This window comes from Pseudochrobactrum kiredjianiae (genome assembly GCF_030362795.1).
Lineage (GTDB): Bacteria > Pseudomonadota > Alphaproteobacteria > Rhizobiales > Rhizobiaceae > Pseudochrobactrum > Pseudochrobactrum kiredjianiae.
In genome coordinates, this window is sequence record NZ_JAUCBM010000003.1 from 173,014 (window position 1) to 230,684 (window position 57,671).

Below are 57,671 nucleotides of genomic sequence, written 5' to 3' on the forward strand. Positions count from 1 at the left end.
AGCAGCGATCACTGGTCCCGGTACGCCATAAGTCTCTTCTGCCTTTTTGAAGATATCAGCATATTTGACGAGGTTCTCACGGCCTTTTTTAAGGCGCTGCTCGGAAATCAGACGTTTGGAGAACTCTGCAAAGGTCAGATTGAAGACTGACTGTGTGCGGTCGCGTTTCAAAGTGCGCTCATCAAGCGTTGCTTTATGCAGTTCTGCAATAGCGCTGTCGGAAATGCCGGCGGCTTTGGCTTCAGTAATAACACCTTCAAGCCATAGGTTATATTCGCCGCCACAGGCAGGCTTTTCAATCTCAACGGCTGCCGGTGCCGATGGCGCCGCAGGTTGCACCGTTGTAGCAAAAGCCAGGCTGGCAGATGAGAGCAGGGTAGCTGCTGTCAGTAGCGGTTTTAAAACTGATCTGAAGGCAGGCAGGGTAGCAGGGCGTGACATAACTCAGTTCTTTCTGCAGCAGGCTCTTGGGAAGCCTGACTGTTTTGGTTGATCCGGCCAGATGTGACCGGAACGTGCGAAATTTTCTGAATTATGTCCTGCCGAAATATTTTGTGAAAAAGAAGGTGTTAATGATAAATTTTGCTGTCGGACTTGCTTTTATCTGACCTTGTTGCTTTCCAGCCACTTTCTCCATTGGGCGTGATTGCCGGAAAACACGTTGATATCCGCATCGCCTTTAATGCCGGGAATTGTGCCGGTGCCGGTATATTGCCAGAACATCCAAGGGTGAGGGCCGTATTTTTCATCTGGATGACCCGCAGTTGAGCGCAGCCAGAACGGATAATCGCTGAAACTACGAAGATCATTATCATCGAAGAAATCAACAGTGGTATAGATGACTGGTTTCTTGCCGTAATGACGTTCGATCATGGTCAGGAATGTGCGCATTTCTTTGCGCACCACTGCCGGATCAGGACGTAATTTGCAGGACGGTGACAGCGGATTCCATTCCATATCGAGAACGGGTGGCAAAGCAGCCGGATCTTTGGGCACGTTGCGGATATACCAGCGTGCCTGATCGGCGGCAGTGCGGCAGAAATAATAGAAATGATAAGCACTACGCGGGATACCGGCGGCGCGTGAGCCTGCCCAATGCTCGGCAAAGCGGTCATCTACGCGGTCGCCACCCTCGGTGGCTTTGATAAAGACAAAGGAAATGCCGCTGTTACGAACCTGCTGCCAATCAACTTTGTCCTGATATTTGGAAACATCCGTTCCGTGTACCGGATAATGCCACGGTGTTTTGGCGGTATAATCATGTGGTTTACGGTCGTAAAAGCGCGGGGCTTTGGCATTGTTTGATGGCAGAGCAATAGCCGTCCCTGAGCCAGCGGTTGGTTTCACATCTGAAAAATCATAATCCACTGATGTGCAGGCACTCAACATCAGACTGAGAACGGCAAGAACTGCTGGCTTCATTAATTTTGTCTCACACAATTCGCGGGAAATTCATGAATGCTTTCTTACCGTAAAAGGTTAAATTTTTCCTTTAGATCATGAATATTGCATTGCTGGTCATTGTGCTGAATCTGAACTTTTCTGAGGTGGCGGCATGTAAGACAGTGACTGAATATTTGTTCTGAATATATTTTTTGTACGGGCGGATCATAAGTTATGCGGCATAATATGGTGCCTGTCATAATTGTCGTAATCCGGCGCGGAGGTGATTGAATGTATCGTTTGCTGACTTTGGTTATTGTTGTTGTGCTGCTGGGTGCTGCGGCATTCTGGGGTGGCTTTCTGTTCTCAAATAAGCCCGCAGAAAAACGGACAGATAATATTGCTGCAATTATTGCCGATACTGAAAAAGTTGTTCCGGTAACCGCAGAGCAAGGGGCGCCGGAAGGCGATGGCAGTTCTGTACTCAACCTCGATATGTTAAAGCTGGATCAGCCGCTGACAGCGGAAGATGTAACAAATGCCGCGGCCAAAGCGGGACTTGATGCGGAACAGACGGCGTTGCGCGTTGGACAGAATGGGGAACAGGCAGCAAAGGCCAGACAAATCGCTCAAGAAAGTGTGCGTATTCATATGGAGCGCCGGTTACGCGCCGAACAGGCTGCCACAAAATCGCAGTGAGTATTAAGGTCGGTTTGACCGGTTCCCTTTAACGCTATGTATAAATGCCGGATTTCATCCGGCATATTACGCTTGGTGGTTTTCTTCAGAGTTGTTTTGAATTACAAAAGCTTATGTCGATTTGGTCCAGTATCGCAGATTTCTTAACGCAGACGGCTTACAGCGCATTTTCGAGCGTCATTGAAGCCGTCCGCACATATTTTGAAGGCGATGCTGAGACACGTCGTCGGGTAGCTTTTTCTATCGCGATGATAGCGCTTTCTGCAAAAATGGCGAAAGCAGACGGCATTGTCTCTGCGCAAGAAGTGCGCGCATTTCAGGATATTTTTGAAGTGCCGGAGAAGGAAGCGGATCACGTCTCGCGCCTTTATAATCTTGCCAAGCAGGATGTTGCCGGTTTTGAAAGCTATGCCCGCCAGATTGCATCCTTATGCAGGAGTTCCCAAACCGATGGCGTAGAGATTGGCTGCGATGCGTTGTCTGATGTTCTCGATGGTTTGTTTTATATCGCCAAGGCTGACGGCTATGTGCATGATAAGGAAATGGCCTTTCTGCGCCGTGTCTCTGAAATTTTTTCTATTGAAGAAGATGAATTTTTGCTGATTGCCGGACGGCATGTAAATTTAGGGCCTGCTGATCCCTATGCTGTGCTGGGTTTAACCCGCGGCGTGGCATATAAAGAAGCGAAGCAGCATTATCGCAAACTTGTGCGTCAGAACCACCCTGATCTGGTTATCGCGCGCGGTATGCCTTATGAGTTTCAGAAAATAGCCAATCATCGTCTCGCTGCCATTAATGCAGCCTGGGCGACTATCGAAAAGCAATTGGATCAGCATGACTATGCAGGATAATTCCACACCGGCGGCCGGTTCAAATCAGGATAATCAGTCCGAGCCTCGTATTTTGCTGAGCAAAGCGGATTACAAGGATGCAATTATTGATGCATCGGCCAATTTTGGTCCGCGCAAAGACGGTAAGACGCCGCGTTTTCTGATCCTGCATTACACTGGTCTGGCAACGGCACAGGAAGCGCTGGATATTCTCAAATGCCCTGAGCGCGAAGTTTCCGCGCATTATCTGGTACATGAGGACGGGCAGGTTGTGCAGATGGTCGCGGAGAGCGAACGTGCATGGCATGCGGGGAACAGCTGCTGGAAAGGCGAGAGCGATATCAATTCCGCCTCCATAGGGATTGAAATCGTCAATCCGGGTGTATTGGAGAATTTCCCGCCATTTGCCGAGAAGCAAATTGAATCAGTGATTGCGCTGTGCCGCTCGATTTGCGAGCGCTATAATATTGCGCCGGAGAATGTACTGGCGCATTCCGATATTGCACCTGAGCGCAAGATTGATCCGGGCGAGAGTTTCCCTTGGAATACCTTGTTTGAGGCCGGTATCGGCCATTGGGTTGAACCTGCGCCGATCCGTGGCGGACGGTTTTTTGCCATGGGTGATCGCGGTCAGCCGGTGGAGGCATTGCAATCCATGCTGGCCATGTATGGCTATGACATCATGATTAATGGCGAGTTCAACGAGCAGACCAAGGTGGTTTTGAGCGCATTTCAGCGCCATTTTCGTCAAAATCAGATCGACGGTGTGGCCGATACCTCGACAATCGAGACTTTACACAGGCTTATTTCAACGATTTTGCGTGAAAGCGTAACTAGCTGATTTTTAAAATAGCTTATTGTTTTTTGATAATCGTATTTCCGTTAATGTTACAGACTTTTGCAATCTGTGATTTGTAGGGACAATCTTCGGCTGCAATCAAGCGTCAGATACAACCTCAATTTCCTTGAGCAGATCTGATGATGGGGCGGACTGTTACCCAGAAGGAAGGGCGTTGAAAGATGATTTTGCCTTAGTGCGAATCTTTTCAGCGGGTTTATTCAACAGTTCCAACGGTAAGGCTTATGATTAAAAAATTAGTATTTTTATGCGCTCTCAGCGGGGCGGTGGTTTCGTTCGTTCAAGCACCAGCCATGAGTGCACCTGTTTTCGAAAAATCTAATCTTATGGATATTCTGAAAGCGAAAAAAGACGCTTCAGAAAAGAATACCAAGAAAAGTGAAAAGACACAGAATAAATCTGATGCAAGCCGTACGGCTTATCAGAAGCAGGCTTCCGGTTCGTCGGCAAAAATGCCTGTAATTGAGCGCCGTTCAGCGCGCACACGTATTGATCTGAACAAGCAGATCAAAGGTCAGTCAGAAATCAAGCAAGCACAGGCCGGTAAATCCGGTAAGCCTTATTCTGCAATTATCGCCCGTTATGCTTCGAGCTATGGCGTTCCTTTGTCGCTTGCTCATGCTGTTGTTCGTCATGAGAGCAATTATCAGCCAAATGTTCGCGGTCAGGCCGGTGAAATCGGTTTGATGCAGATCAAGCTCGGTACTGCCCGTGGTCTTGGTTACACCGGTTCAGCCAAAGGTTTGTATGATCCGGCGACCAATGTGCAATATGGCATGAAATATCTGGCGCAGGCGCACAAGCTTGGTGGTGGTACAACTTGCGGCACGATCCTGAAATATAATGCCGGACATGGTGCCAAGCGCATGAACCCGACATCGGCCAAATATTGCAGTAACGTCAAGACTTACATGGCCAAATTTTAAGCCTGTTTATATTCAGGCTCTGGCGGGACACCTGATGCGCCATAACCTAAATCTAAACAGCCCTTGTATGACAGGGCTGAGATTTTGAAACAAAAGCTGGGTTTCTCTTGCGGAGGCCCAGCTTTTTTATTGCGTTTTGTGACGGATACGGCCTATAGACGCTTGTCAGCCGGTCGGGCAGCCGCGCTTGTTCAATACCGAAAGGTGGCAAGTGAGGAAAGTCCGGGCTCCATGGAAACACGATGCCGGGTAACGCCCGGCGAGGGTGACCTCAGGGAAAGTGCAACAGAGAGCAGACCGCCTGCCATAGCCCTTCGGGGCAACGGGCAGGTAAGGGTGAAAGGGTGGGGTAAGAGCCCACCGCGCTGCCGGTAACGGGAGTGGCACGGTAAACCCCATCGGGAGCAAGACCGAATAGGGACGGCGCATCAGACTTCGGTCTGGTAATCAGTTTCCGGATAGCTGTCCGGGTGGGTTGCAAGAGGCGGGTGGCGACATCCGTCCCAGATGAATGGCTGCCGCGTCGGACTGGAAACAGTCCGGCCATACAGAACCCGGCTTACAGACCGGCTGACAAATCTGTCTGAAATTATAGCGGGCACGCAAACGGGGTAGAAAACGTCATTTTAACCGATGATAAATCATAACTGTGCCCGTAAAATAACCCTTCCTTAATATTAATATTGGATAAATTATTCGCGGTATATTGCGCATCCTGCCGGTTGCTCAATCGCATAACCATATAATACGGCAGCGGGCGGAGCGGTTTCTGTGCCTCCGTTGACGCCTACCTTGCCCCGGTGGTATTTTTTAATGCAGCTTGTTGCGTCCAGACTTTGTTCAGTTTCCAGACATTTTTTGCTGCATCCGGCAGAGGCTAGTATACGAGGCAATATGCAAATTGCTAAAATCTGCGGTTGCAGTGATATCGCCTGCGTACAGCATAAAGTGTTAGAGCGACCTTGTGTAGCGCCCAAGAGGGTGCACGGCGCTCTAGAAGGATCTTCCGCTGTTATGCGCAGTCCGGCAGAGAAAGCAAAACAATGACAGGGCAGGATAAAAGCATGACCAAAGGCGCAGATAGTGAAAATACAGCACAGGTTGCCGATGGTACCATATCTTCCGCTGAAGAGGATTATTCCCGCCATATTCCGGTAATGCTGGAAGACGTTGTTAGTGCGTTGCAGCCGGAAGCTGGCAAGCTCTATGTTGACGGTACATTTGGTGCCGGTGGTTATACAAAACGAATTCTTAAAACCGGTGCGGATGTTCTCGCCATTGACCGTGACCCGAACGCCATTGCTGCAGGGCAATCACTGGTTGCAGACTATCAGGGACGTTTGCGCCTGGTGCAAGCGCGTTTTTCCCAGATGGAAGATGTGCTGAGTGATGTGCAGCCCGATGGTGTTGTGCTGGATATCGGTGTTTCCTCGATGCAGATCGACGAAGCTGATCGCGGTTTTTCTTTCCAGAAAGACGGGCCGCTAGATATGCGTATGTCATCGCATGGCTTGAGTGCCGCCGATGTTGTTAATCAGTATAAAATGGGCGATCTGGCACGGATTTTTAATTTCCTTGGTGAAGAACGTCATGCCGGACGCATTGCGCGCATGATTGAAAAGCGTCGTGAAACCGAGCCGTTCAGCCGTACCCGTGATCTGGCTAATGCCATTGAAATGCTGGTTGGACGTCACCCGAAAGACCGTATTCATCCGGCAACGCGCGTATTTCAGGCGCTGCGTATTTATGTCAACGACGAGTTGGGTGAGCTGGCACGCGCATTGATAGCTGCGGAACGGTCGCTGAAGCCGGGCGGTCGTCTGGTTGTGGTGACATTCCATTCGTTGGAAGATCGCATTGTAAAGCGTTTCTTTGCGGATCGCGTTGGCGGCGGCGGCGGTTCGCGGCATTTGCCGGAAGCGCATATGCGCCATGGCAGTTTTGCGCCTGCGGTTAAAGGTGCAGTGGGAGCCAGTGAAGAAGAATCCTCACGTAATCCGCGTGCGCGCTCTGCCAAGCTGCGCGCCGGTATCCGTACAGAGCATCCGCCGCTTAAAGCGGATTACAGTATTTTCGGTCTGCCAACCTTGCCGGTTTTGCCTGATACGAATGCAATCGAGACGACGAAGAGGAAATCATCATGATGCGAACTATAGATATTATATTGATCGCAATCATGCTGGTGGCGGCAACGGTGACGTATAAAATCAAACATGATGCTGAAAAGCAGGTGGTTGAGATTAAGAAAATTCAACGCCAGATTGCATTTGAAAAAGACACGATCAATCTGCTGAAAGCGGATTGGAGTCTGATGACCCAGCCGAACCGCTTACAGCGTCTGTCTGATATTTATCAGACGCAGTTGAAGTTGCAGCCGGTCGATGTCACGCAGATCGGCCTGTTCGATGATATTCCGTTGAAACAGGCAGATGATATTGAAAAGCTGATCGGTGGCAGCGCTGATCTGGTAGCGTCAGTTGATACATTAAGCACTGGCAGCATCGCGCAGCCCGCATTTGCTCAGGGTGCCGCTACACCTATGCGTATTGTTGTTCCGGGAGTGCGGCCATGAGCGAAAAAAAGGGCTGGTTCCGACGGAAAAATTCTTCAGCAGATGGTGCTTCGGCCTTAGGGCAGGCGCCGGACTTTGATAGTGCCGCGCTTGAGAGTGAGCGCGGCATTGCCACTTCCCCGCTCAATGACAGTGTTGCCTTTGCCGGAAACCGCAAAAAGCATGGTAATCGCGCCCGTAACCGTCTGGTTATGGCGATTACCTGTTTTGTCGGGATTTATGCCGTTATTGGTGGTCGTCTTGTTTATTACGGATTGCAGGGCGATGAGAATGAGGGCTACCGCGCAGGCGCGGCCAGCACACTCGCTGCACGTCCTGACATTATCGACCGTAACGGTGAAGTGCTGGCAACAGATATTAAGACAGCCTCGCTCTATGCCGAGCCGAAAAAGATTGCCGATCCGGACGAGACATTGGAATTGCTGGCGACAGTTTTGCCGAATCTTGACTGGGAAAATACCTATCGCCGTCTGAAAAGCGGTGCAGGTTTCGTGTGGATTCAGCGTGGCCTGACCCCGCGCCAGCAAAGCCAGATTATGGCGCTTGGTGTGCCGGGCATTGGTTTCCGTACAGAGAAATCCCGTTTCTATCCGGGTGGTCCTACCGCTTCTCACATTCTCGGTCTGGTCAATATCGACAATCAGGGTATTGCCGGTATGGAGAAATATATCGACAGTCAGGGTTTGAGCGATCTGCGTATGGCTGGTCTTGCCCAGCCGGATAATCTGGAACCGTTCCGCCTGTCGATTGATCTGCGTGTACAACATATTATGCGCGACGAGCTGGTGCGCGCCGTTGAGAAATATCGCGCGATTGCTGCCGGTGCTGTGGTGCTGAATGCCAAGACCGGTGAAGTGGTGGCGATGGCTTCGGTGCCGGATTTCGATCCGAATAATCCGTTTAACGCGCTGGAAAAAGATCGTCTGAACCGGATGTCTGCCGGTACCTATGAAATGGGCTCGACGATTAAGAGCTTTACCACGGCGATGGCACTGGATTCTGGCAAGTTCAATCTGGAAAGTAAATTTGACGCGACCCGTCCGATTACAATCGGTCGTCAGACGATCCGCGACTTCCACGGTAAAGCCCGTTGGTTGACACTGGCCGAAGTGTTTATTTTCTCATCGAATATCGGTTCAGGTAAGGAAGTTGATGCGATTGGTATTGAAGGCCACCGTGAATTCCTGAAACGCGTTGGTCTGCTGGATCGTATGCAAACGGAATTGCCGGAAGTGGCACGTCCTGTTGAACCGCGCGTCTGGAAGAAAGTACATTCCATCACCATTTCCTATGGTCACGGTATGATGACCACGCCATTGCAGACAGCCGTTGCTGCTGCGGCGCTGGTCAATGGTGGCCGGCTTATTCCGCCGACATTCCTGCCACGCACACAGGATGAAGCGAATGCGGTTGCCACACAGGTACTGAAACCTAAAACCAGCGATGATATGCGTTATCTCTATCGCCTCAATTCCGAGATTGGTTCCGGCCGTCGCGCTGAGGTCAAGGGTTATCGTGTTGGTGGTAAGACCGGTACCGCGGAAAAAGTTATCAATGGCCGTTATTCGAAAGACGTGCGCTTTAACGCATTCCTTGCGGCTTTCCCGATGGATGACCCGACTTATGTCGTTTTGACCATTATTGATGAGCCAAAACCTGAGGAAGGCAAACTTTCTGCAACTGCCGGACTCAATGCTGCCCCAATGGTTGCAAATATCATACGCCGGTCAGCTTCTTTCTTGGGTGTGTCGCCGGACTTTGCGCAAGATGGCCCGCCAATTCTGGCCGCTTATGAAAATGACTGATCTGAAACGGGTATTGCCGTGACACTATTCGCCTTAAAAGGGAGATAGGTCAGGCAGAGTGAATGCAAAAAATCGGGAACTGAGTGGCATGAAACTTCAAAGTATCGCAGCCTATGTAAATGATATGGCAGACTCAGTTGCACAGACTGAGATATCCGGATTAAGTTCCGATTCCCGTACCGTTCAGAAAGGTACTTTGTTCGCTGCACTCAAAGGCGTTAAAAATGACGGCTCGGCCTATGCGGTGGATGCGGTCAAGCGCGGTGCTGTTGCCATTCTGGCCGATGAAGATATGGATGCGAGCGCGATCACCATACCGGTTTTACGCAGCAAAGACCCACGCCATGCATTGGCCATGGCGGCGGCTGTTTTTTATGGCAAGCAGCCGCAGATTGTGACGGCTGTTACCGGCACCAGCGGTAAAACCTCTGTTGCTTCTTTCACCCAGCAAATCTGGGCCTATGCCGGTTTTGCAGCGGCAAGTATCGGTACGACCGGTGTTTTTTCGCCAACACGCAATGAATATGGCTCGCTGACAACACCTGACCCTGTGGAATTGCAGAAAGTTCTGGCAGAGCTGAGCGATGAAGGCGTAACCCATGCCTGTATGGAAGCCTCATCACACGGGTTGGATCAGTGCCGCCTTGATGGTGTGAAATTGACAGCAGCCGCATTTACCAATCTTGGCCGCGATCATATGGATTATCATCCGACGGTTGAAGATTATCTCAATGCGAAAATGCGTCTGTTTGATACGCTGCTGCCGAAAGGCGCTCCGGCGATTATTTTTGCGGATGATGTTTATTCTGCTCAGGCTGTTGAAGCGGCAACTGCTGCCGGTTGTGCGGTTAAAACTGTTGGCCGTAAAGGCGACTTCATCACGCTGAAGCGCGTTGAACATGAGCGTCATCGCCAGCATATTGAACTGAAACATGACGGCAAAATCTACGAGTTTACTCTGCCGCTCGCCGGTGATTTTCAGGTGGCGAATGCCCTCGTGGCTGCTGGTTTGGCGCTGGTTTCCGGTGTGCCTGCGGATGCTGCTTTCCGTGCATTGGAACGTCTGAAAGGCGCGCCAGGTCGTCTGGATTTGGTTGGGTCAACGGAAGATGGTGTGCCGGTTTATGTGGACTATGCCCATAAGCCTGATGCGCTGGAAAATGTGCTGACATCGGTTCGCCCTTTCACCACCGGTCGTGTGATCGTGGTGTTTGGTTGCGGTGGTGATCGTGATAAGGGCAAGCGCCCGATCATGGGTGAGATTGCAACCCGACTGGCTGATGTGGTGATTGTGACGGATGACAATCCGCGCTCGGAAGTACCAGCCACTATCCGTTCTGAAATTCTGACTGCGGCACCGGATGCACTGGAAATCGGTGACCGTCACGAAGCTATCCGTCATGCGGTGCTGATCGCACAGGCGGGAGACACAGTTATTATTGCGGGCAAAGGGCATGAAGAAGGGCAGACCATCAATGATGTGACGCTGCCATTCTCCGATCATGTTGAAGTTGCCCGTTCGCTTGAGGCGCGTTTTAAATGAGTGAGATTCTTTGGAAATCGGCAGACATGGTAAAAGCGATGGAAGGACGGCCGGTCGGCCAGCTTCCTGAGGGCATTACCGGCATTTCGATCGATTCCCGTAGCTTGCGTAAAGGCGAAGCCTTTTTCGCGATTAAAGGTGATGTTTTCGACGGGCATGATTTTGCAACGGCTGCTATGGCGGCAGGGGCAGGCTTGCTGGTGGTGACCGAAGCGCGTTTGCCAGCCCTTGGTAAAATGCAGGTGCCGATGATTGTGGTAGATGATGTGCTGGCGGCATTGACCCGTCTTGGCATTGCATCGCGTGCCCGCTCCAAAGCGCAGATCATCGCCGTGACCGGCTCGGTGGGTAAAACCACAACGAAAGAAGCCTTGCGCCATGTGCTGTCGACTTGCGGCAAGGTGCACGCCTCTGCGGCATCATTCAATAATCACTGGGGTGTGCCGCTGACATTGGCGCGGATGCCGGAAGATGCTGATTACGGTGTTTTTGAAGTGGGTATGAACCATCATGATGAAATTCGCCCGCTGGTGAAAATGGTTCAGCCGCACGTTGCTGCGATCACATTGATTGCTCCGGCGCATCTGGGGCATTTTGCTAACCTCGAAGAAATTGCGGTTGCTAAGGCCGAGATTTTTGAAGGTGTTTTGCCAGGCGGTTACGCACTTCTCAACCGCGATGATAAGCGCTTCAAGCAGTTGGAAGCGCTGGCAACAGCTGCCGGTATTGAGCATATTGCGACTTTTGGTGAAAATGCCCGTTCGACCTATAAGCTCCGTGATTTGGTGATGAAGGCGGATTGCTCCTGCATTACCGTTTCGATTGCCGGACAGGAAGCGGCGGTAAAGATCGGCGCACCGGGTCGCCATATCGTGCAGAATATGCTGGCCGTCCTTGGTGCGGCGCATTTGGTTGGTGCAGACATGACACAGGTTGTGCTGGCACTCAGCACTTTGCAGGCGGAAGCTGGCCGTGGTGCACAATATCGCTTACGCCATGGTGACGGCACTTTCACGCTGATTGACGAAAGCTATAATGCCAATCCGGCATCAATGCGCGCGGCGCTTTCGCTTTTGGAAGCCACCGAGCCGCAGGGTGAGCGCCCAGCAGCTGGACGGCGTATTGCTGTTCTCGGCGATATGCTGGAGCTCGGCAAACAATCCTCTAAGCTGCATGGCGATCTTGCGCGGCCGATTGTTGATGCGCATGTGAATATGCTGTTTATCGGTGGCGCGCATATGAGTGCCCTGAAATCCGCAATGCCTGCAGAAATTCATGTTGAGTATCGGGAAAGCGTTGACGAACTGCTGCCACTTGTAGTCAAAGCAGTGCGTCCCGGTGATGTGGTGATGATTAAGTCGTCAAAGTCGATCGGCTTTGTGAAAATCGTCAATGCATTGTTGAAAAAATATGCTGTCGCTGAGGCGGCAGAATAGTTTATAGCGGTTCCACATTTTTCGGAATGCGCTCTAATCATCTACAGTCCTTGCGACTGCGTAAGAATAACAGGAACTAAACATTGTATTCTTCAATAAATGCAATGTGTTAAAGTGCCGATACCGACCTGAAGGGCATTCACCCGATGCTGATGTTATTAGCGACTGCTGCGGATCAATTGTCGTTTTTCAATGTGTTCCGCTATATTACTTTCCGCACCGGTGGCGCGCTGATTACATCAGCTATGCTGGTCTTTCTGCTTGGACCAAGCATCATCAACAGTTTGCGCGTGCGTCAGGGCCGTGGTCAGCCGATCCGTGCCGATGGCCCGCAGACTCACTTTAAAAAAGCCGGTACGCCGACCATGGGCGGGTTGATGATCCTGTTTGGTGTTTTGGCCTCGGTCTTGCTTTGGGGCAATCTCAAAAGTGTTTATGTCTGGGTTGTACTGCTTGTTACCATCAGTTTCGGTGCTATCGGTTTCTACGATGACTATCTGAAGGTGACAAAACAATCCGATAAAGGTTTCTCCGGCAAAGCTCGTCTTGGTCTTGAGTTTATTATTGCTGCGATTGCTGCCTATGTCATTATGCGCACGGGTCAGGAACCTTTCTCATCTTCGCTGACATTCCCGTTTCTCAAGGGCATGTTGCTGGATCTGAGCTGGTTCTTTATTCCTTTTGCTGCCTTTGTCATGGTTGGTTCCGGTAATGCGGTCAACTTTACCGATGGTCTTGACGGTCTGGCGATTGTGCCGGTGATGGTTGCTGCGGCTTCTTTTGGTTTCATTGCCTATCTGTCGGGTAACGCGATTTTTGCTGACTATCTGCAAATTCATTTTGTACCGGGTACCGGTGAGCTGGCTGTTATTCTTGGCGCGGTCATTGGCGGCGGTCTTGGTTTCCTCTGGTTCAACGCACCACCTGCTGCGATCTTTATGGGTGATACCGGTTCACTCGCGCTGGGTGGTATGCTCGGTGCGGTGGCGGTTGCAACCAAGCATGAAATCGTTCTCGCAATCATCGGCGGTCTGTTCGTGATGGAAGCGCTGTCGGTTATTATTCAGGTTGGCTGGTTTAAAATGACCGGCAAACGCGTGTTCCTGATGGCACCGATCCACCACCATTTTGAGAAAAAAGGCTGGACTGAAAGCCAGGTCGTTATCCGCTTCTGGATCATTGCGATTATTCTGGCAATGATCGGTCTTTCAACACTGAAACTGCGTTAAAACTGAGAACAGATGAGCTGCCTGCTAAACAGGCAGCTTCATTGTTTATAAAGGTGCCGGAGCGATAATCCGGCGAATATGTTTTTACAATATTGACTGAACGCATTGTCGACTGGCGGCCTGACCATGATCCCAACCCTGACCCTTAAAGATAAGACTGTTGCGCTGTTTGGCCTTGGCGGCTCCGGTATTGCAACGGCAAAAGCTATGATCGCCGGTGGTGTGAAGGTTGTGGCATGGGATGATAATCCGGACAGCGTTGCCCGTGCAGTCAGTGAGGGTATTACCACGCAGGATTTGCGTGGCGCTGATTGGTCTGCTTTCAGCGCTTTTGTGCTTTCTCCCGGTGTGCCGCTGACGCATCCGCAGCCGCATTGGAGCGCTGAACTGGCGCATCAGCGCCAAGTGCCGGTTATCGGCGATGTCGAGCTGTTCTGCCGTGAACGCAATGCAGCGCTTGCTGCAGGCGATGATGTACCGTTTATTGCCATTACGGGCACTAATGGCAAATCCACAACGACAGCTCTGATTGCACATATTATCAAAGCGGCTGGGCGCGATATGCAGCTTGGCGGCAATATCGGCACGGCCGTGTTGTCGCTTGAAGCACCGGCGGATGGTCGCAACTATGTAGTTGAATGTTCTTCCTATCAGATTGATCTGGCACCATCACTTAATCCTGCCGCAGGTATTTTGCTCAACCTGACACCGGATCATCTGGATCGTCATGGCACAATGGAAAATTATGCCGCGATCAAAGAACGTCTGGTTGCCGGTAGTGATACAGCCATTGTTGCGGTGGATGATGATTATTGCATTGCTATTGCAGAGCGTCTTGAAAAATCCGGCAAAAAACTGATCCGTTTCTCGAAAGATCAGGTGCTGGCAGAGGGCTTCTACGCACAAGGTACGGATATTTATCGTGCTGAGAATGGCAAGACTGAACTACTGTTGTCGCTGGACGGGATTGGCTCGCTGCGCGGTGCGCATAATGCACAAAATGCTTTGGCTGCCCTTATTGCCTGTCTGAGTGTTGGTCTGTCGCTGGATGATATTCGCGCAGGTCTGCGCAGCTTCCCCGGCCTTGCCCATCGTATGGAGCAGGTAGGGCATCAGGGCAAAACCCTGTTTATTAATGACTCCAAGGCAACCAATGCGGAAGCAACTGCTCCGGCGTTGTCGTCTTTCCCGAAGCTATACTGGATTGCCGGTGGCCTGCCGAAAAGCGGTGGCATTGAAAGCCTGCGCGAGTTCTTCCCGCGTATTACCAAAGCCTATCTGATCGGTGAGGCCGCAGCACAATTTGCGGCAACGCTCGGGAATGATGTGCCATTTGAAATCAGCCATACGCTGGATGCTGCCATTGAACATGCGGCAAAGGATGCGGCACTGGATACAGCAGATGAGCCGGTGGTGTTGCTGTCTCCGGCTTGTGCCAGCTTTGACCAGTTTCCGAATTTTGAAAAACGCGGCGCGGCATTTCGCGATAAAGTCATGACGCTGCAGGGATTTGCACCAATAGGGAGAGCCGACTGATGGTTAGCCGCGTAGACAGAGGCCCTGTCGCCAATTGGTGGTGGACGATTGACCGTTATTTTCTGGCTGCCTGTCTGGCGCTGATGGGGCTCGGCATCTTGCTGTCCTATGCAGCAAGTCCTGCGGTGGCGGAGCGTATTGGTCTCGATAGCTTTCACTTTGTAGAACGTCAGATATTTTTCATGATTCCTGCACTGATCGCGATGATCGGTACATCCTTTTTAAGTCGTCGCCTTGTTCGTCGGTTTGCTCTGATCCTGCTCGGGGTTTCCTTGCTTTTGATGGTGGCGGCGCTGTTTTTCGGTATTGAGGTCAAGGGTGCGCGGCGCTGGGTGTCGCTGGCGGGTGTTTCCATTCAGCCATCCGAGTTTATGAAGCCGGCCTTTGTGGTGATTTGCGCGTGGCTCTTCTCCGAGCAGGAACGCAATGGCGACATGCCGGGTAATCTGCTTGGTATGCTGTTGTTTGTTTTGGTGGCGGCCTTGTTGATGGCGCAGCCAGACTTTGGGCAGACCACGCTGACAGCCGTCAGCTGGGGCGCAATGTTCTTCCTCGCCGGTATGCCGTGGATCTGGATTATTCTGCTTGGTGGTCTTGCCGGTGTCGGCGGCCTGAGCGCCTATTTGTTTTTCCCGCATGTGGCCGGTCGTATTGACCGCTTTATGACTGGTGAGGGTGACACGTTTCAGGTCGATAGCGGTCGTGAAGCGATTATCAGTGGTGGCTGGTTCGGGCAGGGGCCGGGCGAAGGTACCATCAAGCGCATTATTCCCGACAGCCATACGGACTTTATTTTTTCTGTGGCTGCGGAAGAATACGGCATTATCCTGTGTATTCTGATTATGCTGCTGTTTGCTTTTATTGTTATCCGCGGGCTGGTTGTGGCGATGAAAGAACGGGATGCTTTTACCCGACTGGCAATCTCCGGTATTGTAATTTTGTTCGGCTTCCAGTCGATCATTAATATGGCGGTGAACCTGCATCTGATGCCTGCCAAGGGTATGACTTTGCCGTTTATTTCCTATGGTGGTTCGTCCTTGGTGGCGATTGCTGTAACTATGGGTTTCCTGCTGGCGCTGACACGACAAAATCCTGAGCGGAGAATGTCGGCCTCGCTGAAGGGGGCAGGCGAGCGTATTCCCGCGCTATAAACTCTAAAATTATAATACGAATTGCGCAGTTCCGCAGAATGATTATGCGGGACTGCACGCTAAAAAAGACAGATCGGATGATGATGACAAAAGGTGTTATCGTTTTGGCAGCAGGCGGAACTGGCGGACATTTGTTTCCTGCCGAAGCGCTGGCGCATGAACTGACAAAAGATGGCTATGATGTGCATCTGGTAACCGATAAGCGCGCGCAGCGTTTTGTGTCTGGTTTCGATGAAAACCATGTGCATGTGGTGCGTTCCGCAACCATTGCCGGTAAAAATCCGATTGCATTGGCGAAAACGTTCTACAGCCTGTGGCAGGGTAATCTCGATTGCCGCAGATTGTTCCGTCGCTTAAAGCCAAAGTTGGTTGTCGGTTTTGGTGGCTATCCGACCTTGCCGCCGCTCTATGCGGCTTCGCGCATGGGTATTTCGACAATTATCCATGAGCAGAATGCAGTGATGGGACGTGCCAATAAAGGTTTGTCTGCCCGCGTGACAGCGATTGCCGGTGGCTTCTTGTCTGCGGATAGTGGTGTTCATGCAGCCAAGACTGTGCAGACCGGCAATCCGGTACGCCCGACTGTGCTGGCGCAGACCAATGTTGCCTATAAGCCTTCTGTGGAGCCCGATGTTTTCCGTTTTCTGGTTTTCGGCGGCAGTCAGGGTGCGCAATATTTTTCTACCGTTGTACCCGCCGCTATCGCTCTGCTTGAAATTGACGAGCGTGAAAGACTGTTCGTTACCCAGCAGGCGCGACCGGAAGATGAAGTGATCTGCCGTAAAGCCTATGAAAAACTCGGCGTTAAGGCGCAGGTTGCACCATTCTTCGGTAATTTACCGGAGATGATGGCGCAGGCGCATTTTGTTTTGTCCCGCTCCGGTGCGTCGACTGTTTCTGAGATTGCGGCTATTGGCCGTCCGAGCTTGATGGTGCCGTTTCCATTTGCGCTTGATCACGATCAGGCAGCTAATGCTGAAGCGCTGGCAAAAGCCGGTGGTGGTGAAGTGATCCGCCAGTCTGAGTTGAAACCGGAAAAACTGGCGCAGGTTCTGATTGCTGCGCTGAATGAGCCACAAAGGCTGGCAGATATAGCTGCACGTGCAAAAAGTGCTGGTCATCCTGACGCAACACGGTTGCTTGCTGATCTTGTGGAGGCTATTGCAGCGGGATTGTCTGTTTCTGATTACAAAGAAGGAAAACGCGCATGAAAATGCCTCTGAATATTGGTCTGGTTCATTTTATCGGAATCGGCGGCATTGGCATGAGCGGCATTGCGGAAGTGCTGCATAATCTGGGCTATAAGGTTCAGGGTTCCGATCAGGCTGATGGTGCGAATGTGCAGCGTCTGCGTGATAAGGGCATTGAGGTTTTTGTCGGCCATAAAGCCGAGAACATCGGCAAGGCTGATGTGGTTGTGGTTTCCACAGCTATTCGTCCGAATAATCCGGAATTGGTTGAGGCGCGGGAAAATCTGCTGCCGATCGTGCGCCGTGCGGAAATGCTGGCCGAGTTGATGCGCTTCCGTCAGGCGATTGCCATCGGCGGTACACATGGCAAGACCACCACGACCTCGATGGTTGCCACACTGCTCGAAGCCGGTCATCTTGACCCGACCGTTATCAATGGCGGTATCATCAATGCCTATGGCACCAATGCCCGTATGGGTGAGGGTGAGTGGATGGTGGTTGAGGCCGACGAGAGCGACGGTACTTTCCTGAAACTGCCTGCTGATATTGCGGTCATCACCAATATTGATCCTGAACATCTCGACCATTACGGTTCGTTCGACAATGTGCGGGCTGCTTTCCGTCAGTTTGTTGAGAATGTGCCTTTCTACGGTTTCGGCGTAATGTGTCTTGACCACCCTGAAGTGCAAGCACTGGTCAGCCGTATCGAAGACCGCCGCGTGATCACCTATGGTGAAAACCCGCAGGCCGATGTGCGCTTCTCCAATCATCATATGGATGGTGCGGTTTCTGTTTTCGATGTGGTTATCCGTGACCGCAAAGGTGAGACTGTTGAAATTAAAGATCTGCGTCTGCCGATGCCAGGTCGTCACAATGTGTCCAATGCCACGGCGGCGATTGCCGTTGCTCATGAACTTGGCCTGACAGCCGATGATATCCGCAAAGGTCTGTCAGGCTTTGGTGGTGTGAAGCGCCGCTTTACCCATACCGGCTCGTGGAACGGTGCAGAGATTTTTGACGATTATGGTCATCATCCGGTTGAAATCAAAGCCGTGTTGAAAGCTGCCCGTGATGCTGCTTCGAGCCGCGTGATTGCCATTGCGCAGCCGCACCGCTTTACGCGTCTGGCGAGCCTGTTTGATGAATTCTCAACCTGCTTTAATGATGCCGATACTGTGCTGATCGCGCCGGTTTATACAGCCGGTGAAGATCCGATTGAAGGCGTGACTTCGGAAACGCTGGTGAGCAAGATTAAGACCGCCGGTCATCGTGATGCGCGCTATCTGGAAAGTCCTGAGCAATTGCCTGAAATTATCAAAGGGCTGGCGCAGGAAGGCGATTTCGTGGTGTTCCTCGGCGCAGGCAATATCACGCAATGGGCTTATGCATTGCCTAAGCAGCTAGGCGGCACCAGCGCTGTCTGAGGCAATGCGGGTGGCTTATGCACTGCCTAAGCAATTAGGTGGTACCAGCGCTGTCTGAGGCAATGCGGGTGGCTTATGCACTGCCTAAGCAATTAGGTGGTACAAGCGCTGCCTGAGACAATATGTGCGGTTAGCGCTGTTTCATTTACTTGGCAGGATTTGAGGAATAATGCCTTGATCCTGCCGTGTTTTTCCTGACCTTATCCGAATTGTTATGACGCTTATGATCCGGAAAATTTGAAGTCCGGATTGATTTAAGAGAGATGAGTAGAAATGGCTGTAAAGCTCGATGGTGAAGCGCTGCTCAAGCAGCTTGAAAAACCTCTGTCTGGTATTCGCGGACGTCTGACACCCAATTCCGGCATGGATAAGATCACATGGTTCCGCGCTGGCGGCCCTGCTGAAGTTCTGTTCCAGCCTGTTGATGAAGATGATCTGGCGGAATTCCTGAAAAATGTACCTGAAGAAATTCCGGTAATGACTGTCGGTATTGGCTCTAACCTACTGGTGCGTGAGGGCGGTATTCCGGGCTTTGTGGTGCGTTTGTCTGCCAAAGGCTTTGGTGAGGTTGAATGTGTATCCGATACGCGTCTACGTGCTGGTACGGCGACACCGGACAAGCGTGTGGCTGCAGCAGCGCTTGAGGCCGAAATTGCCGGTTTCCATTTTTATCACGGTATTCCGGGTGGTATCGGCGGCGCTTTGCGTATGAATGCCGGTGCGAATGGTGTTGAGACCTGTGAGCGCGTTATCGAAGTGCGCGCACTTGACCGCAAAGGCAATCTGCATGTACTGAACAATGCGGATATGGGCTATGCCTATCGTCATTGCTCCGCGCCGAAAGACTTTATCTTTACCTCAGCATTGTTTGAGGGGCCGCGAGGCGAAGCTGCAGCCATCCGCGTTGCAATGGATGAAGTGCAGAACCACCGCGAGACTGTGCAGCCGATCCGTGAAAAAACCGGTGGCTCCACTTTCAAAAATCCTGAGGGAACGTCCTCATGGAAAGAAATCGATAAAGCCGGTTGCCGTGGTCTGACCATTGGCGGCGCGCATATGTCGACCATGCACTGCAATTTCATGATCAATGGCGATAATGCCAGCGGTTATGATCTGGAACTGCTGGGCGAGACTGTACGCAATAAAGTACGTGCTAATTCCGGCATTAAACTGCACTGGGAAATTCGTCGTCTCGGCCAATTCTTAGAGGGTCGTGAAGTTACCGAGTTTTTGGATTAATCATCCTGTATATTTTAGCCGTTGCCACCTAAACGGAAAGCTGCAGGCTATCTTTAACGTCACCGCTGTTTTCTCTGATCGGGGAGGGCAGCGGTGATTTGTTTTTATGGGGTTGAAATCATGGTTTTTGAGGTGATTTGCAGCTGTCAAGAGTTCTGACTTCATGTTGTGCTAAAATAAATTTCCGCATTAACTAATTAACAAAAAATCTTAATAAATCAGTAGCTTCCGGCGAATCTGATTCGTATGTCATTTGCGTAATATTTTGTAAGGGCTTGCCATAGAATCAACTCTCTGATTCTTATAGTGAACAAGCGTTAGTGATTTGGGTCGGCAAGTTAATTTTGCCTTGGGGTTCTGCGGAAATCTTCCGCTGGAGCGCTGTGTGATTGTCTGAGGTCAGAGGGGTTTCGGGTGGCGGTCATGGGGTATCTCAGGGATTATATTTAATGTGTTTGACGTATCTGAGTGATGCGTGCGGCTTTACTGAAGTGAGCCGGAGTTTTTTTGTTTTATGTGTATCAGCGTTGCTGGCAGAGGGGACATGGTTAAAATGACAGGTAAACATGTTGCTGTCTTGATGGGCGGATTTTCATCGGAGCGTCCGGTGAGTCTTTCTTCCGGTGCGGCTTGCGCCAAGGCTCTTGAAGAGCAAGGTTACCGTGTAACGCGTGTTGATGTTGGTCGTGATGTCGCCGCCGTTCTGGCTGAGTTGAAGCCTGATGTGGCTTTCAATGCTTTGCATGGTCCTTTTGGTGAAGATGGTGCCATTCAAGGTATTCTTGAATATCTGCAAATTCCTTACACACATTCCGGTGTGCTGGCGTCGGCGCTGGCTATGGATAAGGCGCGCGCCAAACTGGTTGCAGGTGCTGCCGGTGTGGCCATTGCGCCATCCCGCGTGATGAGCCGTTTCGATATTGGTAATGAACATCCGATGCAGCCGCCTTATGTGGTGAAGCCGGTGCGTGAAGGGTCGAGCTTCGGTGTCGTAATTGTGCGCGAAGGTCAGAGTGCCCCGCCGCAGATTCTCGGCTCCGATGAGTGGAAATATGGCGATGAAGTTATGGTCGAGCGCTATGTTGCCGGACGTGAACTGACCTGTGCCGTGATGGGTGATCGTGCTCTTGGGGTCTGTGAAATCATTCCGCTGGCACATTCTTTCTACGATTATGACTCAAAATATGCAGATGGTGGCTCCCGGCACGAATGTCCCGCGAAAATTTTACCGAATATTTACCAAAAAATACAAATAATGGCACTTCAGGCGCATCAGGCGGTCGGATGTCGCGGCGTGAGTCGTTCCGATTTCCGGTTTGATGAGAATGGCTCCGGTGATGGTGAGCTGATCTGGCTTGAAGTGAATACGCAGCCGGGCATGACGCCGACCTCTCTGGTGCCGGATATTGCCAAGGCTGAAGGGTATTCATTCGGTGAGTTGTTGAGCTGGATGGTGGAGGATGCCTCGTGCATGCGTTAAAAACGAGATCTGACAGAAGTAATCATGATGCGATGATGTCTCGTACATCACTGTCGCATGGTGGTGCTTTTGTTCTTCCACGTTTTCTTCGTAAGCCGTTTCGTATTGCCTCGCGCCTGATTGGTGGCGGGGTGAATATACCTCGCTATGCCGGTACGCTGGGGCTGGTCAGCTTTTTGGGTGCTACAGGCATCTACGGTATGGTTGTTGGCGATCATACCCACACTGTTGTTAAGGCGACGGCCTCCACTTTCGGTTTTGCAATCGAGAGAGTGAGCGTTGCCGGTAATAACGAAACCTCTGAAATCGATATTCTTGAAAAGCTCGGTCTGGATGGTGAAACATCCCTGATCGGTTTCAATGCCGATGAGGCGCGTCTGGCAATTGAGACGCTGCCTTGGGTTGCCGGAGTTGAAATCCGCAAAGTCTATCCGGGTTCTGTTGTGGTCTCGTTGGAAGAGCGTAAGGCATTTGCGCTCTGGCAGAGCGGTCGTGACCTGCTGGTTGTCGATGAAGCCGGTAAGCCGATCGTACCACTGAATGGCTCGCGCTATGCTTCGCTGCCGCTTGTTGTCGGTGAAGGCGCTTCGAGCCGCGGTAAAGCTTTTATCGAAACTGTGGCAGCTTACCCTGATCTGGCTGCCAAAGTGCGTGCCTATGCGCGTGTTTCTGACCGCCGCTGGGATTTGCTGTTTGATAATGGTGTACGGGTTTTGTTGCCGGAGCAGGACGTGAAGCGCGCTCTGGCCGAAGTTGAAACCCTGCAACGGACTAAAAATATTCTTGGTCGGGATATTCTCAGCCTTGATATGCGTCTGGACGATCGTGTGACTGTACAGCTCACACCGACCGGCATGGAAAGCCGTGAGAAAATGCTGAAAGACCGTGAAAAAGCTGCGAAAGCTGCCAAGGCAGCGGGTAGGCGCGTATGAGTATCTGGTCTTCAAAAAACACTTCCGGTTCCGCATCTTCAGGTCGCCGCACGCGGCTTTTGACTGTGCTTGATGTTGGTTCCTCCAAAGTTTCCTGCGTGATTGCCCGTTTGCGTCCGCGCGATGAGAGTGCATTCCTGCCAGGACGCACCCATCGAATGGATGTGCTGGGTATCGGCTATCAGAAATCACGCGGTGTTAAGTCCGGTGTCGTGATTGATCTGGATGCTGCCGAACAGTCAATCCGTCTGGCGGTTGATGCGGCGGAGCGTATGGCCGGTCTAACAGTTGAATCGCTGATCGTGAATATTTCTTCCGGTCGCCTGAAAAGCGAAACCTTCAATGCCAGCATTGATCTGGGCGGCCACGAAGTCGAAAAAACCGATATTCGTCGTGTGCTTGCTGCCGGTGCGAAACAGGCATTGCAGGCTGAGCGTCATTTGGTTCATTCTTTGCCGATTGGTTACACGCTGGACAGCGAACGCGGCATTCGCGATCCACTGGGCATGCTCGGTGATACGCTCGGCGTTGATATGCATGTGCTGACTGCGGATAGTGCACCTTTGCGCAATCTGGAGCTCTGCATTAACCGTTGCCATCTCTCTGTAGAAGCGATTGTTGCCACGCCTTATGCAAGCGGTCTGGCGGCTCTGGTAGATGACGAAGCGGAAATGGGCGCGGCCTGCATTGATATGGGCGGCGGTACCACAACGATTTCCGTATTCTCGGAAGGCAAATTTATCCATGCAGACGCCATTGCCATTGGCGGTATGCATGTAACAATGGACGTGGCGCGCGGGTTCTCCACCCGTATGGAAGATGCTGAACGTCTCAAGGTTATGTATGGCTCGGCGCTGCCAAGCGCTGCCGATGACCGTGACATGATCAGCGTGCCGCCGATTGGCGACGACGACCGTGATGTGCCGAACCAGTATCCGCGTTCTGTTCTGACCCGTATCATTCGTGCCCGTGTTGAAGAAACACTGGAGCTGGTTCGTGACCGGCTCAATGCTTCGGGTCTGGGACATATTGTCGGTAAACGTGTTGTGCTGACAGGTGGCGCGAGCCAGCTGACCGGTATGCCGGAAGTTGCACGCCGTATTCTGGCGCGCAATGTCCGCATCGGACGGCCGTTAGGAATTGCGGGATTGCCGGAAGCTGCTAAGGGCTCCGCTTTCTCGGCAACAGTGGGCCTGCTGATTTATCCGCAGGTTGCAGGTATTGAGGAACGCTCGGTTCGGGCTGCTTCCGGCGGACGCCTTATAGGGTCCGGCGGTCGTATCTCACGGGTTGGCCAATGGCTGAAAACAAGTTTCTGATCAGGGCAATATGCTCTGATCTTCTGTAAATGCGCACATCTTATCCGAAAACCGTAACACTTTTCGGGATGTGCTTTTAAGAAAGAAGCGCGGCTTTCCTGAGGAGTGAAATTGAAGGAAAGCAGTTTTGAAACAAGGGTTTGAGATTTTTCATTTCTGACCCGATTACACTCTGGGCTTTTTGCCAAATCATGGTAAATGACCAGATAATTTCAAAATGCAAACGCGGTTCCTTTCAGGGTAAATGCGTACAAAAAAACAAATCAGAATACGGCACCGCGGCGGCGAAGCGGTGAAAGGCAAAAGGAACGAAACTGATGACAATCAATCTGCAAAAGCCGGATATTACCGAGCTTAAGCCGCGCATTACCGTTTTCGGTGTCGGCGGCGGCGGCGGTAACGCTGTCAACAACATGATCAACGCGGGTCTGCGCGGTGTGAACTTCGTTGTTGCGAATACCGACGCCCAGGCTCTGACCATGTCCAAGTCTGAACGCATCATTCAGCTGGGCGCAGCTGTCACGGAAGGTCTGGGTGCAGGTTCCCAGCCGGAAGTTGGCCGCGCTGCTGCAGAAGAGTGCATCGACGAAATCAATGATCACCTGAACGGCACCCATATGTGCTTTGTAACCGCCGGTATGGGCGGTGGCACAGGTACCGGTGCAGCTCCGGTTGTTGCCCGCGCAGCGCGCGAAAAAGGCATTCTGACCGTTGGTGTTGTGACCAAACCTTTCCACTTCGAAGGCCAGCGCCGTATGAAAACGGCTGATATGGGTATCGAAGATCTGCAGAAGAATGTTGATACTCTGATCGTCATTCCGAACCAGAACCTGTTCCGTATTGCCAATGACAAGACCACCTTTGCTGACGCTTTTGCGATGGCCGATCAGGTGCTCTATTCCGGTGTTGCCTGCATCACCGATCTGATGGTTAAAGAAGGTCTGATCAATCTGGACTTTGCTGACGTGCGTTCCGTAATGCGCGAAATGGGCAAAGCGATGATGGGCACCGGCGAAGCTTCCGGTGACGGCCGTGCGATCGCTGCTGCTGAAGCTGCTATTGCTAACCCGCTGCTGGATGAAACCTCCATGCGCGGCGCTCGCGGCCTGCTGATCTCGATCACTGGTGGTCGTGATATGACCCTGTTTGAAGTTGATGAAGCTGCTACTCGTATCCGTGAAGAAGTTGATCAGGATGCTATGATCATTCTCGGCGCGACCTTCGATGAAGGTCTCGAAGGTGTGATCCGTGTTTCTGTCGTCGCGACCGGAATCGATAAGCAGATCGGAGACGCGGCGCCTGCGCCGCTGGAATTTCGCCAGCCAGCGAAACCTGTAGCTAAGCCAGCCGCACCTGTTGCTCAGGCTCCGATGCAGCAGCCGGCAGCTCAGGTTCAGCCTATTGCACAGCCAGCCGCGGCACAGCAGTCCTTGCATCTTGGTGAAGGCGAGCAGCGCTCTTATGCACCGCCTGCAGCTTCCGCTGATGCAGACTTCCAGCCGCAGAGCCGTATTTTTCAGGCTCCTGCACCGGATATGATGGAAATGCGCCAGCAGCCAGTGGCACCACGCCCGCAGATGCAGGCACCGGTTCAGCCGCAGATGCAGCAGCAGGCACATAACCTGGCACCGCAGCCACAGTTCCAGCCGCAGCAGCATATGGATCCGGTTTTGGCTCCGCAGCAGCCACGTCAGGCGCCTCGTATGCCTAGCGTTTCGGACTTTCCTCCGTCGGTTCAGGCAGAAATGAATGCCCGTCGCGCACCAGCGCCACAGCAGGCAGCGCCGACACATGAAGAACGCGGTCCGCTTGGTCTGCTGCGTCGTCTGACAGCCAGCCTGTCCCGTCGTGAAGATGAGCAGCCGACCGCTCGTCTGGAACCAGCGCAGAAGCGCGAAATGCCGGCCGCTCCGATGCAGGCACGTAACCCTGAGCAGCGTCGCCCGCTGTCGCAGGATGCGTCGATCTATGCACCGCGCAACGGTCAGCTTGATAATCAGGGTCGCGCACAGCCGCGCGTGGCTTCTGAAGATGATCAGCTTGAAATTCCGGCGTTCCTGCGCCGTCAGGCCAACTGATCAAATAACTACCTTTTGCTTTAAACTTCACCGCGTTCTGCAAAGAACGCGGTGTTTTTATTTGTCGGGATGGTTGAGCCTGTCTTTTGTGCGCTTTATATAAAGCTGATACTAGAATGCATTAGATGACAGAGAGCAGGATTGCGATGAAAGCTTTGCAGAAAACTATCGCCGGATCATTCTCGCTTGCCGGTTTCGGTGTGCATGGCGGCAAACCGGTAACCTTGCAGATTAGTCCTGCACCAGTGAACCACGGCATTGTTTTCATTCGTCATAATGCTGAGGGGCGGCGTGAGAACATTCCGGCGCTGTCTTCGTCTCTTGGCTCGACGACACTGAATACATCCATCGGCTCTGCAGATTTTGGTGTCAGTACAATCGAGCATCTGATGGCGGCAATTGCTGCGCTGAGCATTGATAATCTGAATATTGAAATTGACGGGCCCGAAGTGCCAATCCTTGGCGGCGGTTCTGCAGAATTTATTGCTGCATTCCGTGAGGTTGGTCTGAGTGAGCAGGATGCGCCACGCAGTTATCTGAACATTATGAAGCCGGTACGTGTTGAAGACGGACAAAACTGGGCTGAATTCGTGCCGCATGACGGTACCCGCTATGAAGTGGAAATTGACTTTCCGGTTGCTTCAATCGGGCGTCAATCTTTCAGTTTTGATCTCGACGGCGATGTGTTTGAACGGGAAATCTCTAAAGCCCGTACTTTCGGCTTTATGCGTGATGTCGAGAAGCTGCGCTCGATGGGGCTGGCTCTTGGCTCGTCACTGGAAAATTCCATTGCGATTGGTGATGACGGGCAGGTGCTTAATCCGGACGGGCTGCACTATCCGAATGAATTTGTGCGTCATAAATTGCTGGATTCCGTTGGAGATCTGGCTCTGGCCGGTCATCCGTTTAAAGGATTGTTCCGCTCCTACCGCGGTGGCCATAAGCTGAATGGAGCCTTGGTCAAAGCATTGTTGGAAAAGCCGGAGCATTATCGTCTTGAAAGCTGAGCTTTCTTGCTGACATGAAAAACGCACCCGAGAACTATAAAGACCAAACCGGATAGAAAACGGAATGATTCTTTTACACTGCGTGCTATCAGCCATAATTGAGCCGTGAACAGGTGTACTGTAGTGATGGTTTGTAAGAGATTTTGCTGTTTTAAGGACTTTCGGGTTGAAAAAGTCGTGTCCGGCAGGCATTGCAGTCTCGATGCAGTGCGAATAAACTTGTATTAACATTGCCGATTGTTCTCAGCTATGGTTTATGAACCCTCTGACACAGGAATGATTTGCCCATGATTTGTGTTGCCGAAACACCGGAGACAGCATGACGATTTCTAAATTCCCAGATAATGCAGCCAATCTTGTTGGTGCTGAGGGTTCTCAAATTCGTAAAATGACAAAGCTGGCATTTGCATCTGGCGCTGTCATGCTGACAATGGCACTTGCAGGTTGTGCGTCCGGCGACAAAGACATTGACCTGTCCAAATATGTTGAGAGCATTGATCCGGCGGATAAGCTTTACAATGAAGGTCTTGCTAATCTTGAAGCAGGCCGTCTTGATGAAGCATCAAAAAAATTCGCCGCCGTTGATCGCCAGCATCCATATACAGAATATGCCCGTAAATCGCTGGTGATGGCCGCTTTCACCAATTACCGCAAAGGTAATTATGAAGAAGCGATCTCGATGGCCAAGCGTTACAACACGCTTTACCCGACTTCGGATGAATCGGCTTATGCCTATTATATTATCGGTCTGAGCTATTTCCGTCAGATTCCGGATGTAACGCGCGATCAGGCGGCAAGCCGTCGTGCAATTTCCGCGATGCAGGAAGTGGTCGATCGTTTCCCGAAATCCGAATATGTTGAAGACGCTAAAACCAAAATCCGCTTTGCCCGCGACCAGCTCGCCGGTAAGGATATGCAGGTTGGCCGTTATTACCTTGAGCGCAAGGAATATCTGGGTGCGATCAAGCGTTTCCGCAATGTGGTTGAGGAATATTCCAACACCCGTCAGGTGGAAGAAGCGCTGGCTCGTTTGACCGAAGCCTATTATGCACTTGGTCTGGTTTCGGAAGCACAGACTGCTGCGGCAGTTCTGGGTAAGAACTTCCCGGACAGTCCTTGGTATAAAGATTCCTATAAATTGTTGCAGGGCGGTGGTCTTGAGCCGCGCGAAAACACAGGTTCTTGGCTTTCCAAAGCTTCCGCGCTTATCACTGGCGGCGCTTAACTTGTAAATAAAGGCAGCCATGCTAGCGCAACTGTCGATCCGCGATATTGTCCTGATTGAGAAACTCGATATCGAGTTTCAAAAAGGATTGTCTGTACTCACCGGTGAAACCGGTGCGGGTAAATCTATTCTGCTGGATAGTCTGTCTCTGGCGCTCGGCGCCAGAGGCGATGCTTCACTCGTGCGTCATGGTGCGGGGCAGGGGCAGGTGACGGCGGTGTTTGATGTGGACGTTAATCATCCGGCTCGTAATTTTCTCAAAGATAATGAAATCAATGATGACGGCGATATTATTCTGCGCCGTGTGCAGAATAGTGACGGTCGCTCAAAGGTTTTCATCAACGATCAGGCTGCAAGCGTTGGTTTGCTGCGTGAGCTTGGCCGTCATCTGGTGGAAATTCATGGCCAGCATGATGACCGTGCGCTGATTGATACGGATTTGCACCGCACGCTGCTGGATGCGTTCGGCGGGCTGGATAGCCAGACCTTGCGACTGCGTCGCTTGTATAAGCAGTGGCGTGACAGTGAGAGTGCATTAGTTAAGCATCGTGCAAAGGTGGAAGCCGCTGCGCGTGAGGCAGATTATCTGCGTGCATCCGCTGACGAACTTTCAAAGCTAAATCCGCAAATGGACGAAGAAGATGAGCTGGCTGAAAAGCGCTCTATCATGATGAAGTCCGAGAAAATTGCGACGGATGTCAGTGAAGCGAATGACCTGCTGTCCGGCCATGAATCGCCGGTGCCGACATTGGCTGCACTGGTGCGTCGTCTTGAGCGTAAAATGCCGGAAGCGCCGCATTTGCTGGAGCCGGTGATTAAAGCGATTGATGAAGCACTGGATCGTCTTGGCGATGCGCAGAGCGGTATTGATACGGCAATGCGCGAAATTGATTTTGATCCGCGTGTGCTGGAAACTGTTGAAGAGCGCTTGTTTGCGCTGCGCGCAGCCTCGCGTAAATTCTCTGTGCCGGTGGCTAACTTATCTGCATTGCGCGACAAGATGGATGCCGATTTGCTCGATCTTGATGCCGGTGCGGAAAAGCTGGAGCAGCTGGAAGCGCAGGCGCAGGAAAATCGCGTAATTTACGATACGGCAGCTGCAGCTCTGTCAGCAGAGCGTACAAAAATTGCGCAGTCACTGACGCAGGCTGTGATGCAGGAATTGCCTGCTCTGAAGCTGGAGCGTGCGGAGTTCATCGTCAATATTGAGACAGATGCGGAAAACCGCAGTGCTGAAGGTATTGATGTTGTTGAATATTGGGTGCGAACCAATCCGGGAACACGCGCAGGCCCAATGATGAAAGTGGCCTCGGGCGGTGAATTGTCCCGCTTCTTGTTGGCACTTAAAGTGGCGCTTGCTGATCGCGGTTCAGCGCCAACTCTGGTATTCGATGAAATTGATACCGGTGTGGGCGGTGCAGTGGCTGATGCGATTGGCCAGCGTCTGGCACGGCTTTCTTCCAATGTGCAGGTGCTTTCTGTAACGCACGCGCCACAGGTTGCTGCGCGTGCGACAACACATTTCCTGATCGCCAAAGCGCAAGGGGAGAGTGAGCAGATGCGCACCTCGATCCGCACGATGGAAGTCGAAGAGCGGCAGGAAGAAATCGCCCGTATGCTCGCCGGTGCCAGTGTGACCGATGAAGCCCGTGCTGCTGCTGAGCGTTTGCTACGGGAAAACGGCGCTTTGACTGTATAAAATTCAGTCTTGAGCGTTTGATTTTATCCGACTGTGTTATATTCAATCTGTAAACGGAGACGGGTTGAATATGAGTGAAATCAGCGTTGAACAACTGAGCGTAGAGCAGGCCGCAATTGAGCTTGAGCGGCTGGCCAAAACCATTGCTGAACATGATTTCCTTTATAATACGCAGGATGCACCGGTTATCTCCGATGCGGAATATGATGCGCTGCGCCGCCGCAATCAGGCGATTGAACAACGCTTTCCGCAGTTGATCCGCGAAGATTCGCCGTCGCTGAAAGTCGGTGCGGCAGTTTCCGAGAAATTCTCCAAAATCACCCATAAGGTACCGATGCTGTCGCTGGATAATGCTTTCAGCGATGAGGATGTCGGTGAGTTTGTCGGGCGTATTTATCGTTTCCTCAAACTCTTTCCGGGTAGTCCGCTCGGCATTACTGCAGAACCGAAGATTGACGGTTTGTCGCTCTCATTGCGTTATGAACAGGGGCGGCTGGTCAGTGCTGCAACACGGGGCGATGGCTCAGTGGGTGAGAATGTCACCAATAATGCTCGCACCATTGCTGATATACCGCAGGTTTTGAACGGCGCTGCGCCGGATGTGCTGGAAGTGCGTGGCGAAGTCTATATGAGCCATGCGGACTTTGCAGCGCTCAATGAAAAGCAGGAAAAAGACGGCAAACCGGTTTTTGCCAATCCGCGCAATGCGGCGGCGGGTTCGTTGCGTCAGCTGGATAGCAAAATTACCGCCAGTCGTGTGTTACGCTTTTTCGCCTATGCATGGGGGGAGGTGAGCGAAATGCCTGCTTCTACACAAATGGGCATGGTGGAGAAGTTCAAATCCTATGGCTTTACCATTAATCCGCTGATGCGCCGTTTTGAGAGCGTGCCGGAACTGGTAGCCCATTATCATGCAATTGAAGAACAGCGTGCCACGCTCGGCTATGATATTGACGGCGTGGTCTATAAAATTGACGATCTGGCGCTCCAGCAGCGCCTTGGTTTTATCTCGCGCAGCCCGCGTTGGGCAATTGCACATAAATTTCCGGCAGAACGTGCTTTCACTATTCTCAAAGGCATCGATATTCAGGTCGGCCGTACCGGTGCTTTGACTCCGGTTGCACGTCTGGAGCCGATTACGGTTGGTGGCGTGGTGGTGACCAATGCCACGCTGCATAATGAAGATTATATTCGCGGATTTGATCAGAAGGGCAATGTCTTACGTGAAGGGCGTGATATCCGTGTCGGCGATACTGTGATTATCCAGCGTGCGGGCGATGTGATCCCGCAGATCGTGGATATTGTTGCCGATAAACGACCTGCTGAGAGCGTGGCTTATGAATTCCCGCGTTTGTGCCCTGTCTGCGGCAGCCATACGGTGCGTGAAGAAGGTGAGGCGGTGCGCCGTTGCACAGGTGGGCTGATTTGCGCGGCGCAGGCGGTGGAGCGCATTCGCCATTTCGTATCACGGAATGCTTTTGACATTGAAGGCTTGGGCGAAAAGCAGGTTGAATTTTTCTTCAATGCTGAGGATGAGAGCTTAAAAATCCGCACGCCCGCTGATATTTTTACGCTGGAAAAACGCCAAGTTGCATCACCGCTGAAAAAGCTCGAAAATATCGAAGGTTTCGGTACAACTTCCGTGCGTAAGCTCTATGCGGCGATCAATGAGCGGCGCGAAATTGCGTTGAGTCGTTTTCTGTTCGGTCTTGGTATCCGCCATGTTGGCGAGGTCAATGCCAAGAAACTGGCACGCGCTTTCGGCTCATATCAGAAGCTGGCAGAGGTGGCACAAGCCGCTTTAGTGCCGCAGGAAAAGAGCGATAAGGGCAATGATGCCTGGCGCGAACTGACGGATGTGGAAGGTGTTGGCACGATTGTTGCCGAGGCAATTGTGGACTTCTATCAGGAACCGCATAACACCGAGGTGTTGAGTGCCTTGCTCGCAGAAGTGACGCCGCTGGATGAAGTTCACGAAGTTGTGAGTGGCTCGCCGGTTGCGGGCAAAACGATTGTTTTCACCGGATCACTGGTGCGCATGTCGCGCGATGAAGCTAAGGCTATGGCTGAGCGCTATGGCGCAAAAACAGCAGGTTCTGTATCAAAAAAGACAGATCTGGTGGTCGCTGGCCCCGGTGCAGGCTCAAAATTGGCAAAAGCTGCGGAACTGGGCATTGAAGTCATTGATGAAGATGCGTGGTTTACGCTTGTTGGTGCGGATTAAATTAAACAACGTATTATCTGATAAGGCAGGGCAGGTGTGTCTGCCCTGCACTTGATTGGTTTTATGCATCAGCCTATTCATAACCAGAGGGGGAACGGAAAATGTTTTTCTGGTTTAGTCCATTCCTCGATTGTGAACGCGGTCTTTAACAACGCGTTTTAAAAAATACTGGTAATGATGATGGATGGATGTAATCCGAAAAGCCTGTCTGATGTGCAGACAGGTAAACTTGCGCAATTCTGGGATGGCGCAAAACGCGGCGGGCCTGTTATGGCCGCGGTCGCACCTTTTGGCATTTTGTTTGGCGTGGTTGCCGTCGATAACGGCCTGAATGTCAGTGAATCCGTGTGGATGAGTGCGGCATTATTTGCCGGTGCCAGCCAGCTGGTGGGCATGGAGCTGTTTGGCAAGCATGTTGCGCCATGGATGATCCTGCTGTCGATTTTCGCGGTGAATTTCCGCCATGTGCTTTATTCCGCAGGCACCGGAAGGCTGATTAAGCATTTCACGCCGTTACAGCAGATTGTAGCATTCTTTTTCCTGACCGATGTTCAATATGCGGAAAGTGAAAAACAGGCAGAGCAGAAGAAGCCGATTACCTTTGTCTGGTATATGGGGCTGGCGATTCCGCTTTATCTGTCATGGGTGGTGGAGGCCTATATCGGCGCTACTTTTGGCGGGTTGATTGGTGATCCGAAATCAATCGGCCTTGATATGCTGCTGCCGATTTACTTCCTCGGACTGGTAATGGGCTTTCGCTCCCGTACCAACTGGTTCCCGATTGTTGGGGCAAGCTCCGTGACATCTGTTGCGGCTTATTTCTGGATAGGTTCTCCGTGGCATGTCACCATCGGTGCGCTCGGCGGGATTATCATGGCTGTTGTGATTGCCAAGCCGCTTACAGGGCGTGAAACCGTGATTACGCTGGATGATGAGCCTATGAAGGCTGGCAAGGAGCAGGCGCAATGACTTCAACTGTCTGGATTATTTTTGGCGCTGCTGTGCTGACTTATATCACCCGTATCGGCGGGCATCTTATTCTCTCGCAATTCGCGCGTGTACATTATCGTGTGGAGGCTGGTCTCAATGCCGTTCCTGCGGCAGTGCTGACCACGCTTGTTGCACCGGCCGCATTCAATGCAGGCTGGAAAGAGTTCGTGACGATGGTGATCTGCACCTTAGCGGCATTTCGTATTGGTATTATCCCGCTGTGTATTTTTGGCGGTGTGCTGATTGTGCTGCTGCGCCAATATATGCCGTTCTAAAATGGCGTGAAGTTGATAATAAAAAACCGGCGATTTCGCCGGTTTTTCTTTGTTTAGGTTTAGATGGTTTAGAGCGCTTCAGTCGCTGCAATCAGCCAGCTCTTTTCAGCTTCCGAGCAATGCGGCAGCAGCTTGTCGCGCGTCTGCGCATGATAATCATTGAGCCATGTCAGCTCATCTGCATTGAGCAGTGAAACCTCAATGAGACGGCGATCAATCGGACAGAAGGTCAAAGTTTCAAAGCTGTGCATAGCGATATCACCGCCATCAATTGCTTCAGGCTCTTTAATGACAATCAGATTTTCAATGCGGATGCCGAATTCACCCGGACGATAATAACCAGGTTCATTGGACAGGATCATGCCGGTTTTGAGTTCCTGCGCACCACGCTTGGAAATGCTCTGCGGCCCTTCATGCACGGCAAGATAGGAGCCAACGCCGTGACCGGTGCCGTGTGCATAGTCATAGCCATATTGCCACAGGGCAGCGCGGGCGAAGGCGTCAATATCCTGACCACGTGTTCCGACAGGGAAGCGCAGGCGAGACAGAGCGATAACGCCCTTCAGCACCAGCGTGAAAGTCTTTTTCTCAAAAGCAGAGACTTCACCAATCGCTACGGTACGGGTGATGTCCGTGGTGCCGTCGCGATACTGAGCGCCGGAATCAATCAGATAAAGCTCACCATCATTGAGTTTGCGGTTGGTATCGGTATTGACGCGATAATGAATAATCGCGCCGTCAGGACCTGCACCGGAAATACTGTCGAAAGACAGGTCTTCCAGCGGCTTCTGGAACATTTCACCAACAGTACGGCGGCTTGTCTCAAGCTGCTGTGCGGCACTAATTTCATCCACGCTACCGGCAGGTTGCTCGGCGAGCCATGAGAAGAACTTGACCATTGCCACGCCGTCACGCTCATGCGCTGCACGGGAGCCATCAAGCTCGGCTTTGTTTTTCATCGCGCGGGGCAGGCGGGCAGGATCAGTACCTTCAATCACTGTGCCATTGGCCTGTGCGATAATCATGCGCAGTTTTTCCGCCGTCAATGCCGGATCCAGCATGAAACTGACGCCTTCACCAGCCAGCTGCGCCAGTGTGCTTTCCATCAGATTGGGCGCAACGATCTTAGTCAATTGGGTGAGATAGGCTTCTGTTTCAATCGGCAGCTTACGCTTATCAATAAACAGAATATGCTCGCCATTGGCTGCAATCAGCGCGAAGCTCAAAGGCAATGGTGTATTGCTGACATCACGGCCACGGATGTTAAAAACCCAGGCGATGGAAGCAGGGTCAGTGAGAATTGTGGCACCGGCGTCGCTTTTCTCAACTGCTTCGCTCAAAATGTTCAGTTTGGCACGTGGTTCCTGACCGGCATATTGCAGCGGCTGAATAGTCACCGGCTCTAATGGTGCGGCAGGCTGGTCAGTCCAGATCAGATCCACCAGATTATCCTGCACAGGCACGAGCTTGCCGCCCTGCGCTTCCAAGGCAGCTTTCAGAGCGCGGGTTTCTGCCAGTGTGTGCAGCCAAGGATCAAAGCCGATGACCAGACCTTTGCCGTTCTTCTCCAGCCATGTGGCCGGAGGATTGTCGACCAGACTTTCAATCTCAAACACGGCCGGATCGGTTTGCGTGCGCACTTGTAATACATAGCGCCCGTCAACAAACACATAGGCTTTGGCTCGAAGGATCAATGCCGCACCGGCTGTGCCGGTGAAGCCTGTCAGCCAGCCAAGGCGCTGCGCACGGAGCGGAACATATTCGCCCTGATGCTCATCGGCACGTGGTACAAGAAAACCATCCAGTTGCAGGCGGTTTAATTCCTCGCGCAATTTGGCTACACGCGGCGCACCGGTTGCCGGATTGCTGCTGACTTCAAAGTTCTGAAACATGAGATTCTGGTCCTGAAAATTTCCCTCGAAGTCTGATTATAATCAGAGCTTTGGCTTGAGGTGAAGAGCAACCCAGCTTTCTTTGTAAATAGTTTTGTGATGTTCAATGCCTGCTGCTTCATAAGCCGCAAGAACACTGTCGCGCTGCGTTTCCAGAATGCCGGAAAGGATCAGCGAACCATTATCTTTCACATGGGTGCGCATCTCATTTGCCAGTTCAATCAGCGGATTGGCGAGGATATTAGCAACGATCAGGTCAAAAGGAGCGCGTGCCTGCATTGCCGGATCATCAAAGCCGGTGGCAGTGAGGGTGGAAACCCATTTATCGGCGCCATTCTTGACCACATTTTCCTGTGCAACCTCGACTGCAACAGGGTCAATATCAGTAGCCAGAACTGGAATATCGCGTAATTTAGCAACTGCAATGGCGAGAACCGCGCTGCCGGTGCCGAGGTCGAGCACATTCTTCGGCTCTTCAAGTGCTACCACCTCTTCGATCATTTCAAGGCAGCTGGCGGTGGTGCCGTGATGACCGGTACCAAAAGCAAGACCTGCATCAATTTCAATGCCGATATCGCCGTCTTGCAACTTGTCGCGGTCATGGGAACCATGAACGAAGAAGCGACCGGCGCGCACCGGCTTCAAGCCTTCAAGGGAGTGTAGCACCCAGTCAATATCAGGCAGCTCTTCGACGCCGATATCCTGCGGTGACAGGCCTAAACAAGCCGCCATGCGCGGCAGAGCAGAATCGGCACCGGCTTTGTCTTCCGTATAGAGCGAGATTTCATAAATCTGCTTGTCTTCATCAATTTCAGTATTGGCAAGCGGCATACCGTCTTCTTCAAATACCGGTTCCAGCAGATCAAAAATCTGCTCAGCCTGATCTTTGTCCCGTGTAAGGTATAAGCGGTACTGTGCCATGTCGGTTCTCTGAATTGGAGTTATAAAAAAACCCGCTTATCACGAAGCGGGTTTGATTGGGAGTGTTTATAATACCTGTTTATCCTGCTGCCAGACGTTTCAGCTTGGAAATTGCAGTTTCAGCCGGTTCGCCATAAGCGATGGTTGAACGCAGACGGCCGTTTTTGTCGAGAAGCAGAATGGATGCTGTGTGATCCATGGTGTAATTCTCACCATCTTCATCGACTTTCTTGGAATAAATATTATAGGCTTTCAGCATGGTGGCGATGTCTTTCGGATCGCCGGTAATGCCGGTAATGCGGTCAGAAACATTGGTAATGTATTTCTGAATATATTCCGGTGTGTCGCGCTCCGGATCAACCGTAACCATGTAGCCGCGAATGGCCTCACCCTCAGGGCCGAGCTGTTTCAGCCAGCTGTCAAGGTCGAACAGGGTGGTGGGGCAAACAACCGGACAATGGGTGTAGCCGAAGAAGACCGCAGAAGGATTGCCGCGCAGTGACTGGTCGGTGATTTCCTTGCCATTCATAGCAACCAGCTTAAATGCGCCGCCATAGGCACTTTCTTCACCGGAAGCCATTTGTTTGTCGCGATAGGCCTGAAAGCCGACAATGCCGATGGTAAAAGCGGCCACGAACAGCACCAGAACGGGAAGATATTTGCGCATAGATTAGTTCCTCAGAAGCACCATGAAACACCATCCATCAGCATGGTCATGAATATGGTGTCGCTGTAATTCATCCAGCCAGCAAACAAAGCACCTGCAATCAGTGCGCAGATCAGCACTGTTCCGGTAATCCAGAGCAATTTTCTGTTGTCTTGCCTGTCGGCCTGTCTGTCAGCGGTCGTCATAATCATGTTATAACGCGGACTGATCTGTTTGGCAAAGGCTGTCTGAGTGGTTTTTTCATCTTTAATGAAATTTCAGAAAATTTTGAAATTAAATATGTGCAGGAATGAAGTGCTATGACCGGAGATGTTTTGGAGTTCTCACGCGATGCGCAGCCGAAAATTCATCCAAGCTCACAGCTGAAATCGGTTAAACTCGGTAAATATACTGAAGTCGGCGAGCGCGTGATCCTGCGCGACGTGCAGATCGGCAATTTTACTTATCTGGAGCGTAACGGTGAGGGAATTTATGCCGAGATCGGGCATTTCTGCTCTATCGCTTCGAATGTGCGGATTAATGCGCTTGAGCATCCGATGCAGCGCCTGATCATGCATAAAATGACCTATCGGCCGAATGAATATTTCCGCAATATCGGTGTGGATATGGATTACCGCGCGCATCGCTCTTCCCGACGGGTGACGATTGGGAATGATGTGTGGATCGGTCATGGTGCGGTGATTTTGCCCGGCGTGAGCGTTGGCACAGGTGCGGTGATCGGTGCAAATGCCGTGGTTTCGAAAGACGTGCCGCCTTATATGATTGTTGCAGGTGTGCCTGCGAAAACTATACGCCCGCGTTTTGATGAAAAGACGGTTGAGCGTTTGTTGCAAAGTGTGTGGTGGGATTGGCCGGTGGAACTGATTTACAAAGCGCTGCCGGATATACAGACCATGGAAATCAATGCGTTTCTGGATAAGTGGCTGCCACTGGCAGAGGACGTATAAGGCGCTTATATTTAGACTTGCACTTTGTTTCTGATCCCGAAAACAGGAGATGTTGATGAAACGCTTTCTGACTGTCGCTGCTCTGGGTACTGGTCTGGTCTTGTCTGCTCTAGCAGGCAGTGTGCAAGCTGAAGAGGTCGGAAAAGTCGGCGTTGACTGGCTTGGCAATGATATTGTGATTGATGCTGTGCCTGATCCGAAAGTGCAGGGCGTGACCTGTCATCTGGCCTCATTCTCGCGCGGGATGATTGATCGCTTGCAAAAAGGCAATTGGTTTGAAGACCCGTCCAATGCTTCGATTTCCTGTGAGCAGACAGGACCCATTACCATCGGGGATATTAAATTAGGCAAGGGTGGTGAGCGGGTATTTTCCGAGCGCACCAGTCTGATCTGGAAGAAACTGGTGATTACCCGTGTCTATGATCAGAAAAATAATACGCTGGTTTATCTGGCACATGCCTCACAGGTGCAGGATGGTTCTGCCAAAACATCCCTCTCTACTGTACCGCTCTATCGCGGTGATGTGATGTGGGAAAAGGGCAAGCCCCAATAATATGTTTATGAGAAAATGCCGGTTCTGACCGGCATTTTTTATGCCTGCTTTAGAGCGACCTTTAAAACCAGAGCATAATCTTACGTTACAGCGGTTCCAGTTAGGAGTGAACCGTTGGAACCGCTGTAACTATTTGTTTTTACGCATTATCCGACGCAAAACCGCTTCGCACTTTTGCTGGAAATGCTTTAGATTGATCCAGACTTAAGGTGAGGTTGCGCTCTGCGTGGCCAGAATTTTCACTTGACGGAAATTAAAATCAAGCGCCTAGTTGCAAATGAATTGCATTATCAACTATTGCGACAAAGATATTTTTATGAAAACAGATGAGTTTATTTTAGCAGAACGTGCGGAGAAATCCGGAGGCTGGCGACAGCAGGCCGTAGCGAAATCGCTGGCCGAGGTGAACGGATCAATTGCGGTTCCGAGCCATGGTAGCCGCTGGAGAAAACTGATGGCCTTTACAGGCCCCGGTTATCTGGTGGCCGTGGGCTATATGGATCCTGGTAACTGGGCGACATCCATCGCCGGTGGTTCAAAATTCGGCTATACGCTGCTGGTTGTGGCGCTGGTTTCTAATATTATGGCGATCGTGCTGCAATCACTGTGTACCCGACTGGCCGTGGCGACAGGGCGTGATCTGGCGCAGGCTTGCCGCGATGCTTATTCACCGGCAATGTCGTGGTTCCTGTGGATTGGTGCAGAAATTGCGATTTGTGCCACTGACCTTGCGGAGGTGATCGGTACGGCGATTGCCCTTAATCTGCTGTTCGGTATGCCGCTTGAAATTGGTGTTTTGCTCACAGCTTTGGATGTCTTTGTTGTGCTCTATATGCAGAGCAAGGGTTTTCGCTGGATTGAGGCCTATGTTCTGGTTTTGCTCGGCATTATTGCAGTGTGTTTTCTAATGCAGATTGTGCTGGCCGATCCGGAATGGGGCGCAGTCATCCGCGGTTTCGCACCGACGACCGAAATCATAACCAATCCGGAAATGCTCTATCTGTCACTGGGTATTATGGGGGCAACCGTGATGCCGCATAATCTTTATCTGCATTCCGGCATTGTGCAGACGCGTAAATATGGCAGCAACCTAGAGGAAAAACGCGAGGCGATTACTTATTCCACATGGGATTCTACCATTGCGCTGATGCTGGCGCTGGCCGTCAATGCCTCTATTCTTATTCTGGCTGCTGCGACTTTTCACAAGGTTGGCCGCACGGATGTGGTGGAGATTGAACAGGCCGAAGCGCTGATCGCGCCGCTGCTTGGCAGTACACTTGCACCAATCCTGTTTGGCGTGGCCTTGCTCTGTGCGGGGCTGAACTCGACGGTGACGGCAACACTGGCTGGTCAGATCGTGATGGAAGGCTTCATCAATTTCCGTATTCGCCCATGGGTCAGGCGGATGATAACGCGCGGACTGGCAATTATACCGGCGATTATAGTGACGATGCTGTACGGGAATAAAGGGACAGCTAATTTGCTGATCCTCAGTCAGGTTGTGTTGAGCCTGCAACTGCCTTTTGCGATTGTACCGCTGATTATGTTCACGTCAGACCGAAAGAAGATGGGGGCTTTGCGCTCGCCTCTATGGCTGACAGCCAGTGCATGGCTGGTGGCGCTGATCGTGATCTTCCTGAACCTGAAGCTGATTTATGATGTGGCAACGGGAGCGGCCTGATAACCGCGTAATAAAAAAGCCGGAGGGAAACTCCGGCTTTTTTGTTTGATGTTTTTGGTTTTAAGCTGCAACGCCTTGTGCTGTCAGATGTGACGGATCGATATCATCGATGTTCTTTTCGCTGTTATAGACAGCCTCATCAAGAATACCTTCACGCTTGGCTACAACTGCCGGTACCAGTGCCTGACCGGCAACATTGACCGCGGTGCGACCCATATCAAGAATCGGGTCAATCGCCAGTAGCAGACCAACGCCTTCAAGCGGCAGGCCGAGGGTGGAGAGGGTGAGGGTGAGCATGACCACCGCGCCGGTCAGACCGGCTGTGGCTGCGGAACCCAGCACCGAGACAAAGGCGATCAACACATATTCCTGAGGCCCGAGCGGCAGACCGAAATACTGCGCGATAAAGATAGCCGAGATTGCCGGATAAATAGCGGCACAACCGTCCATTTTAGTCGTGGCACCGAGCGGTACAGCAAAGGCTGCATATTCGCGTGGCACGCCGAGATTGCGTTCGGTCACAGCTTCTGTCACCGGCAGGGTGCCAACGGATGAGCGGGACACGAAAGCCAGCTGAATTGCAGGCCATGCGCCGGCAAAGAAGCGCGATGGTTTCAGGCCATGCATCAGCAGGATGACCGGATAGACCACGAACAATACGATTGCCAGACCGATATAGACGGCAGCGGCATACCAGCTGAGCTGAACCAGTGTTTCCCAACCATATTGGGCAACTGCGCGACCAAGCAGACCGATAGTGCCGAGCGGGGTGAGGCGGATAACCCACCACAGAATTTTACGTACCACCACCAGCAAAGACTGGTTAAAGGCAAGGAATGGCTTCGCAGCATCACCGGCTTTCAGCGCGGCTACACCAAAGGCGATGGCAACAACGAGAATTTGCAATACGTTGAAGTTCAGCGAAGTCGTGGCGGCATCTTTGCCCAGCTTGGTGCTGGCTTCAAGGCCGAGCATATTCGCAGGCACTAAGCCTTTGAGGAAGTCGAGCCATGAACCGGAAGAGGCAGGTGCCTTGGCGGCTTCTGCCAGCACGCCGGAACCAATGCCCGGCTGAATAATCAGGCCGAGTGCAATACCGATCAGCACGGCGATAAAGGATGTAATCGCAAACCATAGCAGAGTCTGCCAGACCAGCTTGGCGGCATTGTTAAGCGCGGCCAGATTGGCAATGGAAGCTACAATTGCGGTGAATACCAGCGGAGGTACAAGCGCACGCAGCATCTGCACGAAGATCGAACCGATCGTTTGCAGCGTGACAGACAACCAGTTGGCATTGCCGTTAATATCAGGCCCCATATTGCGGGCGATGAGGCCGAGCAGCAGACCGATAACCATTGCGGTCAATACCTGAAAGCCGAAATTCAGGTAGAGTGGTTTGGCCTGCGCAGAAGATTTTTTCACATGAGCGTCGGACATGGATTTTTCTTTCAAAACAAGTGAAGCGAAGGGGCAAATTTGCTCCTTCGCTTATTGAATTGAAATTTACCGGAGTTTTACGCCGTCGTTAAGCAACACTTTGCTGCAAATACGAAGTGATTTATGATGCTATGCTTCCATACAGTGAAATATTAGAAAATAATTTCCATATCTTGTAAGTGGTGGATTTTTATCCTGCATGGAGACTCTGTGGGATGGGGTGCAGCTCATACAGGGCTGACAAAACTATCAATGACGCGCTTTTGTCCGGCATGGTCAAAATCAATCGTCAGCTTGTTGCCGTCAATCGACGCGACATTACCGTTGCCGAATTTCATATGGAAAACACGGTCACCGACTTTAAACGCAGATGCGGTTGAGGAAACGGATTTTGCGACCAGTTCGCCGTCAATCACTTTGCCTTTGACTGAACCGCGACCGGCACCGAAGCCGGAATCCGCTTCGCCATAGCCGATACGTTCAACATTGGAGCCCGAGCGCGAGCCCCAATTGTTGCGTGTCGCATCGGAGCGGTTTTGTTGTGCGCGTTGCCAGCCCGGAGTGGAATAGGAATTGGCAAACGGATCGCCGCGCCCCACATTATCAAAACGGGACTGACCATAGCCGCCGCCATAGGAGCTATCCGATTCCGCAATATCCACATGCTCTTCCGGTAGTTCTTCCAAGAAGCGCGACGGGATAGTGGTCTGCCACATGCCGTGAATACGACGGTTGGACACAAACCAGATATGCAGGTTTTTCTTAGCGCGTGTTACACCGACATAAGCGAGACGGCGCTCTTCTTCCAGCCCCGAACGACCGCCTTCATCCAGCGCACGCTGATGCGGAAACAATCCTTCTTCCCAGCCGGGTAGGAAAACTGTCTTGAATTCAAGACCTTTCGCAGAATGCAGCGTCATAATATTGACGGCATCCATATTCTCATTTTTCTCGGTATCCATGACCAGAGCCACATGCTCGAGAAAACCGCGCAAGGATTCATAGTCTTCCATAGAGCGGATCAGTTCTTTAAGGTTTTCCAGACGACCGGGTGCCTCGGCGGAACGATCATTCTGCCACATTGCCGTATAACCGGATTCATCGAGAATAATCTCTGCCAGTTCTGTATGGGATTTATTATCAATCAGTCCCTGCCAGCGCTGGAAATTCTCCACCACTTCCCGCAAGGCAGAGCGGGCTTTGGGCTTCAGCTCTTCCGTTGCAATCAGGTCTTCTGCCGCCAGCAGCATCGGAATATTTCTTGCCCGCGCATAATCATGCACCAGACGCAGGCTGGCTTCACCCAAGCCGCGTTTCGGCGTGTTGACGATACGTTCAAAAGCCAGATCATCGGCAGGCTGGGCAACCACACGGAAATAGGCCATCGCATCGCGGATTTCCTGCCGCTCATAGAAACGCGGGCCACCGATAACGCGGTAGTTCAAGCCGAGTGTGACGAAACGGTCTTCAAATTCACGCATCTGGAAGGAAGCGCGCACCAGAATAGCGATATCATTGAGCAAATGCCCCTGACGCTGTGCCTGTTCGATTTCTTCACCAACTGCACGGGCTTCTTCTTCCGAATCCCAAGCGGCGTGAACATGCACCTTCTCGTCATCTTCACTCGCTGCTTGCGCAAGCAAAGTTTTGCCAAAGCGCCCTTCATTATGCGCAATCAGATAGGATGCTGCGCCCAGAATATGCGGTGTGGAGCGATAGTTGCGCTCAAGACGGATAATTGTTGCGCCCGGAAAATCCTTGTCAAAGCGCAGGATGTTGTCGACTTCAGCCCCGCGCCAGCCATAAATCGACTGATCGTCATCGCCTACACAACAGATGTTAATTTTTGCACTCACGCCGAGTTCGCTGCGCTCACTGGCTCCGTGAGGGCCTCGCATAGGCTCGGGCGACCAGTCGGTCGCGTTGGGAGTATTCTTCGTTTGCGCTGGTGATGATTGTGTACTCGGTCTCTGCGCCAGCAATCGCAGCCACATATATTGTGCGGTGTTGGTATCCTGATACTCATCCACCAAAATATAACGGAATTTCGCGTGATATTCGCGCAGGATATCCGGATAATTACGGAAAATACGGATCGGGTGCAGCAACAGATCGCCAAAATCACAGGCATTCAGTGTTTTCAAGCGCTCCTGATAGGCATGATAAAGCTCACGCCCTTTGCCATTGGCAAAAGCACGCGCATCACCCTCGGAAATATCGGAAGGGCCATAGCCTTTATTCTTCCAGCCATCGATCATCATTGAGAAGGAGCGCGGCGTCCAGCGTTTGTCATCCAACCCTTCAGCCTGAATAAGCTGCTTGAGCAGGCGGATCACATCATCCGTATCAAGAATAGTAAAATCAGAGCGCAGTCCTGCCAGTTCCGCATGACGACGCAGAATTTTAACGCCGATCGAGTGGAATGTGCCGAGCCATGGCATGCCTTCAACCGCGCCGCCAACCAGATGGCCGATACGCTCTTTCATCTCGCGTGCGGCTTTATTGGTAAAGGTAACTGCGAGAATCTGGCTCGGAAATGCGAGATTTTGCTGAATAATATGAGCAATACGCGTGGTCAGAACACGGGTTTTGCCTGTCCCTGCGCCAGCCAGAACCAGAACCGGTCCTTCTGTCGTCTCAACGGCCTGTCGCTGCTCGGGGTTTAGTCCTTGCAGATAGTCTGGTTCGCCACGCTGCTGGTTACGCGCCTGCATGGCACGCGCAGCAATGCCCGCCTTTGGGCCAGCTTGCGGTGTAGGTGTGGCCGGTACATCCGGCTCCCCGAAGAAGGGAATATCATCTGGAAAATCTGACATGGTTCCGAATGTAATGATTCTTAAGCGAAACGCCATAGACCAGAACAAATAAAGTACCTGTATTTTAGGCAGGTACTTTATTCAGGTCGTTTTCAGGAAATTACGGGATAGAAACGAAGCTATTCCATCTGTGTAATGCGGCGGTCTGTGAAATTGAGGCGATGAGCGGCCAGTGCTTCCACCAGTGCGCGCATTTCCGGCTCACGCAGCAACAATTCATCCAGCTCGGTCATCTGGTTCATGGCGACAAGGCGCAGAATATCCTCGCGAACAGAACCATCCGCACGACGCGGCAAATGCGCGACGGGCTGAAGCAGCTCAACTTTATAACCTTTAAGACGTGCGCGCAGCGATTTTTCATCGGCATTGAGTGTTTCAACAAAAGCGTAAATCCCCACACCTTTGGCAGGGAGCGAATAGAGGCTCAGGGAAACATCTTTCACACGCGGGTCAGATTTCAATGCTGAAATAATCGCCGGACCTTCATTATCAATACGGTCGCCGGTGCCTTCACCATCAGACCAGTTGAAGATGCCACGGGTGATAAAATTATAGGCTTTTTTACCTGTGGCCAGCCAGATACGTGACGGCAAAGAGCGGCGGGCCAGAATACGTTTTTCCGTTGGGGTCATCAAATCCGGCGCAAAATTGCGCTTCTGTTTGATGAGATGGCGGAAATCTTCATAGGCCATCAGGCGGTAATAGGCGCCACGACGGCGATGGACAGAGGCCAGCTGGAAGTCGATTACAGCGGCTTCACCTTCCGGTGTCATCAGCCAGTTCTGCGGCTTTTGCAGATCATTATGAGTCACACCCATGCGGCGCATATCGCGCAAGATACGGTGTGCCGACAAATACCATTCCCGGTGGGAAGGACGCGCCAGATGCAACGGCGTGCCATCTGTCCAGGTGCGGAACAAACCATCTTTATCGGTTGCAAGCAGTTGCGGCGTGCCTTTGATGCCGCGCACTTTTTTCAGGCCACGGATTTCACGGCGTGCCAGCCACCAGGCCAGCGGGCTTGACCACCACGGCGCTGCGCTGACAACGCGGCGGATAATGCGGGTTTCCGGTTCGCCTTCAAAATAGCCGGCGCGGGTTTCCGAGAAAATGTCCCGTTTAAAAACAGCAGTCTCATAGAAAGCCGGAATGGTTTCCATGAGTTGGGTATCGGTCTCGGATGTTGAATAATTCATGATAATGTCACAGATATAAAGTCAATTGAGTGATGAGCCTTTGCTGCCCGAAGAGCAGAAAAACAAAATGATATTGGCTGTTATATGACACCTGTAAAGATTAGCGCGCGGCGGATCAAGTCATGTGATGGTCTTTGGTAATTTGTTTCAAGCTTGTGGACAGGTGTGCTCAGGCTTTTCAGATGTGAAAATACCTTGGTGCAGCAGGCTTTGTGCCGCTATGGTGCGCACTGAAATGTGATTCACTGCCAGCTGCTTTGCAGCTGTTTTAAGAGTGGCTGCAAGGCAGCTTTGTTGATTAATGGCTGCAAAGCAGCATGTTTGGATATATGGCTGCAAAGCAGCCGGAGTAAGACTTTGGGGCGTTTGTTCGTTGTAATTGGTGGTTTGCTGGTTCTGGTGCTGACTTTGGCGCTGGTTGTGCCGCCATTTATCGACTGGACAGGGTATCGTGACCGTTTTGAGCAGGAAGCCAGCCGTATTTTAGGCCGCCCTGTTCATGTTAATGGTACCGCTACAGCGCGCCTTTTACCCTTTCCATCGGTAACATTCTCTGATGTGCGCGTTGAAGGCGAAGATGGCCGCAAAGCGCTGACCATGGCACAGTTCTCCATGGATGCAGAACTGATGCCGTTTTTGCGCGGTGAAATCCTGATATTTGATATGCGGATGGAAAAGCCGCATCTGTTTGCCGGGCTCGATGCACAGGGCAAGCTGAACTGGACATTGCCTGAAAACAGCAATCTTGCCGGATCAAAAGTCCGCATTGAAAAACTGGCGCTGCGCGACGGACAAATTACACTGCAAGACGGTATGCGTGGCCGCCAACAAGAATTGCAGAATATCAATGCGACACTGTCGGCTGATAGTCTGGCAGGGCCTTGGCGGATTAATGGTCGCTTGCAGGCCGATGGTCAGCCCTTCGGTTTTGAAATCAATACGGGTGAGAAAAAAACAGATAGTCCTCTGCGTTTGCGCATTGGTTTGCAGCCGGCCAATCTGGCCTTGTCACTTGAGACTGAAGGCGATGTAACCATTGCCGATGGTCAGCCGCTCTATAAAGGCCAGTTTTCCTTTCTGACCTTGAGCGATGACGAGCGCAAAAAGCAAGGCAATACACCGGCTGTCATGCTGGATAAGCTGCGCCTGACCGGAAAGTTCGAAGCACAAAACAGCGGCTTCAATATTGAAGAATTCCGTATGGAGCAGGGTGAGGCCGATGCGCCCTATGTGATTAATGGCAAGGCGCAGCTTGATCTGGCAGATAATCCGCACTTTATGATTAGTGCGGATGGCCAGCAGGTTTATCTGGACGGGATGAAACCTGATGTCAGCGTGAAAGATGACAAGGCTGCGTCAGCGCAACCGGTCATGTCCTTCCGTGAGAAAGTCGATTTTTTTCAGGCAATGCTGGAGCGTATTCCGGTGCCGGATATTCCGGGCAAAATTGATCTGCGTTTGCCAGCCATTGTCGCCAGCGGCACAACAATCCGCTCTGTGATTATCCGTGCAGAACCGGATAAAGGTGCGTGGAATATCAGCCAGTTGCAAGCCGATCTTCCGGGGCGCACCCAGATTGAAGCCAAAGGCAAATTGCAGCTCGGATCGGATTTTGGCTTCCAGGGGAACTTCTTGTTGGCTTCTCGCCAGCCTGCCGGATTTGCTGCATGGTTGTCCGGCGAGAGTGGTAAACCTGCGCTAGCACAGGTGCCAGCCGCTGGTTTCTCCGGAAAGATCAATCTGAATAATGATGCTCAGAAGATTGATGATCTGGAAATTGTGCTTGGTGAAACAGTGCTGAATGGCAGTTTTGAACGCAGCAGCGGCGAAAAACGCGCAACTTCCTCTGTGCTGAATATTCAGGGCAAGGCGCTGGATGCCGGTACGATGCAGTTGCTGAGTGGATTGTTTTTACGTGAAGGTGACCTGTCAGCGCTTGCCGGTGAAAATCTGACCGTTAATCTCAAAGCAGGACCGGTTAAATTTGCCGAGCTGGAAGCCGAGCAGCTTGATATGGCGTTTCGCCTGAGCAATGGCAAGCTTGATTTTGATCGCTTGCTGATCAGTGGTCTGGAAGGCGCAACAATCACTGCGACCGGATCATTGCGACCGTTTGATAATTCGGTGAATGCCAATCTTGATGCGACAATTCTGGCCGATGATCTCAGCCCTGTGTTGCGTCAGCTCAATGCCAGTTTTCCGCGTGAACCCTTGATCTCGGCACTTGCTGCCCGTGCCGCATCCTATCCTGATTTGTTTTCCGGTACCAAACTCGACCTGCTGGTCAATGCCGTTAATCTGTTTGCCGATGGTGACGCAGCAGAGCAATCCGCTGAAGCTGACGCAAAACAAGTACCTGCAAAGGCGGAGAACGCACGCGGCAATCGGGTTAAATCCGGTGGGAAAGTGACTGATGCCGCAAAGAGCGATATTGCCGAGTTTTCCTTTAGTCTCAATGGGCAAAGTGGGGCGCTGATCCTCTCCGTCGCGGGCTCGTCGAAGGGGACTTTGACCGGCGCTGAGCCGATGCAGCTCTCTCTGACGGCCAATGCGAAAGCGGATTCCGGTGAAGCGGCGCTGGCATTGCTTGGATTGCCGGTTGTGCCGCTGGGGCTGATGGGCGAAGCGGAACTGAATTTGCAGGCGCAAGGCGCGCCTGTTGCCGGTATGAAAACGGCGCTGGAAATCAGTGGCGATGATGGCAATGCACGTCTTGATGGTGTGATTACGTTGACCGGCGATGAGTTGACAGCCAGCGGTAAAGCCGTACTCAAAAGTGATGATCTCGAACCGTTTCTGGCAACAGCAGGCTATGCTTTGCCTTTTGGGCGCGGCTTTGGCGCAGGATTGCCGGTGGATATTACCAGCGATTTTCAATTCGGGAAAAACATTGTCCGACTGCCGAATTTGCAGGGTAAACTAGATGATGAGACGGTGACTGCCAGACTGGACGGATCACTCAGCGATCAGGCTGTAGCGCAATTGCGTGGTGAGATTAAGCTGGAACGCTTTGATCTGGTCGCATTATTCGCAGGAATGACCGGTCTGCCGCTTACAGATATTTCATCGGCGAATAGCAAAAACTGGTCGCAAATGTCTTTTGGTAAGAGAAGTAATCTGCCGATCGGGTTAGATCTGAAAATGACTGCCACAGCGGCAGCGCTGACGGATACGCTGGCTTTAACTGACTTCTCTGCCCGCCTTGCTAAAAATGATCAGCAATTACAAGTCAGTGAGCTTGGTGGTCAATGGGCTAACGGCAAATTATCGGGCAAGATAGAGCTGAATAATGCCAATGGAACTGTGCTGGTGAATGGCGATTTGCGCCTGTCCGGTGCTGACATGGCCGCACTCTATCAGCCTGAAAACACGCAGGCACCATTGCGCGGTGAAAGCGATATCAAACTGGACTTTGCCGGTAGTGGTAAGTCTATGGCTGATCTCGTGCATTCATTGGCGGGAGAAGGGGCTCTGACAGTTGACAATCCGGTAATTGCCGGATTGAATATTGCGGCAATGCCGGAGATTTTACGCCAATCTGATGAATTATCAGGTGCAAGCAAAGCGTCGGTTGAACCCAAACAAGCAGAAGCCGAGCGCTCCAAACTATCGCACGCTCTGACGCAAAACGGCCAGATGAGCGCCAATTCGTTGCAGGCGTCGTTGTCGCTTGCCGGTGGTATTCTCCGTGCGCCGTCGGTCAAAATTGAGAGCGATACAGCGGTTTTGCGTAATGATATTCAGTTCGATTTTAACCGTTTTATTTGGGGTGGTTCCGGTGCGCTCGATATGGTGCTGCCGCAGCATGAGCGCAATGATGTGGCACCGCAAGTGCAGTTCACTCTGGCGGGTACGTGGAACCAGCCGCAAGTCCGGTTTGACTATCAGCCGATGGTGCAGTTTTTAACACAGCGCAGTTTGCTGCGTGAGCAGTTGCGCGTAGAGGCTGTACAGGCTCTGATTATTGAAAAACAGCGTTTAAAGCGCGAGGCTGATTATTATATTGCCCGTGCAGAAGCACGCAAGCGTCAGCGTATCGAGGCTGAGGAAGCGGTGCGCAGACGTGCCGAGGAGGCTGCAGGTTCAGGAACGGTTCTGCCGCAGCAGCTGCCGAGACAACCAAACAGCACGCCTGACTTCAAGCCAAATCTTGATGAGTTTTTGCAGACGCTGCCGGAAACAACAATCCAATAAGCAGCTGCTTATTGGCCGGCTTTGCCGAGTACCCAATCCAGCGCGTAAAGGCGCAGGCTGGAAGAGAGATTGTTGTTGCGATCACGTTCATCGTCAATCATCGCGATGAGTGAAGCCAGAGACTGGCTGTTTTGTGCGGCGATTTCTACGATAATATCGTAAAAAGCATCTTCCAGTGAAAAACTGGTGGCATGGCCATGCAAGGTAATGGAGTGTTTGCGCAGACGTGCCTTGCTGCGGGCAAGAGTGCTGGCAAGAGGAGCGGATTTTTCGCTCATTCTGTTTCAGCTTCTGATGAGCCGGTGTTGCGCGGCTCCAGTTTGTTTTGCTCCAAAAATCTCTCATCTTTTTCAGACTGAGTTTTGTCGAAGCTCTTTTCTGCTTTGGTGCGTCCGAACAGGACGCGATTGGCGCTGGCTTCAACTTCTTTGGAAGCGCGTGCTTTGCGTTTTTTGAATTGTTTGAGATTGATAATGTCACTCATGACTATGCCTCTCAAAAAGCAACAATGATGCATTCCGGCACGAGCCGGAATGCGGAAATTCTTTATTTTTTGCGGAAAGCATCAAGGGAAACAACATCGGCTGAAGGCTTCGGCGCTTCTTCTTCTGTTTCTGTCACTTCCGTGTTGTCTTCTTTACCGGCAGATTTGCTGCGGTCAGCTTTTTTGGCTGGTTTTTTCGCAGGTTTGGCCGGAGTTTCAGCCTCATCCGCAGTAGCATCGTCTTGCGGACGCAACTCGGACACAATTTCAAGATTTTCAGTGTCGTTGTCGCCGGTAGGCAAAGCAATGGACACATCAAATTCCAGCTCGAAATTCACTGACGGATCGTAGAAACCGCGAATAGCCGAGAACGGGATAACCAGTTTTTCAGCGATTTCGCCGAAAGACAAACCAACTTCAAAAAGCTGCTCGGTCACCACCAGATCCCAATACTGGTGCTGCATAACAATTGTCATCTGTTCAGGATATTTTTCCTTCAGACGAGATGAAATACGGACGCCCGGTGCTTCGGTCAGAAAGGTGATGAAGAAGTGGTGATTGCCCGGCAGACCTGCCTTGTTCACTTCCATAAGCACTTTGCGGATAACGCCGCGAAGCGCATCCTGAGCAAGAATGTCGTAACGGATAAGATCCTGAACCATTAAATCCTTATCCCGCGGATTCGAGGAGAGTTGTCATAAATGTTGTCTAAGGCAGCATTGCCGTATGATCAATCGATAATCAACAATGGCTCGCCGTCCAAAACAGCATCATCTGATGCATTGGTACAACAGCTTTTGTCTTTTGTGTGAAAAAAGCGCTGCATCACTGTCTCATTTATCAATATACCGCTGTAATGAAAGGTGAAAGTGATTTTTAAAATTATTACTTCATCTAACAAAACCTCAGGAGCGGTTTCAGTTCACGCCGAACCGTTTAAACCGCTATAACTTGTTCTTTTTACTAGTATTTATCCGGATATATGCGTCACATTTATCGGAATGCGTTCTGGTGTTTTTTAGCGTTTAAATTGCTGAAATTACGGTTGACCATTTGATGCACCGTCACTATTTTCGCACTCCCTTCAGGCCGGAATAATAGCTGCCACGCAGAGGCAGAGCTGTAATCTATCGGCCATTCTGAAAGTTTATAAATATGTCTGTTCATTTGTTACGCACTGCATTGGTGCTGGGCTTTATTTCGGCTATCGGGCCGTTTGCTATTGATATGTATCTGCCGGCATTGCCTGCGATTGCCAAAGATTTGTCCGCCAATGAAGCCGCAGTGCAGATGAGCCTGATGGTTTTCTTTCTGGCGACTGCGCTGATGCAGATGTTCTGCGGGCCATTCTCCGATATTTATGGCCGTAAATTGCCGCTCTATTTGGGGCTTGTACTGTTTGCTGGCGGAAGTATCGGATCGGCGCTGGCGACCAATATTGAAATGCTGATTTTCTTCCGCTTTGTGCAGGGTATCGGCGCCAGTGCGGGTATGGTCGTGCCGCGTGCAATTGTGCGCGATCTTTATACCGGAGCGGATGCTGCCCGATTGATGTCGATGCTGATGCTGGTTTTCTCGATCTCGCCAATTCTCGCACCGCTGACCGGTAGCTTTATCATTGATGATTTCGGCTGGCGCGGTGTGTTCTGGGCGGTGTTGCTGGCTGCTATTCTTGGCCTCGCGCTGGTGTGCTTTGCACAGGAAGAAACACGTCCGGTTGAAAAGCGGATTTCCGGCGGGGTAGGGCGCGCGTTGCGTGGTTATGCTCTTCTGATCCGCGACGGTAAATTTATCGGGCTGACTTGCATCGGCGGTTTTTGCATGGCGGCATTTTTTGTCTATCTCGCTAATTCGTCCTTTATCTTCATGGATAAATACAGCCTGACCCCGCGTGAATATTCACTGGTTTTCTCTCTGAACGCGATCTCCTTTTTCGGGGCGTCGCAGTTCAACGGTATGCTGGCCAGCCGCTTTGGCCTCAACCGTTTGGTGGCCTATGCGGTCACGGGTTATCTGGTGACGATGATAATTATGGTGCTGGCCGCTATGGTTATTTCCCAAAGCCTGTGGCTGGTGATGACGTTTTTATTCATCGGTAATGCATTTCTCGGGTTGGTTTTGCCGGGTACAAGCGTTTTGGCACTGGACGATCATGGTGAGATTGCCGGCACAGCGGCTGCATTGCTCGGAACTTTGCAATTATTGGTCGCAGCAGCAGCGATGGGACTTAGCTCCTTCATCATGAATGGCAATGTTTTGCCGATGCTGGTGGCTATTGCTTTGTGTGGTTTCTGCGCTTGGGTTCTGACCTATCTGACAATTATACGGCGCGGCTTGAAGAAACCTGCATCGCCTGAGACAATTATCCGATAATTCATTGGCACAATAAAATAAGGCATCGGAAAATCCGGTGCCTTTTTCATATGCAGGTATAGAAGATAGAAAGTGGAGGCTTCTGTTGCCAGGTGCCTCCGAACCCCGCCTTAAGGGGCTAACCCTAAGGACTTAGGTTGGGTTTCCCGCACCGCCATTAGGCAGCGAGAGCGTAACCCTGAGCTTTGTTGTCATTTGCAACTACTCAATAGCCCGATAACGGTGGTACAATGCCGAGCAAAAAATCAGTCTTTACACCCTTGTCGATCCTGTTTCGCCCCCGCCACAATACAGCCGTTTCCGTTTAAGCTGTATTCTGGTGGAGGCGCCGGGTACCGCCCCCGGGTCCAAATGGTTTATTACACTGTCCATTTATCGCCATAGCCGGTCAAGCCGGCATGTTTTATATAGGTGGCTTCTGCCCGCTTGAAAAGAGGGGAAAAGGCTTTCAGTGATTTTGTGCCGTGAAAAATATCAAATGAAGCCATTTGAGCGCGACATGCTTTATTATCATCCATCAATAATGTCTGAAATAATTGTTTGATGCGTTTTCTGAAAGAATAGCGAAACAACGCCATTGACAGCTTATGGATGCTGGTCAATCCTTTCATAATATACAGGTAATTAAATTTTCGGGCGATTCATTGGCTGTGCCGCGTTTTTCCCTGGTTTACTATTACAGGTTTAACGGCCGTAAAAGCGGTCAGATTAAAGGAGAGTGGTTTCATGACTGATTATCTAGCCGATGTACGCCGTTACGATGCAGCCGCCGATGAGGTTATTGTCGGAAAAATCGTAAAGCATCTTGGCATTGCTCTGCGCAGCCGCGATGCATCGCTGGTTGCTGCCTCTGATCCTGAAGAACTGGCACGCGTTCGCACCAGCTGGATCGGCAAAAAGCTCGGTGTTGAAGATGCTGAGAAAGCCAATGCGGTTATTGCCAGTGTGGCTGAGACCATGAAGGGTGACCACAACAAGCAGCGTGTCACTTTCTATTACCTCAGCGCAAAAGCACTCGGTAAACTGGAAAGCCTCTGATGTTTTTTAAAAGCCCCGCCCAGAGCGGGGCTTTTTATTGCTGTTCCGATAAACATGATGTGTTGTGGGCAGCGCAGTATTTATAGGTGATCTTTTTGCTCGGACGGGTTAAATAACGTCTATGCGTACATATCTTGATCTTCTTCAGCACGTCCTCGACAATGGCACAGATCGTGGTGACCGTACCGGCACCGGAACACGGTCGGTTTTCGGTTATCAGATGCGGTTTGATCTCGCGCAGGGCTTTCCTGTGCTGACGACCAAAAAGCTGCATTTGCGCTCTATCATCCACGAATTGCTGTGGTTTTTGCGCGGCGACACCAATATCTCTTATCTTAAAGAGAATGGTGTGAGCATCTGGGATGAGTGGGCTGACGAGAACGGTGATCTAGGTCCTGTCTATGGTGCGCAGTGGCGTTCATGGCCGACACCGGATGGTGCGCATATTGACCAGATTGCGAATCTTATGAAGGATTTGCAGCAAAATCCTAATTCAAGACGTTTGATTGTTTCTGCATGGAATCCTGCATTGGTAAATGAGATGGCCTTGCCGCCATGTCATTGCCTGTTTCAGTTCTATGTCGCAGACGGCAAATTATCGTGCCAGCTTTATCAGCGTTCGGCGGATATTTTTCTCGGTGTGCCGTTTAACATTGCATCCTATGCTCTGCTTACGATGATGATCGCGCAGGTTGCCGGTCTGAAGCTTGGTGATTTTGTGCATACACTTGGTGACGCACATCTGTACCATAATCATTTTGATCAGGCGAAATTACAGCTGAGCCGTGAGCCGAAAGTGCTGCCGGTGATGGAAATCAACCCGCAAGTCAAAGACCTGTTTGCGTTCCGCTTTGAGGATTTCAAACTGGTTGGTTATGAGGCCGATCCGTCCATCAAAGCGCCGATTGCGGTATAAGCGTATGAAAATTTCATTTGTTGTTGCTGTTTCAGAAAATGGTGTGATCGGGCGTGATAATGGTATGCCGTGGCGACTATCCACGGATTTGCAGCGCTTTAAGAAGCTCACATTGGGCAAACCGGTGGTGATGGGGCGTACAACGTGGGAATCGCTTGGCCGCCCGCTGCCAAATCGCACCAATATCGTGATCACCCGTGATGCAGATTATGCTGCAGAGGGTGCACTGGTCGTGCCGTCGATTGATGAAGCATTGATTGCCGGTGAGCAAGCCGCTCAGACTGCCGGTGTCGATGAAATCTGCATTATCGGCGGAGCGCAGATTTATGCCCAAGCGATGGATAAGGCCACGCATTTGCATGTGACGCATATTGAAGCTTCGATTGATGGCGATGCTTTTTTCGGACCTGTCGATCCCCAAGTCTGGAAAATTGCCAGCGAAGAGCATGTGCCGGCGGGTGAGAAAGACAATTATCCGACCCACTATGTGGTTTATGAGCGGCGGTAGAGCATTTGCGAGCCAAAAGCGGGAACCGGTTTTACGTAAGGTGATGCGTAAGAATAAACAATCAGAGCGTATCCACTGTTTGCGACGTAAATGAAACCGCTCTAATTGCCTGGTCATGGTCAGGAAATGCCTGTTTTTTACCATGCTGATCAACTAATTTGTCAGAAAATTGCAAAAGCGTGATGAATCTTTGCGTCTTGCGTTGAAAGACGGCTTTTGCGTACCTATAAACGGAACAGACTGATTGATGAATAGAGGTGTTCCGCCTCTGACATCTGGCACGAGAGGTGAGGATGCCCTGGAGTAATCAAAATGGCGGCGGCCCATGGGGTGGCGGCGATAAAAATGGCGGATCCGGCAACGGTGGTTCCAATAATGGCGGCTCTAATCAGGGCGGACCATGGGGACAAGGCCCTAAAGGACCGCGCGGAGGCCCTGGCGGCTCGGGCGGAACCCCTCCGGATTTGGAAGATATTCTGCGCAAAGGTCAGGATCGTCTGAAAAAGGTGATCCCGGGCGGTGGCGGCAATGGCGGTGGCCCGGCTTTGTATATAATCGGTGCGATTGCGCTTGTCGGTTTCTGGCTGTTTCAGGCTATGTATACCGTGCAGCCGGATGAGCTTGCCGTTGAAATGCGCTTCGGTGTTCCGAAAGAAGTGGTTTCAGTACCAGGCCTGCATTTCCATCTCTGGCCGATTGAAACCTATGAAAAAGCAACAACCGGTGAGCGCCAGATCAATATTGGCGGTCAGGGCACACGTGGTGCCACACAGGGGTTGATGCTGACGGGTGACCAGAACATCGTGAATGTTCAGTTCTCCGTACTTTATCGTGTTTCTGATCCGCGCGCTTATTTGTTTAATGTTCAGGATCCTGACAACATGGTTCGTCAGATTTCTGAAAGCGCGATCCGTGAAACTGTTGGCCGCCGTCCGGCGCAAGACATTTTCCGTGATAACCGTGCGGCAATTGCCCAGTCGGTTCGTGATATCGTTCAGGAAACCCTGAATGGTTATGGCGCCGGTATTCAGATCACAGCTCTTTCCATTGAAGATGCAGCACCGCCGCGTGAAGTGGCCGATGCCTTTGATGAAGTTCAGCGTGCTGAGCAGGACGAAGATCGTTTTGTAGAAGAATCAAACCAGTATTCTAACCAGAAGCTCGGTCAGGCTCGCGGTCAGGCTGCACAGGTACGTGAAGAAGCTGCGGCTTACAAAACACGTATGGTTCAGGAAGCTGAAGGTGAAAGCCAGCGCTTCAACTCAGTTTTGGGTATTTACAAACAGTCGCCTGATGTCACCCGTGACCGTCTCTTCATTGAGACCATGGAACAGGTGCTGAAAGACAGCAACAAAGTGATTATTGAAGGCGGCAACAATGTTATGCCTTATCTGCCGCTCACAGAACTGATGCGTCAGCAGGGTAAACCGGCTGCGACAGCTACAGGAGGCAGCCAGTAATGAATCAGAATCGTTTGCCTTTTATTATTGGTGCGATCGCCGTTCTTGGCTTTATCGTCTATTCATCGATCTTTGTTGTTAACGAACGCCAGCAGGCAATTGTCTCGCGCTTTGGTCAGATCGTTGATGTTAAAGACAAGCCGGGCATCTACTTCAAGCTGCCATTTGCTTTTGCAGAGGCTGATAATGTTCAGATGATTGATGATCGTCTGCTGCGTTTTGATCTGGACGATATCCGTGTGCAGGTTTCAGGTGGTAAGTTCTACGACGTAGATGCTTTCCTCGTTTACCGCATTACTGATGCACGTAAATTCCGTGAGACTGTTTCGGCGAATACTATGCTTGCTGAACAGCGCCTGCGTACCCGTCTTGATGCAGCTCTGCGTCAGGTCTACGGTCTGCGTGGCTTTGAATCAGCTCTGTCGGAAGAGCGTGGCAGCATGATGCGTGAAGTGCGTGACCAGCTGCGTCCGGATGCTGTCTCCCTTGGTCTGACCATTGAAGATGTGCGTATCCGTCGTACTGATCTGACCGCTGAGGTTTCCCAGCAGACATTCGACCGTATGAAGGCCGAGCGTCTTGCCGAAGCTGAGCGTCTGCGTGCCCGTGGCCGTGAAGCGGCGCAGCGTATTCGCGCTGTTGCTGACCGTCAAGTTGTGGAAATCGTATCCGAGGCCAACCGTGATTCTGAAGTTCTGCGCGGTGAGGGTGAAGGCGAGCGGGGTCGGATTTTTGCGGAATCCGCAAATCAGGATCCTGATTTCTTTGCCTTCTATCGTTCGATGAATGCCTATCGTCAGGCATTGCAGGCTGAAGGCACAACCATGGTTCTGTCTCCGGATTCACAGTTCTTCCGCTTCTTTAAGGATGCAGCCGGCAAATTGCCGTCGCAGCCTGCCCAGTAAAGGCCGGATACTATTGTGAATGATCTGATAACAGCCATAGGATTGCTTCTCGTTTTAGAGGGGCTGCTCTATGGCGGCTTTCCACACTTTGCCAGACGGATGGCCAAAGATGTGTCAGAAGCACCGGAAAATTATCTGCGAACCGCAGGTATGGTTGCGCTGGTTCTGGGTGTTGGTGTGGTATGGCTGGTCAGAGGCTGATCTGCCGATAATGAACAGAAAAAGGCGTATGGTTTTCCATACGCCTTTTTTATTTCAGATATAAAAGCAAACATTTCTTTTGTTTGAAAAATGTTTCACACTCTGAGTTATATGCTAAAAATGCGAGGTCGCTGACGTTAAATAGGCTTATTTAACTGCGACATGCTTGAGCGTTAATTTGCTTTCAATCCGTAGTCAGCATCACAATAAATCGACAGGTACAGGTGGAGTTTCAGATGGTTCGCAATCAGAATAAAAGCACAGGTTTGTTTTCTATGCGTGCTGCACTTGCTGCCTTGTCCGTAAGTACAGTGCTGATGGGTGTCGGGGCAGGCTATGCGCAGGAAAAACCTGCTGCAGATGCACAACAGGCACAACCGGTGATTACCGGTAAGCTCGCAGCATTGGGGCAATCTGTTGCTGGACCTGCT

The 57,671-nt window shown here is 51.5% G+C and carries 48 protein-coding genes and 2 other RNA genes (1 of these 50 running past the window's edge); 37 read left to right on the forward strand and 13 right to left on the reverse strand.

All coding sequences use genetic code 11. From position 1 onward, the window contains the following. Nucleotides 1-441 carry the beginning of a lytic murein transglycosylase gene (locus QUF18_RS08560; RefSeq protein ID WP_289386632.1) on the reverse strand. It extends 822 nt beyond the left edge of the window, so the window shows 441 of its 1,263 coding nt (coding positions 1-441); its start codon is at nucleotides 439-441; the stop codon falls past the left edge of the window. 159 nt (nucleotides 442-600) lie between these two features. Continuing rightward, nucleotides 601-1,422: a glycoside hydrolase family 25 protein gene (locus tag QUF18_RS08565; protein WP_289386633.1), complete on the reverse strand. Its 822-nt coding sequence runs from the start codon at nucleotides 1,420-1,422 to the stop codon at nucleotides 601-603. Nucleotides 1,423-1,674: 252 nt separating this feature from the next. Between QUF18_RS08565 and QUF18_RS08570 the strand changes: the two genes are divergently transcribed. The 26 genes from QUF18_RS08570 to QUF18_RS08695 all read left to right on the forward strand — a co-directional run bounded on the left by QUF18_RS08570 (nucleotide 1,675) and on the right by QUF18_RS08695 (nucleotide 33,051). Next, a complete protein-coding gene (locus QUF18_RS08570) occupies nucleotides 1,675-2,082 on the forward strand; it encodes a hypothetical protein (RefSeq protein WP_289386634.1) in 408 nt (135 codons plus the stop codon). Nucleotides 2,083-2,195: 113 nt separating this feature from the next. After that, complete coding sequence (locus QUF18_RS08575; RefSeq protein ID WP_289386635.1) at nucleotides 2,196-2,933, forward strand: J domain-containing protein; 738 nt, start codon at nucleotides 2,196-2,198, stop codon at nucleotides 2,931-2,933. Next, on the forward strand, nucleotides 2,923-3,753 hold the full coding sequence (locus tag QUF18_RS08580; protein WP_289386636.1) for an N-acetylmuramoyl-L-alanine amidase: 831 nt from the start codon (nucleotides 2,923-2,925) through the stop codon (nucleotides 3,751-3,753). The genes QUF18_RS08575 and QUF18_RS08580 overlap by 11 nt, the downstream gene beginning before the upstream one ends. Nucleotides 3,754-3,995: 242 nt before the next feature. Continuing rightward, nucleotides 3,996-4,697, forward strand: coding sequence for a lytic transglycosylase domain-containing protein (locus QUF18_RS08585; protein ID WP_289386637.1), 702 nt, complete (start codon nucleotides 3,996-3,998; stop codon nucleotides 4,695-4,697). Nucleotides 4,698-4,862: 165 nt separating this feature from the next. Continuing rightward, nucleotides 4,863-5,275, forward strand: an RNA gene (gene rnpB, locus QUF18_RS08590) — RNase P RNA component class A. Nucleotides 5,276-5,761: 486 nt separating this feature from the next. Then, on the forward strand, nucleotides 5,762-6,841 hold the full coding sequence (gene rsmH, locus QUF18_RS08595) for a 16S rRNA (cytosine(1402)-N(4))-methyltransferase RsmH (RefSeq protein WP_289386638.1): 1,080 nt from the start codon (nucleotides 5,762-5,764) through the stop codon (nucleotides 6,839-6,841). After that, nucleotides 6,838-7,269 carry a cell division protein FtsL gene (gene ftsL, locus QUF18_RS08600; protein ID WP_289386639.1) on the forward strand — a complete coding sequence of 144 codons (432 nt, stop codon included), beginning with the start codon at nucleotides 6,838-6,840 and terminating at the stop codon, nucleotides 7,267-7,269. The genes rsmH and ftsL overlap by 4 nt, the downstream gene beginning before the upstream one ends. Continuing rightward, nucleotides 7,266-9,074 carry a peptidoglycan D,D-transpeptidase FtsI family protein gene (locus tag QUF18_RS08605; protein ID WP_289386640.1) on the forward strand — a complete coding sequence of 603 codons (1,809 nt, stop codon included), beginning with the start codon at nucleotides 7,266-7,268 and terminating at the stop codon, nucleotides 9,072-9,074. Before ftsL ends, QUF18_RS08605 begins: the two co-directional genes overlap by 4 nt. 88 nt (nucleotides 9,075-9,162) lie before the next feature. Then, nucleotides 9,163-10,617 carry a UDP-N-acetylmuramoyl-L-alanyl-D-glutamate--2,6-diaminopimelate ligase gene (locus QUF18_RS08610; protein ID WP_289386641.1) on the forward strand — a complete coding sequence of 485 codons (1,455 nt, stop codon included), beginning with the start codon at nucleotides 9,163-9,165 and terminating at the stop codon, nucleotides 10,615-10,617. Next, nucleotides 10,614-12,053, forward strand: a complete 1,440-nt coding sequence (locus QUF18_RS08615; protein WP_289386643.1) for a UDP-N-acetylmuramoylalanyl-D-glutamyl-2,6-diaminopimelate--D-alanyl-D-alanine ligase — start codon at nucleotides 10,614-10,616, stop codon at nucleotides 12,051-12,053. The genes QUF18_RS08610 and QUF18_RS08615 overlap by 4 nt, the downstream gene beginning before the upstream one ends. Before the next feature lie 146 nt (nucleotides 12,054-12,199). Then, nucleotides 12,200-13,282: a phospho-N-acetylmuramoyl-pentapeptide-transferase gene (gene mraY, locus QUF18_RS08620; protein ID WP_289386644.1), complete on the forward strand. Its 1,083-nt coding sequence runs from the start codon at nucleotides 12,200-12,202 to the stop codon at nucleotides 13,280-13,282. A gap of 126 nt (nucleotides 13,283-13,408) precedes the next feature. Beyond that, nucleotides 13,409-14,818: a UDP-N-acetylmuramoyl-L-alanine--D-glutamate ligase gene (gene murD / locus QUF18_RS08625; RefSeq protein WP_289386645.1), complete on the forward strand. Its 1,410-nt coding sequence runs from the start codon at nucleotides 13,409-13,411 to the stop codon at nucleotides 14,816-14,818. After that, on the forward strand, nucleotides 14,818-15,969 hold the full coding sequence (ftsW, locus tag QUF18_RS08630) for a putative lipid II flippase FtsW (protein ID WP_289386646.1): 1,152 nt from the start codon (nucleotides 14,818-14,820) through the stop codon (nucleotides 15,967-15,969). The genes murD and ftsW overlap by 1 nt, the downstream gene beginning before the upstream one ends. Before the next feature lie 83 nt (nucleotides 15,970-16,052). Continuing rightward, entirely contained in the window at nucleotides 16,053-17,180 is a 1,128-nt protein-coding gene (murG, locus tag QUF18_RS08635) for an undecaprenyldiphospho-muramoylpentapeptide beta-N-acetylglucosaminyltransferase (protein ID WP_289386805.1), read from the forward strand. Further along, nucleotides 17,177-18,583, forward strand: a complete 1,407-nt coding sequence (gene murC, locus QUF18_RS08640; RefSeq protein WP_289386648.1) for a UDP-N-acetylmuramate--L-alanine ligase — start codon at nucleotides 17,177-17,179, stop codon at nucleotides 18,581-18,583. Before murG ends, murC begins: the two co-directional genes overlap by 4 nt. A gap of 273 nt (nucleotides 18,584-18,856) precedes the next feature. Continuing rightward, the gene (gene murB / locus QUF18_RS08645; protein WP_289386649.1) at nucleotides 18,857-19,822 is read left to right on the forward strand and encodes a UDP-N-acetylmuramate dehydrogenase; all 966 of its coding nucleotides are present in this window, start codon (nucleotides 18,857-18,859) and stop codon (nucleotides 19,820-19,822) included. Nucleotides 19,823-20,375: 553 nt separating this feature from the next. After that, nucleotides 20,376-21,302 carry a D-alanine--D-alanine ligase gene (locus QUF18_RS08650; RefSeq protein WP_289386650.1) on the forward strand — a complete coding sequence of 309 codons (927 nt, stop codon included), beginning with the start codon at nucleotides 20,376-20,378 and terminating at the stop codon, nucleotides 21,300-21,302. Continuing rightward, nucleotides 21,290-22,234 carry a cell division protein FtsQ/DivIB gene (locus tag QUF18_RS08655; protein ID WP_374806540.1) on the forward strand — a complete coding sequence of 315 codons (945 nt, stop codon included), beginning with the start codon at nucleotides 21,290-21,292 and terminating at the stop codon, nucleotides 22,232-22,234. The genes QUF18_RS08650 and QUF18_RS08655 overlap by 13 nt, the downstream gene beginning before the upstream one ends. After that, nucleotides 22,231-23,553 (forward strand): cell division protein FtsA, encoded by a 1,323-nt coding sequence (gene ftsA, locus QUF18_RS08660; RefSeq protein ID WP_113944742.1) that lies wholly within the window; start codon nucleotides 22,231-22,233, stop codon nucleotides 23,551-23,553. The genes QUF18_RS08655 and ftsA overlap by 4 nt, the downstream gene beginning before the upstream one ends. Before the next feature lie 317 nt (nucleotides 23,554-23,870). After that, nucleotides 23,871-25,631: a cell division protein FtsZ gene (gene ftsZ / locus QUF18_RS08665; RefSeq protein ID WP_289386651.1), complete on the forward strand. Its 1,761-nt coding sequence runs from the start codon at nucleotides 23,871-23,873 to the stop codon at nucleotides 25,629-25,631. Between the two features lie 146 nt (nucleotides 25,632-25,777). Then, entirely contained in the window at nucleotides 25,778-26,638 is an 861-nt protein-coding gene (lpxC, locus tag QUF18_RS08670) for a UDP-3-O-acyl-N-acetylglucosamine deacetylase (protein ID WP_353074504.1), read from the forward strand. A 388-nt stretch (nucleotides 26,639-27,026) separates the two neighbouring features. After that, a complete protein-coding gene (locus tag QUF18_RS08675; RefSeq protein ID WP_289386807.1) occupies nucleotides 27,027-27,863 on the forward strand; it encodes an outer membrane protein assembly factor BamD in 837 nt (278 codons plus the stop codon). A gap of 19 nt (nucleotides 27,864-27,882) precedes the next feature. After that, complete coding sequence (gene recN / locus QUF18_RS08680; protein WP_289386653.1) at nucleotides 27,883-29,562, forward strand: DNA repair protein RecN; 1,680 nt, start codon at nucleotides 27,883-27,885, stop codon at nucleotides 29,560-29,562. Between the two features lie 70 nt (nucleotides 29,563-29,632). Further along, complete coding sequence (gene ligA / locus QUF18_RS08685) at nucleotides 29,633-31,786, forward strand: NAD-dependent DNA ligase LigA (protein ID WP_289386654.1); 2,154 nt, start codon at nucleotides 29,633-29,635, stop codon at nucleotides 31,784-31,786. 177 nt (nucleotides 31,787-31,963) lie between these two features. Beyond that, on the forward strand, nucleotides 31,964-32,755 hold the full coding sequence (locus tag QUF18_RS08690) for an AzlC family ABC transporter permease (RefSeq protein WP_289386808.1): 792 nt from the start codon (nucleotides 31,964-31,966) through the stop codon (nucleotides 32,753-32,755). After that, nucleotides 32,752-33,051 carry an AzlD family protein gene (locus QUF18_RS08695; protein WP_289386655.1) on the forward strand — a complete coding sequence of 100 codons (300 nt, stop codon included), beginning with the start codon at nucleotides 32,752-32,754 and terminating at the stop codon, nucleotides 33,049-33,051. The genes QUF18_RS08690 and QUF18_RS08695 overlap by 4 nt, the downstream gene beginning before the upstream one ends. A gap of 68 nt (nucleotides 33,052-33,119) precedes the next feature. Here the strand turns inward: QUF18_RS08695 and QUF18_RS08700 are convergent, their stop codons facing one another. From QUF18_RS08700 to QUF18_RS08715, 4 genes are all read right to left on the reverse strand, one after another. Then, nucleotides 33,120-34,943: an aminopeptidase P family protein gene (locus QUF18_RS08700; protein WP_289386656.1), complete on the reverse strand. Its 1,824-nt coding sequence runs from the start codon at nucleotides 34,941-34,943 to the stop codon at nucleotides 33,120-33,122. A gap of 42 nt (nucleotides 34,944-34,985) precedes the next feature. Next, nucleotides 34,986-35,864 carry a 50S ribosomal protein L11 methyltransferase gene (locus QUF18_RS08705; RefSeq protein WP_289386657.1) on the reverse strand — a complete coding sequence of 293 codons (879 nt, stop codon included), beginning with the start codon at nucleotides 35,862-35,864 and terminating at the stop codon, nucleotides 34,986-34,988. 79 nt (nucleotides 35,865-35,943) lie between these two features. Further along, on the reverse strand, nucleotides 35,944-36,531 hold the full coding sequence (locus QUF18_RS08710; RefSeq protein WP_289386658.1) for an SCO family protein: 588 nt from the start codon (nucleotides 36,529-36,531) through the stop codon (nucleotides 35,944-35,946). Between the two features lie 11 nt (nucleotides 36,532-36,542). Then, nucleotides 36,543-36,722, reverse strand: coding sequence for a hypothetical protein (locus tag QUF18_RS08715; RefSeq protein ID WP_289386659.1), 180 nt, complete (start codon nucleotides 36,720-36,722; stop codon nucleotides 36,543-36,545). A gap of 108 nt (nucleotides 36,723-36,830) precedes the next feature. On the opposite strand from QUF18_RS08715, the gene QUF18_RS08720 reads away from it, so the two are divergent. From QUF18_RS08720 to QUF18_RS08730, 3 genes are all read left to right on the forward strand, one after another. Further along, complete coding sequence (locus tag QUF18_RS08720; RefSeq protein ID WP_289386660.1) at nucleotides 36,831-37,478, forward strand: DapH/DapD/GlmU-related protein; 648 nt, start codon at nucleotides 36,831-36,833, stop codon at nucleotides 37,476-37,478. Nucleotides 37,479-37,533: 55 nt separating this feature from the next. Continuing rightward, nucleotides 37,534-38,031, forward strand: coding sequence for a CreA family protein (locus QUF18_RS08725; protein ID WP_289386661.1), 498 nt, complete (start codon nucleotides 37,534-37,536; stop codon nucleotides 38,029-38,031). 316 nt (nucleotides 38,032-38,347) lie between these two features. Then, nucleotides 38,348-39,712, forward strand: a complete 1,365-nt coding sequence (locus QUF18_RS08730; protein ID WP_289386662.1) for an Nramp family divalent metal transporter — start codon at nucleotides 38,348-38,350, stop codon at nucleotides 39,710-39,712. 60 nt (nucleotides 39,713-39,772) lie between these two features. On the opposite strand, the gene QUF18_RS08735 is transcribed toward QUF18_RS08730, so the two are convergent. The 3 genes from QUF18_RS08735 to QUF18_RS08745 form a co-directional block, all read right to left on the reverse strand. Beyond that, nucleotides 39,773-41,149 carry a dicarboxylate/amino acid:cation symporter gene (locus tag QUF18_RS08735; RefSeq protein WP_289386663.1) on the reverse strand — a complete coding sequence of 459 codons (1,377 nt, stop codon included), beginning with the start codon at nucleotides 41,147-41,149 and terminating at the stop codon, nucleotides 39,773-39,775. A 227-nt stretch (nucleotides 41,150-41,376) separates the two neighbouring features. Continuing rightward, nucleotides 41,377-43,965 (reverse strand): UvrD-helicase domain-containing protein, encoded by a 2,589-nt coding sequence (locus QUF18_RS08740; protein ID WP_289386664.1) that lies wholly within the window; start codon nucleotides 43,963-43,965, stop codon nucleotides 41,377-41,379. A 119-nt stretch (nucleotides 43,966-44,084) separates the two neighbouring features. After that, nucleotides 44,085-45,161 (reverse strand): serine/threonine protein kinase, encoded by a 1,077-nt coding sequence (locus QUF18_RS08745; RefSeq protein WP_289386665.1) that lies wholly within the window; start codon nucleotides 45,159-45,161, stop codon nucleotides 44,085-44,087. A 357-nt stretch (nucleotides 45,162-45,518) separates the two neighbouring features. Here QUF18_RS08745 and QUF18_RS08750 point away from each other — a divergent pair, with 357 nt between their 5' ends. Next, nucleotides 45,519-49,355: an AsmA family protein gene (locus tag QUF18_RS08750; RefSeq protein ID WP_289386666.1), complete on the forward strand. Its 3,837-nt coding sequence runs from the start codon at nucleotides 45,519-45,521 to the stop codon at nucleotides 49,353-49,355. 8 nt (nucleotides 49,356-49,363) lie between these two features. On the opposite strand, the gene QUF18_RS08755 is transcribed toward QUF18_RS08750, so the two are convergent. The 3 genes from QUF18_RS08755 to QUF18_RS08765 form a co-directional block, all read right to left on the reverse strand. Further along, a complete protein-coding gene (locus QUF18_RS08755; RefSeq protein WP_289386667.1) occupies nucleotides 49,364-49,633 on the reverse strand; it encodes a ribbon-helix-helix domain-containing protein in 270 nt (89 codons plus the stop codon). Beyond that, nucleotides 49,630-49,839 (reverse strand): DUF4169 family protein, encoded by a 210-nt coding sequence (locus QUF18_RS08760; RefSeq protein WP_289386668.1) that lies wholly within the window; start codon nucleotides 49,837-49,839, stop codon nucleotides 49,630-49,632. Before QUF18_RS08760 ends, QUF18_RS08755 begins: the two co-directional genes overlap by 4 nt. 62 nt (nucleotides 49,840-49,901) lie before the next feature. Beyond that, on the reverse strand, nucleotides 49,902-50,501 hold the full coding sequence (locus QUF18_RS08765) for an SspB family protein (RefSeq protein WP_289386669.1): 600 nt from the start codon (nucleotides 50,499-50,501) through the stop codon (nucleotides 49,902-49,904). 493 nt (nucleotides 50,502-50,994) lie between these two features. Between QUF18_RS08765 and QUF18_RS08770 the strand changes: the two genes are divergently transcribed. Next, nucleotides 50,995-52,212 (forward strand): multidrug effflux MFS transporter, encoded by a 1,218-nt coding sequence (locus QUF18_RS08770; protein ID WP_289386670.1) that lies wholly within the window; start codon nucleotides 50,995-50,997, stop codon nucleotides 52,210-52,212. 71 nt (nucleotides 52,213-52,283) lie between these two features. Here the strand turns inward: QUF18_RS08770 and ssrA are convergent. Next, nucleotides 52,284-52,649, reverse strand: a transfer-messenger RNA (tmRNA) gene (ssrA, locus tag QUF18_RS08775). Between the two features lie 289 nt (nucleotides 52,650-52,938). Between ssrA and QUF18_RS08780 the strand changes: the two genes are divergently transcribed. The 6 genes from QUF18_RS08780 to QUF18_RS08805 all read left to right on the forward strand — a co-directional run bounded on the left by QUF18_RS08780 (nucleotide 52,939) and on the right by QUF18_RS08805 (nucleotide 57,240). Next, nucleotides 52,939-53,250 carry a DUF2853 family protein gene (locus QUF18_RS08780; protein ID WP_289386671.1) on the forward strand — a complete coding sequence of 104 codons (312 nt, stop codon included), beginning with the start codon at nucleotides 52,939-52,941 and terminating at the stop codon, nucleotides 53,248-53,250. Between the two features lie 121 nt (nucleotides 53,251-53,371). Then, entirely contained in the window at nucleotides 53,372-54,166 is a 795-nt protein-coding gene (locus tag QUF18_RS08785) for a thymidylate synthase (protein WP_289386672.1), read from the forward strand. A gap of 4 nt (nucleotides 54,167-54,170) precedes the next feature. Beyond that, nucleotides 54,171-54,674: a dihydrofolate reductase gene (locus QUF18_RS08790; RefSeq protein ID WP_289386673.1), complete on the forward strand. Its 504-nt coding sequence runs from the start codon at nucleotides 54,171-54,173 to the stop codon at nucleotides 54,672-54,674. A 293-nt stretch (nucleotides 54,675-54,967) separates the two neighbouring features. Then, nucleotides 54,968-56,134, forward strand: coding sequence for an FtsH protease activity modulator HflK (hflK, locus tag QUF18_RS08795; protein WP_289386674.1), 1,167 nt, complete (start codon nucleotides 54,968-54,970; stop codon nucleotides 56,132-56,134). After that, nucleotides 56,134-57,039, forward strand: a complete 906-nt coding sequence (gene hflC, locus QUF18_RS08800; protein WP_289386675.1) for a protease modulator HflC — start codon at nucleotides 56,134-56,136, stop codon at nucleotides 57,037-57,039. Before hflK ends, hflC begins: the two co-directional genes overlap by 1 nt. Nucleotides 57,040-57,054: 15 nt before the next feature. Continuing rightward, nucleotides 57,055-57,240 (forward strand): DUF2065 family protein, encoded by a 186-nt coding sequence (locus tag QUF18_RS08805; RefSeq protein WP_289386676.1) that lies wholly within the window; start codon nucleotides 57,055-57,057, stop codon nucleotides 57,238-57,240. Nucleotides 57,241-57,671 lie beyond the last annotated feature (431 nt).

Bases quoted from the DNA above. Each gene is read 5' to 3' on its own strand.
- QUF18_RS08565 (WP_289386633.1), bottom strand. From the start codon at position 1,422: ATGAAGCCAGCAGTTCTTGCCGTTCTCAGTCTGATGTTGAGTGCCTGC.
- QUF18_RS08570 (WP_289386634.1), top strand. From the start codon at position 1,675: ATGTATCGTTTGCTGACTTTGGTTATTGTTGTTGTGCTGCTGGGTGCT.
- QUF18_RS08575 (WP_289386635.1), top strand. From the start codon at position 2,196: ATGTCGATTTGGTCCAGTATCGCAGATTTCTTAACGCAGACGGCTTAC.
- QUF18_RS08580 (WP_289386636.1), top strand. From the start codon at position 2,923: ATGCAGGATAATTCCACACCGGCGGCCGGTTCAAATCAGGATAATCAG.
- QUF18_RS08585 (WP_289386637.1), top strand. From the start codon at position 3,996: ATGATTAAAAAATTAGTATTTTTATGCGCTCTCAGCGGGGCGGTGGTT.
- rsmH (WP_289386638.1), top strand. From the start codon at position 5,762: ATGACCAAAGGCGCAGATAGTGAAAATACAGCACAGGTTGCCGATGGT.
- ftsL (WP_289386639.1), top strand. From the start codon at position 6,838: ATGATGCGAACTATAGATATTATATTGATCGCAATCATGCTGGTGGCG.
- QUF18_RS08605 (WP_289386640.1), top strand. From the start codon at position 7,266: ATGAGCGAAAAAAAGGGCTGGTTCCGACGGAAAAATTCTTCAGCAGAT.
- QUF18_RS08610 (WP_289386641.1), top strand. From the start codon at position 9,163: ATGAAACTTCAAAGTATCGCAGCCTATGTAAATGATATGGCAGACTCA.
- QUF18_RS08615 (WP_289386643.1), top strand. From the start codon at position 10,614: ATGAGTGAGATTCTTTGGAAATCGGCAGACATGGTAAAAGCGATGGAA.
- mraY (WP_289386644.1), top strand. From the start codon at position 12,200: ATGCTGATGTTATTAGCGACTGCTGCGGATCAATTGTCGTTTTTCAAT.
- murD (WP_289386645.1), top strand. From the start codon at position 13,409: ATGATCCCAACCCTGACCCTTAAAGATAAGACTGTTGCGCTGTTTGGC.
- ftsW (WP_289386646.1), top strand. From the start codon at position 14,818: ATGGTTAGCCGCGTAGACAGAGGCCCTGTCGCCAATTGGTGGTGGACG.
- murG (WP_289386805.1), top strand. From the start codon at position 16,053: ATGACAAAAGGTGTTATCGTTTTGGCAGCAGGCGGAACTGGCGGACAT.
- murC (WP_289386648.1), top strand. From the start codon at position 17,177: ATGAAAATGCCTCTGAATATTGGTCTGGTTCATTTTATCGGAATCGGC.
- murB (WP_289386649.1), top strand. From the start codon at position 18,857: ATGGCTGTAAAGCTCGATGGTGAAGCGCTGCTCAAGCAGCTTGAAAAA.
- QUF18_RS08650 (WP_289386650.1), top strand. From the start codon at position 20,376: ATGACAGGTAAACATGTTGCTGTCTTGATGGGCGGATTTTCATCGGAG.
- ftsA (WP_113944742.1), top strand. From the start codon at position 22,231: ATGAGTATCTGGTCTTCAAAAAACACTTCCGGTTCCGCATCTTCAGGT.
- ftsZ (WP_289386651.1), top strand. From the start codon at position 23,871: ATGACAATCAATCTGCAAAAGCCGGATATTACCGAGCTTAAGCCGCGC.
- lpxC (WP_353074504.1), top strand. From the start codon at position 25,778: ATGAAAGCTTTGCAGAAAACTATCGCCGGATCATTCTCGCTTGCCGGT.
- QUF18_RS08675 (WP_289386807.1), top strand. From the start codon at position 27,027: ATGACAAAGCTGGCATTTGCATCTGGCGCTGTCATGCTGACAATGGCA.
- recN (WP_289386653.1), top strand. From the start codon at position 27,883: ATGCTAGCGCAACTGTCGATCCGCGATATTGTCCTGATTGAGAAACTC.
- ligA (WP_289386654.1), top strand. From the start codon at position 29,633: ATGAGTGAAATCAGCGTTGAACAACTGAGCGTAGAGCAGGCCGCAATT.
- QUF18_RS08690 (WP_289386808.1), top strand. From the start codon at position 31,964: ATGATGGATGGATGTAATCCGAAAAGCCTGTCTGATGTGCAGACAGGT.
- QUF18_RS08695 (WP_289386655.1), top strand. From the start codon at position 32,752: ATGACTTCAACTGTCTGGATTATTTTTGGCGCTGCTGTGCTGACTTAT.
- QUF18_RS08700 (WP_289386656.1), bottom strand. From the start codon at position 34,943: ATGTTTCAGAACTTTGAAGTCAGCAGCAATCCGGCAACCGGTGCGCCG.
- QUF18_RS08705 (WP_289386657.1), bottom strand. From the start codon at position 35,864: ATGGCACAGTACCGCTTATACCTTACACGGGACAAAGATCAGGCTGAG.
- QUF18_RS08710 (WP_289386658.1), bottom strand. From the start codon at position 36,531: ATGCGCAAATATCTTCCCGTTCTGGTGCTGTTCGTGGCCGCTTTTACC.
- QUF18_RS08715 (WP_289386659.1), bottom strand. From the start codon at position 36,722: ATGATTATGACGACCGCTGACAGACAGGCCGACAGGCAAGACAACAGA.
- QUF18_RS08720 (WP_289386660.1), top strand. From the start codon at position 36,831: ATGACCGGAGATGTTTTGGAGTTCTCACGCGATGCGCAGCCGAAAATT.
- QUF18_RS08725 (WP_289386661.1), top strand. From the start codon at position 37,534: ATGAAACGCTTTCTGACTGTCGCTGCTCTGGGTACTGGTCTGGTCTTG.
- QUF18_RS08730 (WP_289386662.1), top strand. From the start codon at position 38,348: ATGAAAACAGATGAGTTTATTTTAGCAGAACGTGCGGAGAAATCCGGA.
- QUF18_RS08735 (WP_289386663.1), bottom strand. From the start codon at position 41,149: ATGTCCGACGCTCATGTGAAAAAATCTTCTGCGCAGGCCAAACCACTC.
- QUF18_RS08740 (WP_289386664.1), bottom strand. From the start codon at position 43,965: ATGTCAGATTTTCCAGATGATATTCCCTTCTTCGGGGAGCCGGATGTA.
- QUF18_RS08745 (WP_289386665.1), bottom strand. From the start codon at position 45,161: ATGAATTATTCAACATCCGAGACCGATACCCAACTCATGGAAACCATT.
- QUF18_RS08755 (WP_289386667.1), bottom strand. From the start codon at position 49,633: ATGAGCGAAAAATCCGCTCCTCTTGCCAGCACTCTTGCCCGCAGCAAG.
- QUF18_RS08760 (WP_289386668.1), bottom strand. From the start codon at position 49,839: ATGAGTGACATTATCAATCTCAAACAATTCAAAAAACGCAAAGCACGC.
- QUF18_RS08765 (WP_289386669.1), bottom strand. From the start codon at position 50,501: ATGGTTCAGGATCTTATCCGTTACGACATTCTTGCTCAGGATGCGCTT.
- QUF18_RS08770 (WP_289386670.1), top strand. From the start codon at position 50,995: ATGTCTGTTCATTTGTTACGCACTGCATTGGTGCTGGGCTTTATTTCG.
- QUF18_RS08780 (WP_289386671.1), top strand. From the start codon at position 52,939: ATGACTGATTATCTAGCCGATGTACGCCGTTACGATGCAGCCGCCGAT.
- QUF18_RS08785 (WP_289386672.1), top strand. From the start codon at position 53,372: ATGCGTACATATCTTGATCTTCTTCAGCACGTCCTCGACAATGGCACA.
- QUF18_RS08790 (WP_289386673.1), top strand. From the start codon at position 54,171: ATGAAAATTTCATTTGTTGTTGCTGTTTCAGAAAATGGTGTGATCGGG.
- hflK (WP_289386674.1), top strand. From the start codon at position 54,968: ATGCCCTGGAGTAATCAAAATGGCGGCGGCCCATGGGGTGGCGGCGAT.
- hflC (WP_289386675.1), top strand. From the start codon at position 56,134: ATGAATCAGAATCGTTTGCCTTTTATTATTGGTGCGATCGCCGTTCTT.